Origin of the sequence: Serratia sarumanii (assembly GCF_029962605.1) — a bacterium.
In the GTDB taxonomy this organism is placed as follows: Bacteria; Pseudomonadota; Gammaproteobacteria; order Enterobacterales; family Enterobacteriaceae; genus Serratia; species Serratia sarumanii.
On record NZ_CP124750.1, the window covers coordinates 4,482,889 to 4,540,559 of the forward strand.

The 57,671-nt window shown below is 62.1% G+C and carries 37 protein-coding genes and 1 pseudogene (2 of these 38 only partly in view); 19 read left to right on the plus strand and 19 right to left on the minus strand.

All coding sequences use genetic code 11. The features are described 5' to 3' along the window. Both uriH and SSARUM_RS21335 read left to right on the plus strand, forming a co-directional pair. Positions 1–728 carry the 3' portion of a uridine-preferring nucleoside hydrolase UriH gene (gene uriH / locus SSARUM_RS21330; RefSeq protein WP_170310559.1) on the plus strand. 214 nt of this gene lie to the left of the window's left edge, so the window shows 728 of its 942 coding nt (coding positions 215–942); its start codon lies off the left edge, out of view; the stop codon is at positions 726–728. Positions 729–1,418: 690 nt separating this feature from the next. Next, complete coding sequence (locus SSARUM_RS21335) at positions 1,419–3,101, plus strand: PglL family O-oligosaccharyltransferase (protein ID WP_060430940.1); 1,683 nt, start codon at positions 1,419–1,421, stop codon at positions 3,099–3,101. 45 nt (positions 3,102–3,146) lie between these two features. Here SSARUM_RS21335 and SSARUM_RS21340 read toward each other — a convergent pair whose 3' ends face one another. The 10 genes from SSARUM_RS21340 to csrD all read right to left on the minus strand — a co-directional run bounded on the left by SSARUM_RS21340 (position 3,147) and on the right by csrD (position 17,319). Then, positions 3,147–3,911 carry a CDP-diacylglycerol diphosphatase gene (locus SSARUM_RS21340; protein WP_033649104.1) on the minus strand — a complete coding sequence of 255 codons (765 nt, stop codon included), beginning with the start codon at positions 3,909–3,911 and terminating at the stop codon, positions 3,147–3,149. A 107-nt stretch (positions 3,912–4,018) separates the two neighbouring features. Beyond that, positions 4,019–5,464, minus strand: coding sequence for a metalloprotease TldD (gene tldD / locus SSARUM_RS21345; RefSeq protein WP_033648977.1), 1,446 nt, complete (start codon positions 5,462–5,464; stop codon positions 4,019–4,021). A gap of 7 nt (positions 5,465–5,471) precedes the next feature. Continuing rightward, a complete protein-coding gene (gene nit1 / locus SSARUM_RS21350; RefSeq protein ID WP_033636170.1) occupies positions 5,472–6,332 on the minus strand; it encodes a deaminated glutathione amidase in 861 nt (286 codons plus the stop codon). Then, on the minus strand, positions 6,329–10,132 hold the full coding sequence (yhdP, locus tag SSARUM_RS21355; protein WP_033648976.1) for an AsmA2 domain-containing protein YhdP: 3,804 nt from the start codon (positions 10,130–10,132) through the stop codon (positions 6,329–6,331). The genes nit1 and yhdP overlap by 4 nt, the downstream gene beginning before the upstream one ends. Positions 10,133–10,219: 87 nt before the next feature. Beyond that, positions 10,220–11,689: a ribonuclease G gene (gene rng, locus SSARUM_RS21360; RefSeq protein WP_016930237.1), complete on the minus strand. Its 1,470-nt coding sequence runs from the start codon at positions 11,687–11,689 to the stop codon at positions 10,220–10,222. A 38-nt stretch (positions 11,690–11,727) separates the two neighbouring features. Then, complete coding sequence (locus tag SSARUM_RS21365) at positions 11,728–12,312, minus strand: Maf family protein (RefSeq protein ID WP_039569443.1); 585 nt, start codon at positions 12,310–12,312, stop codon at positions 11,728–11,730. 10 nt (positions 12,313–12,322) lie between these two features. Further along, positions 12,323–12,811, minus strand: a complete 489-nt coding sequence (mreD, locus tag SSARUM_RS21370) for a rod shape-determining protein MreD (RefSeq protein ID WP_004936918.1) — start codon at positions 12,809–12,811, stop codon at positions 12,323–12,325. Beyond that, positions 12,808–13,833, minus strand: a complete 1,026-nt coding sequence (mreC, locus tag SSARUM_RS21375) for a rod shape-determining protein MreC (protein WP_039569448.1) — start codon at positions 13,831–13,833, stop codon at positions 12,808–12,810. The genes mreD and mreC overlap by 4 nt, the downstream gene beginning before the upstream one ends. A 94-nt stretch (positions 13,834–13,927) precedes the next feature. Beyond that, complete coding sequence (gene mreB / locus SSARUM_RS21380) at positions 13,928–14,971, minus strand: rod shape-determining protein MreB (protein WP_003855260.1); 1,044 nt, start codon at positions 14,969–14,971, stop codon at positions 13,928–13,930. A 413-nt stretch (positions 14,972–15,384) separates the two neighbouring features. Then, complete coding sequence (csrD, locus tag SSARUM_RS21385; protein WP_039569452.1) at positions 15,385–17,319, minus strand: RNase E specificity factor CsrD; 1,935 nt, start codon at positions 17,317–17,319, stop codon at positions 15,385–15,387. A gap of 204 nt (positions 17,320–17,523) precedes the next feature. Between csrD and acuI the strand changes: the two genes are divergently transcribed. The 11 genes from acuI to fis all read left to right on the plus strand — a co-directional run bounded on the left by acuI (position 17,524) and on the right by fis (position 27,259). Next, entirely contained in the window at positions 17,524–18,501 is a 978-nt protein-coding gene (acuI, locus tag SSARUM_RS21390) for an acrylyl-CoA reductase (NADPH) (protein ID WP_033648973.1), read from the plus strand. Positions 18,502–18,657: 156 nt separating this feature from the next. After that, positions 18,658–19,659: a protein-methionine-sulfoxide reductase catalytic subunit MsrP gene (msrP, locus tag SSARUM_RS21395; RefSeq protein ID WP_033648972.1), complete on the plus strand. Its 1,002-nt coding sequence runs from the start codon at positions 18,658–18,660 to the stop codon at positions 19,657–19,659. Beyond that, positions 19,660–20,259 (plus strand): protein-methionine-sulfoxide reductase heme-binding subunit MsrQ, encoded by a 600-nt coding sequence (gene msrQ, locus SSARUM_RS21400; protein ID WP_033648971.1) that lies wholly within the window; start codon positions 19,660–19,662, stop codon positions 20,257–20,259. 287 nt (positions 20,260–20,546) lie between these two features. Then, the gene (gene aroQ, locus SSARUM_RS21405) at positions 20,547–20,999 is read left to right on the plus strand and encodes a type II 3-dehydroquinate dehydratase (protein WP_004936891.1); all 453 of its coding nucleotides are present in this window, start codon (positions 20,547–20,549) and stop codon (positions 20,997–20,999) included. A 32-nt stretch (positions 21,000–21,031) separates the two neighbouring features. Then, the gene (gene accB, locus SSARUM_RS21410; RefSeq protein WP_033636178.1) at positions 21,032–21,499 is read left to right on the plus strand and encodes an acetyl-CoA carboxylase biotin carboxyl carrier protein; all 468 of its coding nucleotides are present in this window, start codon (positions 21,032–21,034) and stop codon (positions 21,497–21,499) included. 12 nt (positions 21,500–21,511) lie between these two features. Continuing rightward, complete coding sequence (gene accC / locus SSARUM_RS21415; RefSeq protein ID WP_004936886.1) at positions 21,512–22,861, plus strand: acetyl-CoA carboxylase biotin carboxylase subunit; 1,350 nt, start codon at positions 21,512–21,514, stop codon at positions 22,859–22,861. Positions 22,862–23,012: 151 nt separating this feature from the next. Further along, complete coding sequence (locus tag SSARUM_RS21420) at positions 23,013–23,255, plus strand: YhdT family protein (protein WP_033636179.1); 243 nt, start codon at positions 23,013–23,015, stop codon at positions 23,253–23,255. After that, on the plus strand, positions 23,245–24,690 hold the full coding sequence (panF, locus tag SSARUM_RS21425) for a sodium/pantothenate symporter (protein ID WP_033636180.1): 1,446 nt from the start codon (positions 23,245–23,247) through the stop codon (positions 24,688–24,690). Before SSARUM_RS21420 ends, panF begins: the two co-directional genes overlap by 11 nt. Before the next feature lie 11 nt (positions 24,691–24,701). Continuing rightward, entirely contained in the window at positions 24,702–25,583 is an 882-nt protein-coding gene (gene prmA, locus SSARUM_RS21430; protein ID WP_033648970.1) for a 50S ribosomal protein L11 methyltransferase, read from the plus strand. A 393-nt stretch (positions 25,584–25,976) separates the two neighbouring features. Then, positions 25,977–26,981: a tRNA dihydrouridine synthase DusB gene (gene dusB, locus SSARUM_RS21435; protein ID WP_004936856.1), complete on the plus strand. Its 1,005-nt coding sequence runs from the start codon at positions 25,977–25,979 to the stop codon at positions 26,979–26,981. Beyond that, positions 26,963–27,259 carry a DNA-binding transcriptional regulator Fis gene (gene fis / locus SSARUM_RS21440; protein WP_000462905.1) on the plus strand — a complete coding sequence of 99 codons (297 nt, stop codon included), beginning with the start codon at positions 26,963–26,965 and terminating at the stop codon, positions 27,257–27,259. The genes dusB and fis overlap by 19 nt, the downstream gene beginning before the upstream one ends. A gap of 128 nt (positions 27,260–27,387) precedes the next feature. Here the strand turns inward: fis and SSARUM_RS21445 are convergent, their stop codons facing one another. After that, entirely contained in the window at positions 27,388–27,729 is a 342-nt protein-coding gene (locus tag SSARUM_RS21445; RefSeq protein ID WP_004936850.1) for a hypothetical protein, read from the minus strand. Between the two features lie 257 nt (positions 27,730–27,986). Here SSARUM_RS21445 and lpxO point away from each other — a divergent pair, with 257 nt between their 5' ends. The 3 genes from lpxO (at position 27,987) to SSARUM_RS21460 (ending at position 30,927) form a co-directional block, all read left to right on the plus strand. Next, the gene (gene lpxO, locus SSARUM_RS21450) at positions 27,987–28,892 is read left to right on the plus strand and encodes a lipid A hydroxylase LpxO (RefSeq protein ID WP_033648969.1); all 906 of its coding nucleotides are present in this window, start codon (positions 27,987–27,989) and stop codon (positions 28,890–28,892) included. Positions 28,893–29,188: 296 nt separating this feature from the next. Next, complete coding sequence (lpxP, locus tag SSARUM_RS21455) at positions 29,189–30,109, plus strand: kdo(2)-lipid IV(A) palmitoleoyltransferase (RefSeq protein ID WP_060430938.1); 921 nt, start codon at positions 29,189–29,191, stop codon at positions 30,107–30,109. 119 nt (positions 30,110–30,228) lie between these two features. Then, positions 30,229–30,927: a CTP synthase C-terminal region-related (seleno)protein gene (locus SSARUM_RS21460; protein WP_223182021.1), complete on the plus strand. Its 699-nt coding sequence runs from the start codon at positions 30,229–30,231 to the stop codon at positions 30,925–30,927. A gap of 174 nt (positions 30,928–31,101) precedes the next feature. Here SSARUM_RS21460 and SSARUM_RS21465 read toward each other — a convergent pair. The 3 genes and pseudogenes from SSARUM_RS21465 to SSARUM_RS21475 all read right to left on the minus strand — a co-directional run. Beyond that, a pseudogene (locus SSARUM_RS21465) lies at positions 31,102–48,687 on the minus strand (amino acid adenylation domain-containing protein); the annotation flags it as partial. 753 nt (positions 48,688–49,440) lie between these two features. Continuing rightward, positions 49,441–50,130 (minus strand): LrgB family protein, encoded by a 690-nt coding sequence (locus tag SSARUM_RS21470; RefSeq protein ID WP_004936833.1) that lies wholly within the window; start codon positions 50,128–50,130, stop codon positions 49,441–49,443. Beyond that, complete coding sequence (locus tag SSARUM_RS21475) at positions 50,123–50,545, minus strand: CidA/LrgA family protein (RefSeq protein WP_004936830.1); 423 nt, start codon at positions 50,543–50,545, stop codon at positions 50,123–50,125. The genes SSARUM_RS21470 and SSARUM_RS21475 overlap by 8 nt, the downstream gene beginning before the upstream one ends. Before the next feature lie 140 nt (positions 50,546–50,685). Here SSARUM_RS21475 and SSARUM_RS21480 point away from each other — a divergent pair, with 140 nt between their 5' ends. After that, positions 50,686–51,573, plus strand: coding sequence for a LysR family transcriptional regulator (locus SSARUM_RS21480; protein ID WP_025304429.1), 888 nt, complete (start codon positions 50,686–50,688; stop codon positions 51,571–51,573). Between the two features lie 76 nt (positions 51,574–51,649). Here the strand turns inward: SSARUM_RS21480 and SSARUM_RS21485 are convergent, their stop codons facing one another. From SSARUM_RS21485 to SSARUM_RS21505, 5 genes are all read right to left on the minus strand, one after another. Beyond that, the gene (locus SSARUM_RS21485; protein ID WP_033636184.1) at positions 51,650–53,299 is read right to left on the minus strand and encodes a Na+/H+ antiporter; all 1,650 of its coding nucleotides are present in this window, start codon (positions 53,297–53,299) and stop codon (positions 51,650–51,652) included. Positions 53,300–53,495: 196 nt separating this feature from the next. After that, positions 53,496–54,857 (minus strand): NCS2 family permease, encoded by a 1,362-nt coding sequence (locus SSARUM_RS21490; RefSeq protein WP_033636185.1) that lies wholly within the window; start codon positions 54,855–54,857, stop codon positions 53,496–53,498. A 331-nt stretch (positions 54,858–55,188) separates the two neighbouring features. Then, positions 55,189–55,596 carry a VOC family protein gene (locus SSARUM_RS21495; protein ID WP_033649719.1) on the minus strand — a complete coding sequence of 136 codons (408 nt, stop codon included), beginning with the start codon at positions 55,594–55,596 and terminating at the stop codon, positions 55,189–55,191. Positions 55,597–55,643: 47 nt separating this feature from the next. Next, on the minus strand, positions 55,644–56,312 hold the full coding sequence (locus tag SSARUM_RS21500; protein ID WP_033649718.1) for a glutathione S-transferase family protein: 669 nt from the start codon (positions 56,310–56,312) through the stop codon (positions 55,644–55,646). After that, positions 56,309–56,752 (minus strand): lipocalin-like domain-containing protein, encoded by a 444-nt coding sequence (locus tag SSARUM_RS21505; protein WP_033636188.1) that lies wholly within the window; start codon positions 56,750–56,752, stop codon positions 56,309–56,311. The genes SSARUM_RS21500 and SSARUM_RS21505 overlap by 4 nt, the downstream gene beginning before the upstream one ends. A 196-nt stretch (positions 56,753–56,948) precedes the next feature. Between SSARUM_RS21505 and bhsA the strand changes: the two genes are divergently transcribed. Continuing rightward, positions 56,949–57,209 carry a multiple stress resistance protein BhsA gene (gene bhsA / locus SSARUM_RS21510; protein WP_033636189.1) on the plus strand — a complete coding sequence of 87 codons (261 nt, stop codon included), beginning with the start codon at positions 56,949–56,951 and terminating at the stop codon, positions 57,207–57,209. A gap of 149 nt (positions 57,210–57,358) precedes the next feature. Continuing rightward, positions 57,359–57,671: the beginning of a 3-oxoacyl-ACP reductase family protein gene (locus tag SSARUM_RS21515; RefSeq protein ID WP_039569629.1), read on the plus strand. Its footprint extends 437 nt past the window's final position; 313 of the gene's 750 nt are visible here — the first part of the coding sequence; it begins with the start codon at positions 57,359–57,361; the stop codon falls past the right edge of the window.

A 57,671-nucleotide genomic window follows, 5' to 3' on the forward strand; every position in this document is an offset into this window, starting at 1 on the left:
GCAATATCGAAGTGGCGCCCGATATCCACGGCGATTCCGGCCTCGATGGCCCGGTGCTACCGGAACCCCACCTGCAGCTGGACTCGCGCCACGCGGTGGATCTGATCATCGATACGGTGATGGCCCACCCGCCCGGCAGCGTAACGCTGGTGCCGACCGGCGGCCTGACCAATATCGCCATGGCGGTGCGCAAAGAGCCGCGCATTGCCGAGCGGGTCAAGGAAGTGGTGCTGATGGGCGGCGGCTACCATGTGGGCAACTGGAGCGCGGTGGCGGAGTTCAATATCAAAATCGATCCCGAGGCGGCGCACATCGTGTTTAACGAAAAATGGCCGCTGACCATGGTCGGGCTGGATCTTACCCACCAGGCTTTGGCCACGCCGGCAGTCTGCGCGCGCATCGCCGCCCTCGGCACCCGGCCGGCCGCCTTCGTCGGCGAACTGCTGGCATTCTTTGGCCGTATGTACCAACAGGCGCAGGGCTTCAGCGCCCCGCCGGTACACGATCCTTGCGCCGTCGCCTACGTGATCGATCCGAGCGTGATGACGGTGCGCAAAGCGCCGGTGGATATCGAACTCACCGGCACCCTGACGCTGGGCATGACGGTCGCGGACTTCCGCGCGCCGCCGCCGCCGGACTGCCACACCCAGGTGGCGGTCAAACTGGATCAGGATAAATTCTGGGATCTGGTGGTGGATGCGCTGGAACGGATTAGCGAAGTGGAGTGAGGTCTGTGAAGCGTGGATTAACGCGCTTTTACAGGCGCGTTAATCCGTCTTGCGGCACGGCAACAGGGATAGGGGGATCATCACCCCTTTATTTCCACAGTAACAGAACAATCTTAATAAAATGGAGTTAAATAAAATTTAAAAACAACCAATAAAAACAAGAAGAGTCTCAATAAAAATAAATACAGGCTCAATAAAGAAAATATAAAATAAAAATAAAAAACAGCGGTAAATAAAACCACGATCGCCGCGCCGTCATTGGCAACAACGATTTAACAAGAAAATGCTTATCTTATTGGCTACATCGCCTGTCGGTCCAGGCGTTCGTTGTCGCACACACGGCGTTTTACTACGCACAAAAAATCCCAATGCCTTGATTTAAATATAAAAATAAAATAAAAGATTAAAAATTGACTGGAGCAAGGTGAATTTGAGAAAATGACAACCCTGTTTTTTCAAACAAATAAAACACCCTTTGCAGGCAACTGAAATACGGCTTACCCCTTTTTATATAAGCCGCCCCCGCGCTAACAGAGGAAAAATTTATTTATCGCTTCAATAGGAAGTCTTTTCAATTTCCATAAAAAATTTTAGGTATTGAAGCTTCAGCGAATTTAAACACCAGGATAAGGATAGGGAATCCTAATAATATGCATTCAATGATCGATATCGAAACATGGCAGGTTCACCATGACCGATAAAACCGCCATTAACGCGCCGGCTATCGCCGTGCTGCCCCTGCTGCTGATCTGGATGGCGGCGATCCTGCCGTTTTATCACCCCAACATGGGCGGCGGCGGCCTGGCGCTGCCGCAAAATATTCTGGCTTGGGGCGCCATGGCACTCACCACGCTGATAGTGACCTTCAGCGTTTGCCTCGGCCACGCCCGTCTTTCGCTGACTCCTACCGCACACCTGTTATTGCTCGGCATCGCCGTGCTGGCGCTGCCACTGCTGTATACCCGCCCCGAATGGCGCGAAGATACCCTGTGGCGCTGCGCCGGTTTGTTCGGCGGTTGGCTGTTCTATGTTGCCTGCCTGCAGCTGCGCCTAACTCCCCGGCAGCGCGAGCTGTTGCTGTACGGCCTGCTGTTCGCCGTCGGCGTTCAGGCGCTATTGGCAGCTCTGCAGCTGTTCGCCCCAATTTTGGCCTGGGTGGCCCCCAATGGCAGCCGCGTTTACGGCGTCTTCCAGCAACCGAACGTGCTGGGCAGCTTTATCGCTACCGGTCTGGCTTTGGCGCTGTGGCTGCTGCTTGCCCCTCTCTCTGCGCCAACGTGGCGTCGGCAGCTCCCGTTGCTCGCGCTACTGGTCGCTTTCTCCGCTCTGCTGGTGCTGATCCAGTCGCGCGCCGCCTGGCTGGGCGGCGCCTTGGCGGCGGCGCTGCTGCTGTGGCGCTTTGCCCGCCAGCGCCCGGCCGCAAGCTGCTGGGCCGGCGGCGCGCTGCTGTTGGGCGTGGCGATCGGCACCACGGTGTTGTTCACCGGTTTCGGCCTGGATGGCCGCGCGGGTCTGATCGGTCGGGAGCTTTCCAATAGTGCGCGCCTCACCATGCTGCATGACGTCGGCGCCATGATCCTGGCCAAACCGCTGCTGGGCTGGGGCTACGGCGGCTTTGAATACAGCTTCGCGCACTTCCGCCTACAGGCAATGCCCTGGCGAGAAGTGCTGGAAGTCGCCGGGCATCCGCACAATGAAATCCTGCTGTGGTGGGTTGAGGGCGGCCTGCCGGCGCTGGCGGGGATCGTTATCGTCCTCGTCGCCGGCGCGCTGCTGCTGAAACGCGCCTGGCAACGGGATCGCGAGCAACCGGCCGGTGCCCGCGTCGGCCTGTTCCTGGTGCTGCTGCCGATGCTGGTGCACACCCAGTTGGAATACCCTTTCTATCTGTCTACGCCGCACTGGCTGGTGTTTCTGCTGTTGCTGGCGCTGCTGGACGGCCAAACCGGCGAGCCGCGCCCCCTGCCGTTCGCTAAAGCCCTGAGCCTGCCGGTGGCGATGGCGGCAGTCGGCGTGTTGGCGATGGCGGTCTTCACCTGGCAAGGGCGCATGGCGCTCACCCAATCGGAGCGCACCATGCTGGCCACCATCGACAGCATCGAGCAGATGCCGCCGCCGGCCGCCTGGATCTACCGGGAGCGCAAAACGTTCGACGAGCAATCTCACGCGCTGCTGGTCTATAACCAAACGCGTGATGATGCCCTGTTGACCGGCTATCGGCAGTGGGCCAACGCCTATCTGCAACGCCGCATCGATGCCAACGTCTACGCCACGCTAATCATGATCTTGCGCTATCAGGGGGCTCAGGCGGAAGCCGACGCTCGCCTGCGGGAGGCCGCTTTCCTGTTTGCGCGGGATGCGCGATTCAGATAGGAAGAATAAGGTGAGAGCGCATCGCTCTCACCTGCCGTCTTGAGATTAACGCGGCAAAATCGCGCACGTTTTATCCAGCAGCGATTCTACCGAGGCGCGGTTGCCGACGTCCCAGCCGCGCTTCGAGGCCAGCAAGATAAAACCCCGTTGGCCGGCAAACGTGGTCGGGACGACGGCCACGCCATACTCCGCCAGCTGCGGCGGCGACAGATGAAAATAATCCGCAAGATCCCTAATCGGGTAGATGCCCATCGCGGCCGGCTGCATCACGCGGCGGGCATAGTAGGTGTGGCGCAGCAGCTTATCCGGCAAGGGGCGCCATTGTTCCTGTATGTAGGGGCGTTCCGCCTGCAGCTGGCGCCGCACATCCTCGCGCAGACAGGTCAGGTGAATGTGCAATTGGTTCTGGCTGCGGCCGTAAGCGGAGTTGATCGCCATGCCCAGCCTGTCGTCCGGCACCGGCCCGCCATACTCGGCGGCCAGCCGGTAACGCATCAGCCATGCATAGCCAAAATAGTCCGTTCGTTCTCCGGCCAGCAGCAGCGGGCTTTCAATGCCGGAAAGCGGCGCCGTCGGCACCAGAATGAAATGATAGGGATAACGCGGGTTTTGCAGCACGCTAAAGCCCTGCGCTTTCCCCTGCGGCATATAAATCTGCTCACACGGGGCCGGATCTCGCTTTTGCTGATAGTTGGCCATGCAGAGCTTATCGACCACGCCCCACAGCGCATCGGAACGGGCGCAGCCCGTCAGGGACAAAACGCCCAGTAACAGCAGCCAACGCTGGATAGAGACACCAAAGCACGCCATCGTCATCTTTCTCGGCATCATCGCCGCACAGCACTCTTTGCGCGGGCGAGAAAAAACGCAACATGGGGAATGAACAAGGAGCCAGCGCGTGGCCCCTTGAGGAAAGATTACGCCGTGCCGCCGACGGTCAGCGTATCCAGTTTCAGCGTCGGTTGGCCGACGCCCACCGGCACGCTCTGGCCTTCCTTGCCGCACACGCCCACGCCTTTATCAAGCGCCAGATCGTTGCCGACCATCGAGATCTGCTGCATCGCCTCGATGCCGGAGCCGATCAGCGTCGCCCCTTTCACCGGTTTGGTGATGCGGCCCTTCTCGATCAGGTAGGCTTCGGTGGTGGAGAACACGAACTTGCCGGAGGTGATGTCCACCTGGCCGCCGCCAAAGTTCGGCGCGTACAGGCCGTACTCGACGCTGGCGATGATCTCTTCCGGCGTCGATTGGCCCGCCAGCATGTAGGTATTGGTCATGCGCGGCATCGGCAGATGCGCGTAGGACTCGCGGCGGCCGTTGCCGGTCGGCGCGACGCCCATCAACCGCGCGTTGAGTTTGTCCTGCATGTAGCCTTTCAGCACGCCGTTTTCGATCAGCACGTTGTACTGGCCCGGTACGCCTTCGTCGTCGATCGCCAGCGAGCCGCGGCGCCCTTGCAGGGTGCCGTCATCCACCACGGTGCACAGCTCGGAAGCCACCAGCTCGCCCATATGGCCGCTGAACACCGAGGTGCCGCGCCGGTTGAAATCGCCTTCCAGGCCGTGGCCCACCGCCTCGTGCAGCAGCACCCCAGGCCAGCCGGCCCCCAGCACCACCGGCATATTGCCGGCCGGCGCCGCCACCGCTCCGAGATTGACCAGCGCCATGCGCACCGCTTCTTTGGCATAGGCATCGGCGCGCACGTCACCGTCGACGCTTTCCAGGAAATAGTCGTAACCGAAACGGCCGCCGCCGCCGCTGGAGCCGCGCTCACGCTTGCCGTCCTGCTCCACCAGCACGCTGACGGAGAGCCGCACCAGCGGGCGAACGTCCGCCGCCAGCGTGCCGTCGGTGGCAGCCACCAACACCTGCTCGTAAACGCCGGTGATGCTGGCGTTCACTTCCTGCACCCGCGCATCGGCGGCGCGCGCCACTTTATCGACGCGGTGCAACAGGGCGATTTTCTCTTCGCGCGGCAGGCTTTGCAGCGGATCGAGCAGCGGGTACAGCGCCCGGTAACCGATTTCGCCCAGGGTGTGCGCCCGCCCGTCGCCCTGCTCGCGCACGATGCTGCGCGCCGCCTGGGCGCTCTGCTGCAGCGCATTCAGGGTGATCTGATCGGCATAGGCGAAACCGGTCTTCTCGCCGCTGACGGCGCGCACGCCGACGCCCTGGTCGATATTGTAAGAGCCATCCTTGATGATGCCGTCCTCGATCACCCAGGCTTCGTGATAGCTGGACTGGAAATAGAGATCGGCGTAGTCGATACGGCGTTCTGCCAGTTGACCCAGTACCTGGTACAGGTCTTGATGACTCAGCTTGTTGGTAGCGAGTAACTGCTCACTGACAAACGTCAGGCTCATAATGGTTTCACTCTTGATTGGAGGATAACGTGTCAGACGGCGCCGTCAGCGACGTCTGGAATCGGTTGTGCTGCAGCACCGGCATCTGTTGCCGCAGGGGCTGCAGGCTTGTGGTGTCCACGCGCACCTTCAGCGCCGCCACGGCGTCCGGGTTCTCGGCCAGCACCTTGCCCCAGCCGTCGACAGCCAGCGTGTGGCCCCACGTGCGGCGGGTCGGCCCGTGGCGCCCCACCTGCGCCGGCGCCAGGATCATGCACTGGTTTTCGATCGCCCGGGCGCGCAGCAGGATTTCCCAATGCGCTTCACCGGTGACCCGGGTAAAGGCCGCCGGCACCGAAATCAGTTCAGCGCCCTGCGCCCGCAGCGCCTGGAACAGCGCGGGGAAGCGCAGATCGTAGCATATGGTCATGCCCAAACGCCCGACCGGCGTATCCACCACCGTCAGATGCTGCCCGTGCTGGTAGGTATCCGACTCGCGGTAGTGGGCGTGCGCGTCGTTGATGTCCACATCGAACATGTGCAGCTTGTCGTAGCGGGCGCGGATCTCGCCCTGATCGTCGAACAACAGGCTGCTGGTGGTGATAAGCTCCGGGTTTTCGCGGCTGATCAAGGGCATCGAGCCCACCAGCAACCACACGCCATAGCGGCGCGCCAGTTCGCGCACCGCGTTCTGCAGCGGGCCATCGCCCTGTTTTTCCGCCTGTTGGCGATAGGCTGCGGAGTTGGCGAACAGCAGCGCGTTCTCCGGCGTCATGACCAGTTTTACCCCGGCATTGAGCTGCTTGATCTGCTGTTCAATCTGGGCCAGGTTATCGCGCACCTGATCGCCACTGCACAACTGCAACAACGCAACGTTAGCATTCCTCATGACGCCTTATCCTCCTTTGCCTTACGAAGTACCTCATTGATCTTCGGCTGGTCGAGATCGCCGCTGATATGGTAACGAATCAGCGAAATCTTGCTCCACAGCGGCCCCAGCACCTGCGAGGCGGCGAACACCGCCGCGCCGACGATCGGGTTAACGACAAACGCAGTGGCCACGCCGACCGTCGCCGAAATCGCCGGCGCCACCACCGCTTCCATATCGATGCGGCGGCGCGCCAGATCGATCTGGCCACTCATGGCGATATCCGCCGCCAGGCCGTCGATCAATAGATTATCAGTATGCATTATGCCATCTTTCAGCCAGGCGGTGCTGCGGATGGAATCAAAGTAGAAGCCTTTACCGAAGGTATCGCTGAAATCGAACTGCAGCTTGCGCAGCAAGGCGTCGAAGCTGACCAGTCGCAGCAGCTGGCCGGCGCGGCCGCCGCCCATGCTGTCGATTTCTCCCTTGCCCATTTTGACCTGCAGCGCACCGCTCAGCGTATTGACCTGCGGCTGCCACGGCGCGCCGCGCCAGTACAAATCGAAGTCCACGTCGTAAGGCGCGCCTTTCAGCGGGATGGTGATGCCGAAGAAGGCGGCGGTTTCATCGATCTTGCCGCCGAGCAGCTTGCCTTTCAGCGAGCTGCGCTCTTCCTGCGCGTTCTGCTTCCACAGACCGGTGGCGCTCATGCGCCCTTTGCCGGTATCGACCAGGCCGTGATCCAGCGTCAGAGTATCGCCCCGATTGCTCAGATCCGCCTCGACCTTGCCGAGGTTCTGCCCCAGCACCCAGCACGACTTGCAGCGCAGCATCAGCGAAGGCCAGTCGCGGAAGCTGACTTTCTCCGGCGGCGGTGGCGGCGAACCCGCCGCGCTTTTCGTTTCGGCGAACTGCGGGTTGTAGTACAGGTAGTTGATATCGGCGCGCCACGGCCCGCGATCGGCCACCCGCAGGCTGCCGTCCACTTCATCGCTCTTGGCGCTCACCACGGTGGCGCCCAGCTGTTTTTCGGCTGACAGCGTCAGCTTATGCCAAGCCTGGCCGCCCAACAGCAGCTGCGGCGTGGTCAGCGCCACGGTGGTGGGGAAGCTGAAACCGCCCACCTGACCGCTGCCGCCGCCCTGTTTCAGCGCCGGCGCCAGCAGCGCCAGCCATTGCTCGCCGTCCAGCGCCGGCAGGTTCAGCGTCATCGACTTGCCGGCCGGCAGCGGTGGCGTGCCGCCACCGTTGGTTCGCCAGGCGGCGCGCGCCAGATTCACCTGTTTTTTGTCGAAGCTCCATTCACTGTTGAAGCGGTTCTGCTTGCCCGCACTGCCGGTCAACATGAAGCCGTTCAGACCGCCTTTGACCTTGACGTTCACCGGCAAGGCTTCGCCCGGCGCCTTGTCCAACGGCGAAGGTAAGTGACTGCTCACTTTCTTCAGATCTGCGTCAAGGCCGATATCGTAGCTGGCCGAGCCCTGATGCGGCAGCGTGATGGCCACCTGGCTCTGCCAGGGCGCACTGCCGCGGAGCGCATCGGCGGCCTCTTTCGGCAGGCCGGGGAACTTGCCCGGCTGCCAGTCGCCCTTCAGGCCGACGTTGACCTTGTAGTCACGCTCGCCTTCCTGAGTGGTGAAGTTGACCGCCACCGGCTGCCCGAACCAGGTGGCCGACAGGGGGTCGCTCTGCAGGTTGCCGTTGTCGAAGCGGAACTTGCCGCTGAGCTTTTGCAGTTCGCTGTCCAGCGGCTTGATCAGCAACGAGTTGTTGTTCAGCGCCACTTCACCGGTGGCTCTGACCTGCTCGCCGTCCAGGGGAATATCGAGATGTAAGCGCCCACTGACATCACCGCCAATCTGCAGCTGATCCAGCGCCGCCCCCAGCGAATCGTGCAGCGGCGTCTGCATGAAGTAGTCATGCACGTCGCTGCCCGCACCCGCGACTTCGGCGTCGATCAGCAGCCGCTCTTTCAGGTAATCGGGGATCACCGCGCTGATATTTTTGCCCGCCACCTTGCCCAGCCGGGTTTGCGGCGCATGCATCCACAATCCTTCGTTAGCGAAGTCGAGGTCGATCGCCAAATCGGTCAGCGCCGGCCAGCCCGGTTGGAACTGGAAAGTGGCGTGACGCAGCGGCACGAAGACTTCGAACTGCCCTTCGTTTTTACGGTACGGGAAGTGCTGCGGATCGCCGGAATAAATCAGCGTGGCGTTATCCACCTGGCCGCCCTGAATGGCGCCGCTCAGGTAGTCCACCAGATGCTTGCCCATCAGCGGTTCCGGGAAATAGCGCCAGGCCTCGGCGCCGTCATACAGGCGGATGCCCGCCAGGATATTCAGCCACGGATCGCCCTTGGCCGGCTGCTGATAACGGAAATCGCCGTTGACCCACAGCGACTTCGCCTTGACGTCCAGCCCCTGGCTCGCCAGCTCCCAGCCTTGATCGTTGTAACGCCAGGTCAGCGCGCCGCGCGCGCTGCTGATTTCAAGCGGCGCACGGAACATATCGCCGTAAGGCAAGGTGCTGCCTGCCAGCCCCAGCGTCAGGCGGCCGTTCTCCACCCCGCCGCTCAACGCGCCGGAGAAGTGGTTGACGCCGGGCAGCAGCTCCCAACGCTGCCAGCTGACATCGCGCCACAGCGCCTGGAAACGGCTCTTTTCCGGCTGCTTCAGCGGGATGTCCAGCGCCAGGGCCTCCATCGTCCCCTGCGGCTGCAGATCGTTCCAGCGATCGAGCACGTCCGGGCTGAGGAACGAGAAGGTCGGCAGCAGCGCCGACAGGCGCTCCAGCTGAAGGTTAGTCGCACGCACCCGCAGCTCTTCATTCTGTGCCGGCCCCATGAACTCGGTGTTTTCCGGCAGCCACAGGGCAGAAAGCGTGCCCTGCGGCCAGGCCTGGCCATCGGTGCTCAACCGCAGCTGCGGCACGTCGAGCTGCCAACCGGTGCCCTGGCGGCGCAGCGACAGCGCCAGATTGTCCACGTCCAGCCGGTGCTGCGCGGCGCCGGTATCCCAGTTGGCCGCCCCCTGCTTGAGCAAAGCATGGCCGCCGGCAATCTCGCCGTTCTGCACCTGCAGCCAGGCCGCCAGGCTGAAGTCGGCGCTTTCCAGCCCGGTGTTGGCGCGCAGCCAGCGGGTAAACCAGGGTTTCATGTCGATGTTATCGGCCTGCAGGTAGACCGTGCCGGTGTCCAACAGGCCCTGATTATCGCGCAGGTCCATGCGCAGCTGCACCACGCCGTGCTGGCCGTTCAGCGTCGACAGGCTGATCTGCCCCTCGGCGCGGTGGCGCTCGCGGCCGTTGAGCCAGGTCAGTTGGGGAATGTCGAATTCGGCGCGCGCGCCGGCAGGCGTCAGGAATGAGATACGGCTGTCGCGCAGATCGAAATGGTCGAGCTGGCGCAGCATCAGATCGCCGATTTTGCCCGGCTCAAGGCCTTCGCCCTGCCGGTCGCCGCCCAGCGTGGCGTTCAGATCGAGGCGGAATTGATAGAAGGTCAGATCGCGGAACTGCCAGCGCCAGTGCAGCAGCGATTGCCACACGTCCAGCGCCAGCGTCACGCGTTCGATATGCACATCGCTTTTGGGCAGCGTGGCGCTCAGGTTGCGCATTTCAAGCTGTGGGCCGAACGTTTCCCAGCTGCCCTGCAGGAAATCCATCTGCACGGGCACGCCGGACAGCTTCTCCACCTGCGCCAGCAGTTGGGGACGATAGTCGTTCAGCTTCGGCAGCATCAGGCGCAGCCCGCTGATCAGCAGCGCCACAATCACGATTAGGGTGGCGCCTGTTGCTAACAGAATCCCAGGCAGTCGCCTCACGCAGTTCTCCTTGCTCCGCTGCCTGGCAACGGGAATATCTATGCACTGACGGGCCCGGCATGCCGGGCCCTTACGATGTCGGACGGGCTACATCATGACGACGTCGAACTGCTCCTGGCTGTACAACGGTTCGATCTGCACCTTCACCTGTTTGCCGACGAAGATCTCCACTTCGGCCAGCGCATGCGACTCTTCGCTCTTCAACGCTTCGCCGACCGCCGCGGAGGCGTACACCAGGAAGCGATCGGAATCGTAAGCATGGTGCACGCGCACAATCTCGCGCAAGATCTCGTAGCACACGGTTTCCACCGTTTTCACGGTGCCGCGCCCATTGCAAGTAGGACAATCGTGACAGAGCACATGTTCAATGCTTTCACGCGTGCGTTTACGCGTCATTTCAACTAAGCCTAGCTGAGAGAAGCCGTTGATCGTGGTTTTTACCCGATCTTTACTCAACGCCTGCTCCAGCGAGTGCAGCACCCGGCGGCGATGCTCTTCGTTGTTCATATCGATAAAGTCGATGATGATGATGCCGCCCAGGTTACGCAGCCGCAGCTGGCGCGCGATGGCCTGCGTCGCCTCGATGTTGGTATTGAAGATGGTTTCGTCGAGGTTGCGGTGGCCGACGAAGGCGCCGGTGTTGATGTCAACGGTGGTCATCGCCTCGGTCTGATCGATGATCAGATAGCCGCCGGACTTCAGCTCCACCTTGCGCTCCAGCGCGCGCTGGATCTCGTTTTCCACATCGTACAGATCGAAAATCGGCTGGCTGCCGGTATAGAGTTCGAGCTTGTTGGTGATGTCCGGAATGTACTCGCCGGTAAACTCCACCAGCAGATCGTGCGTCAGCCGCGAATCGACGCGGATGCGATCCAACGCCGCGCCGGCGAAATCGCGCAGGATGCGCTGCGCCAGCGCCAGCTCGCCGTACAGCTTGTATTTGGTCTGGTTGCGCTTCTTGCGCTCCATCACCTTGGTCCACAGGCGTTTGAGGAACGCGGCGTCCTGCGCCAGCTCTTCCTCGCCGATGCCTTCCGCCGCGGTGCGGATGATAAAACCGCCCAGCTCGTCGCAGTGCGGCGCAACGATGGCTTTCAGGCGCTCGCGCTCGGCTTCGCTTTCAATGCGCTGCGAAACGCCGACGTGCGCCGCGCCCGGCATGAAGACCAGATAGCGCGAAGGCAGCGTGATGTCGGTGGTCAGGCGCGCGCCCTTGGTGCCGAGCGGATCTTTCACCACCTGCACCATCAGGTCTTGCCCCTGGCGCACCAGCTCAGCGATGTCGCGCACGTGGAAGTTTTTCCGCTCGTCGCCGGCGACGCATTCGGTATGCGGCATGATGTCGGAGGCGTGCAGGAAGGCGGCCTTGTCCAGGCCGATGTCGACGAACGCCGCCTGCATCCCCGGCAGGACGCGGCTGACGCGCCCTTTATAGATATTGCCGACGATGCCGCGTTTGGATTCGCGTTCGATATGGATCTCTTGCAGAATGCCGCCATCGATATAGGCGACCCGCGTTTCAGACGGTGTGATATTAACCAGTAGCTCAGCTGTCATGCCTTCTCCTCAGAGCCGGTCGATAATGGCAGCGCCCATCAACCGGTTCTTACATCACGTAATGCGACAAAATTACTGAGCAGCTCATGTGTTTCGACCAGCGGCAGACCAACCACCGCGTGATAACTCCCGGTTATCGTTCTGACGAAACAACCACCCTTTCCTTGAATTCCATAGGCGCCCGCCTTATCCATCGGTTCGCCCGTAGCAATATAGTCGCGGATATCCTGTTGTGACAGGCTGCGGAACGTCACGTCGGTCACCACCAGCTGGCAGCGCACGTCGTGGCGATCGGCGATCGCCACCGCCGTCATCACCTGATGCTGCTTGCCGGACAGCGCCGCCAGCATGTCCGCCGCATGGGCTTCGTCGCGCGGCTTCTCCAGCACCCGGCCGTTGAGCACCACGATGGTGTCGGCGCCCAGCACCAGCCGATCTTCCTGCGCCAGCGCTACGCCGGCTTTGGCCTTGTCCTGCGCCAGGCGGCGCACATAGGCTTCGGCGGCTTCGCCTTCCCGGCGCTGCTCTTCGGTATGCGTCAGCAAAATGTCGAACGACACGCCGAGCAGGGTCAGCAGTTCACGTCGACGTGGGGAGCCGGAGGCCAGATAAAGCGAAGTCATTGAGATACCCTTACTGTACGGCGAACTGACGGCGGATTTTGCGCATCAACAGGAATAACCACGGCCACAAAATGCCGTTTACCACACTACTCCAGAACACCTCTGGGCGGAAAGAGACGTTGATCACTAAAAACTCAGCCCAGAACACCACCACGTCCATCGACAGCGACAGCAGCACGACGATCAGCGCCTGTTGCCACAGCGCCATATTGCGGAACAGTTGGAATTTGAACGCCACCAGATAGGCGATGATGCCCAGCGCCAGCGCGCGCACGCCCAGCGTAGAGCCGAGGATCAGATCCATGATCAACCCCAGCACGAAGCCGGTGCCGACGTTGACGCGGTGCGGCAAGGCCATCACCCAGTAAATGAGGATCAGCACCAGCCACGAAGGCCGGAACATGTAGATCTGTTCCGGCCACGGCATGATTTGCAGCACCAACGCCACCAGGAACGACAGCCAGATGATCCAGCGCCCGTGGCTGCGGTAACTGTTCATGGCACCACTCCCGCCGCGGCAGGCTGAGCTTGGGGCTGGACAGACGCCGGAGCGACGGTTTGCGGCGCCACGCCGGTGGCCGGCGCCGGCAGCTGCGGCCCGACCGAACCGGCAGGCGGCAGCACCTGCGGCATCATCTGCATCAGGCGTTCATTGGCCACGCGGTGCACTTCGTCCGGCGGCAACGGCATGTCGCCGTTGCGATCGGCGCCCCACAGCAGCAGCAGGTAGCGCAAGCGCTGCAGACCGGCGGTCGGCCGCGCCTGAATCACGGTGTAAGCGCGCTGGTTATCGACCTTGACCGAGGAAACCACCGCCACCGGATAGCCTTCCGGGAAGCGGCCGCCGAGGCCGGAGGTGACCAGCACATCGCCAACGCGGATATCGGTGTTGTTCGGCAGGTGCTCCAGCTGCAGATCGTCGGCGCAGCCGCTGCCTGCGGCGATCACTCGAATATCGTTGCGCAGCACCTGGATCGGCAGCGCGTGCGAGGCGTCGCAGATCAGCAGCACGCGGCTGGTGACTTTCGCCACCGCCACCACCTGGCCGACCACGCCCTTGTCGCTGATCACCGGCTGGCCTTCATAGACTCCGTTGTCCGACCCTTTGTCGATCACCACCTGATCGCTGTAGGGATCGGAGCCGGTGGAGATCACCTGGGTGACCATCTTGTGTTCGTCCTGGCGCAGCGGAGAACCCAGCAGCTCGCGCAAGCGGGCGTTTTCCTGCTTGAATTGGCCAAGAAGAAGAATATCGCTGTTTTTCAGCAGCAGTTCCTGCCGCAGAGCGCGGTTTTCCAGCTCCAGCTGTTGGCGGGTGGCCAGCGTTTCTGACACGCTGTCCAAAACTTTACGCGGCCCGTTGGCCAGAAAATAGAAAGGGCTGACTGCGGTGTCCATGTAGTTGCGTATCTTCACGAACGTGCCGAGCCGGCTGTCGGCAACGATCAGGCCAATGGCCGCAATCACCGCCAAAAAAAGTCGCAGTTGCAGGGAAGGCCCCCTGCTAAAAATCGGCTTCATAAATTATGCGAGTTCCTCGACAACAGAAAGAGGAACCGTACCCGATTCTCGCTGTGCGCATTCATCCGATACGATTCCTCCTTCCAGGGGCTGACTATTCTTCGCTGAACAAATCGCCGCCGTGCATGTCGATCATTTCCAACGCCTTGCCGCCGCCGCGTGCCACGCAGGTCAGCGGATCTTCCGCCACCACGACCGGGATGCCGGTTTCTTCCATCAGCAGGCGATCGAGGTTGCGCAGCAGCGCGCCGCCGCCGGTCAATACCATGCCGCGTTCGGAAATGTCGGAGGCCAATTCTGGCGGGCACTGCTCCAGCGCAACCATCACCGCGCTGACGATGCCGGTCAGCGGCTCTTGCAGGGCTTCGAGGATTTCATTGGAGTTCAGGGTAAAGCCGCGCGGTACGCCTTCGGCCAGGTTACGGCCGCGGACTTCGATTTCGCGCACTTCATCGCCCGGATAGGCAGAACCGATTTCGTGCTTGATGCGCTCGGCGGTCGCTTCGCCGATCAGCGAGCCGTAGTTGCGGCGCACATAATTGATGATGGCTTCATCGAAACGGTCGCCGCCGATGCGTACGGAAGAGGAGTACACCACGCCGTTCAGCGAGATCACCGCCACTTCAGTGGTACCGCCACCGATATCCACCACCATGGAACCGGTCGCTTCGGAGACCGGCAGACCAGCGCCGATCGCCGCCGCCATCGGCTCTTCAATCAGGAACACTTCACGCGCGCCGGCCCCTTGGGCGGACTCGCGGATAGCGCGGCGTTCAACCTGGGTCGCGCCGACCGGCACACAGACCAGCACGCGCGGGCTTGGGCGCATGAAACTGTTGCTGTGAACCTGTTTGATAAAGTGCTGCAGCATTTTTTCGGTCACGAAGAAATCGGCGATCACGCCGTCTTTCATCGGGCGAATAGCCGCGATGTTGCCGGGGGTGCGGCCCAGCATCTGTTTGGCGTCATGACCGACGGCCGCGACGCTCTTTGGGGAGCCGGCACGATCCTGACGAATGGCAACCACCGAAGGTTCATTCAGTACGATGCCTTGCCCTTTAACATAAATCAGGGTATTGGCGGTACCCAAGTCGATGGACAAGTCGTTGGAAAACATGCCACGAAATTTCTTAAACATAACGAAAGGATAATCCTGCAAGCTGGGGGCGGAAAATAAAATCCGCCTACTTTACCAACCACACGAAGCAGCGACAAGGCGCAAAAACGTTCTACTTCGGTGAAAAATAGTCTGTATTGTTTCTGCTCGAATGCACGGAAATTGGATGAGGCCTGAATTCCCTGAACAAAGGCTCAGTTTACCACCCTGTCAACGCACGAAACGGCGTAACACAGCTCATAAAATCTAACATATTCCCTGATTGCCGCCGATGGTAAGCACCTACCAACGCCAACCAGATAAAAGCTGACAAGAGCCTATCTCAAATAGGCGTCGTTGTCGCAGGCAGATTGGAGAAAACTCCAAAATGACGGGTGACATGGCCCAGATGGATCCGGCGCTCATTCTACGTCAATTTTTGTCCGGCAATCAGCTTAAACGCGATAACGACGTGAATATTTTTTACGCCCCGCGTCGATCGGTTCCGGCGACGCGAAAAAGTCGCCCTGCCCGCCGTGGATCCCTCGCTCTTTCAGCGTCTGCCACTCGTTGCGCGTGCGTACGCCGGCGGCGAACACCTGCGCGCGCGTGCCCGCGCAGGCGCCGGTCAGGCTCTGCACGAACAGCTGGTTTTCGTCCCGCTTATCGATGCTCCGCACCAATCCCGGGTGGAGCTTGACGATCTCCACCTGCAGCGACTTGATATAGGACGTACTGACCACGGTTAAACCCGCTTTGGACACCGCGAGGCGGCAGCCCAGCCCTGACAACAGCCTCAGCACCGGACGCAAACGGTCGATATGTTGACACACATCTGCCTCCGCAAGTTCAATCAGAATTCGCCGACGTTGACTTTTTTCGCACTGCAGCAATGTATCGCGCAGCCAGCGCTGGAAAGAGCGCTGCAAAATCGAGTCCACGCACAGCGGAAACGCCAGCGTTTCCTCGGGCCACTGCGTCAACAAGGGAATGATGCGGCTCACCTGTTGGCGATCGTAACTTTCCGCCAGCCCGAGCTGCTGCACCAGCGGCATATATTCCGCCGGCAGCAATTCCTGGGTGCCGTCATAGATCCGGCTCATGATCTCGCGATGGTGCACCTCGCCCCCCACGGTCACCGCCGGTTTCTGATACAGCCGCGGGCCGCCGCGCGCCAGCACCTGTTCCAGCAGCGTGCGCCATTTGACGCTGCCGCGCCCCTTTTCCGGCACCTGGCTGTCGTACACATACCACCCGTTTTCGCCCTGCAGCGTAGCGTGGCGCGTCGCCTGCTCCGCATAATCGATCACCTGCTCGGTGGTTTGACCGCTGCGGTACGCCACGATGCCGATGTGCAGGAAGGCCTCGCGGTCGATCAGCGCCGTGGAAGGCAAGGCATCGATGGCGTTAACCAGCTGTGAGGCGATGCCGTCGGCCTCCTTCAGGGTTCGATGCGGCAACAACACGGTAAAATCGCTGTGGAAGTAGCGCGCCAGCAGCGCCGACGGATAGCGCATCACGAAGGTAGACAGCAGATTGACCAGCGAATACATCAGCTCCTGCACCGCCACGCTGCCGTGCGTCTCGCGCAGGGTCTCGAAATCGGGCAGCCGCACCATCATCACGATGCCGTGCGAGCCTTCGTCTTCCAGCTGAGTGGTCAACTGGTTATCGAAGAACAGGCGATTATTCAGCCCGGTTTTGGCGTCCTGCGCGGCAAAGGCGCGGATCAGCGTATCGACCCGGCTGCGCTCTTCCCGCGCTTCCGCCAGATCGGCCAGCAGGCGGTCGAGCGCGCCGCTGACATTGGCCGGCCACTCACGCACGTCGCCCTGCATGACGTTTTCGCGTTCGCCGTTCAGAATGCGCCGTGCGCGGCGTTCCAGACGATCTTCGCCGTCGGCCTGCTCACGCAGCCAGCGCAGGCTGAACAGCAAAACCACCACCATCACGACGATCGACAGCGTGACGGCGGCGGTGGATTGCAGCGTGCGCACGTCGCTGGCGAAGGGGTCGCGGTAGGTGATGTGCAGCGTGCTGCCCGGATGCTGCAACAGGGGACGCGAGACCTGACGATAGCCGTTCAGCGCATCCCAGTGCTCTTTTTCCTGCGTGGGCAATTGATAGTCGAGCAGTTGGCTGCTACCGGCCTCTATGCGGATCGACACGATGCCGAGCGTGCGCATGACGATCGGCAACCATTTTTCCTGCTCCTGCGGCGGCTCGCTCAGCATGGCTTGATCGAGAGTGGTGACCAGCGAATCCAAGCGGCGCTCCTGGCGATCCTGGGTAACGTAAAAGAAGCTGTATGAGCATCCCATCAGCATCAAAAACATCGCCAGCGCGACCAACAGAGTGATCAATGCAGAGAGTTTGGTGGTAAATCGCATCCCTGTGCCTTGTCCGCTATGGTTAAGTGAGTGTTCACCCTTTAGCTAAAAGGGGCCGTCCAACCCTAACAAGCCTTGCCGAGGAATTAAACCTGCAAGCGCCATTTTTGTCCTTTATCAGGACTTGGGCCGCTTATTATGCATATAGTCAAATAACTGTGATTCAGCCATTGATAGAAAAGTGTAAACGAGAGGAAGAGTGACATGCGTGCACTGTTATTGGAACAACAAGACGACCAAACTCTGGCTCATATCAAAGATATCGACAGCGATCGGTTGCCGGAAGGCGATGTCACCGTCGACATCAACTGGTCCAGCCTGAACTACAAGGACGCGCTGGCGATCACCGGCAAAGGCAAGATCGTGCGCAACTTCCCGATGGTGCCGGGCATCGACTTCGCCGGCACCGTGCGCCACAGCCGCGACGATCGCTTCAAAGAGGGGCAAAGCGTGGTGCTCACCGGCTGGGGCGTGGGCGAACACCACTGGGGCGGGTTGGCCGAGCAGGCGCGCGTCTCCGGTGAGTGGCTGGTGCCGCTGCCGAACGGCCTGGATGAGCGCAAGGCGATGATCATCGGCACCGCCGGCTTTACCGCCATGCTGTGCGTGATGGCGCTGGAGGAAGGCGGCGTGCACCCTGACGACGGCGATATCCTGGTCACCGGCGCCAGCGGCGGCGTGGGCAGCACCGCCATCGCCCTGCTGGCGGCGCTGGGTTACCGGGTGACCGCCATCAGCGGCCGCGACAGCAATACCGACTACCTGAAAGCGCTCGGCGCCAAAGAGGTGATGCCGCGCGATGGCTATATCGACACGCCGCGCCCGCTGGAGAAACAGCTGTGGGCCGGCGCGGTGGACACCGTCGGCGACAAACTGCTGGCGCGGGTGCTGGCGCAGATGAACTATAACGGCACCGTCGCCGCCTGCGGCCTGGCGGGCGGTTATCAGCTGCCGACCACCGTGATGCCGTTCATTCTGCGCAACGTGCGCCTGCAGGGCGTGGATTCGGTGCATACGCCGCTGCACCGCCGCCAAACCGCCTGGGAACGGCTGGCCGGCATTCTGCCGGACAGCTTCTATCAGCAGGCCACGCACGAAATCTCCCTCGAGCAGGCGCCGGCCACCGCTGCCGCGCTGTTGAACAACCAAATCACCGGCCGCACCCTGGTGAAAATCCGCTGACCTTCTCCCCCCGGCGACGGGGGGAGCGCCCGCTTCTGCGAAATTTCATATTTTCCCGCGTCCCCTCGCTTCCGGCCGCCTTTAGCGCCATGCTTATTTCATGAAGACCCGTCAGCCGCTCGCGAACGGCGGGAATCAGTCGCGGAGAACATAAGCATGAACAAACACCCGAAATTGACCGAGGCCGACGTCACGCCGGAGAGCGTATTCCACCAGCGGCGCAAGGTGCTGCAGGCGCTCGGTATCACCGCCGCTTCGCTGGCGCTGCCCACTGGCGCACAGGCGGACCTGCTGTCGTGGTTCAAGGGCAACGATCGCCCCAAGGCACCGCCGGGCAAAGCGCTGGAATTCAGCAAACCGGCCGCCTGGCAGGCGCAGCTGGCGATGACGCCGGAAGACAAGGTCACCGGCTACAACAACTTCTATGAGTTCGGCCTCGACAAGGCCGATCCGGCCGCCAACGCCGGCGGGCTGAAAACCGAAGGCTGGAAAGTGCGCATCGACGGCGAAGTGGCGAAGCCGATAACGCTGGATATCGACGATCTGATGAAGCGTTTCCCGCTGGAACAGCGCATTTACCGCATGCGCTGCGTCGAGGCCTGGTCGATGGTGGTGCCGTGGATCGGTTTCGAGCTGGGCAAGCTTCTCAAGCTGGCCGAGCCGAACGGCAACGCGCGCTACGTGGCCTTCCAGACGCTGTACGATCCGGAGCAGATGCCCGGCCAGAAAGATCGCTTTATCGGCGGCGGCCTGAAATACCCCTACGTCGAAGGGCTGCGGCTCGACGAGGCGATGCATCCGCTGGCGCTGCTGACCGTCGGCGTGTACGGCAAAACCCTGCCGCCGCAAAACGGCGCGCCGCTGCGGCTGATCACGCCGTGGAAATACGGCTTCAAAGGCATCAAATCGATCGTGCATATCCGTTTGGTGCGCGATCGGCCGCCGACCACCTGGAACCAATCCGCACCGAACGAGTACGGTTTTTACGCCAACGTGAATCCGCACGTCGATCATCCGCGCTGGTCGCAGGCCACCGAGCGTTTCATCGGCTCCGGCGGCATTCTCGACGTCAAACGCCAACCGACGCTGCTGTTCAACGGCTATGCTGACCAGGTGGCGTCGCTGTATCGCGGCATGGATCTGCGGGAGAATTTCTAAGTGCGCCTGACGCCTGTTCATATCAAATGGCTGAAAGCCGCCCTGCATCTGGCGGCGTTTCTGCCCTTTCTCTGGCTGGTGCTGGCGGTGGATCAAGGCTGGTTCAGCGCCGATCCGTCCAAGGACATCCAGCATTTTACCGGCAGGATGACGCTGAAACTGCTGCTGGCCACGCTGGCTATCGCCCCGCTGGCGCGCTACACCCGCCAGCCGCTGCTGATCCGCTGCCGCCGCCTGGTGGGGCTGTGGTGCTTTGCCTGGGGCACGCTGCACCTGATAAGCTACTCCACGCTGGAACTGGGGCTAAGCAACCTCGGCCTGCTGGGCAGCGAGCTGGTGAACCGCCCTTATCTGACGCTCGGCATCCTCACCTGGCTGATCCTGCTGGCGCTGGCGGCCACCTCGACGCTGTGGGCGATGCGCAAACTGGGCGCCAAATGGCAACTGTTGCACAACTTCGTCTATCTGGCGGCGATCCTCGCCCCCATCCACTACCTGTGGTCGGTCAAAACGTTTTCCCCCCAGCCGTTCATCTACGCGCTGCTGGCGGTGGCGCTGTTGGGCCTGCGTTACAAGAAATTCCGCGCCTGGTGGCGCTGAACTACGCGGCGGCGCGCGTTATTGGTACGGAAAAACGCGCGCCGCCGGCGGGAACTTTTTCTGTGTTCCAGCGCTCATATTCCTGTCACGGATCCCCGAGTTCGTCGATTTGGGGTTGAATATCTTCGCTGATAAGACCAGTATTTAGCTGCGAATTGCTACGATATCGTTATAATGCCCGACCTTGTTTCTGTTCTCAGGGTGAATTTGCCCCTTAACAGGTGACAAATCGATAACATCGGGTTATTTTCTACGATGATGGTTTTATTGCCGGAGATACCAGCACAATGGCGGATAAGTTTCACATTTTGCTTCTGAACGGCCCCAATCTCAATCTGCTGGGGACGCGTGAGCCGGAGAAGTACGGCAGCACGACGCTGACAGAGATTGTTAACGGATTGGAAAACCAGGCATCCGCATTGGATATTACCCTGAGCCATCTGCAGTCCAACGCCGAGCATCAGCTGATCGATCGCATCCATCAGGCGCGCGGCAACACCGATTTCATTCTGATAAATCCGGCGGCGTTCACGCACACCAGCGTGGCGTTGCGCGATGCGTTGCTGGCGGTGCAGATCCCGTTCATCGAGATCCACCTGTCCAACGTGCACGCCCGCGAACCTTTCCGCCATCACTCTTATCTCTCGGACGTAGCGGTAGGCGTGATTTGCGGCCTCGGCGCGGATGGCTACGCTTTCGCTTTACAGGCAGCGGTTAACCGTCTGTCGAAAACCCACTAATTGCTCCACAAAAAGAGTACGGAATCACACTCATGGATATTCGTAAAATCAAGAAACTGATCGAACTGGTTGAAGAATCAGGCATTTCTGAACTGGAAATCTCTGAAGGCGAAGAATCGGTTCGCATCAGCCGTGCCGCACCGGCGCAGGCTTATCCCGTCATGCAGCAGGCCTACGCGATGCCGGCACAGCAGCAGCCAGCCCTGGCTAACGCCGTTGCCACCGCGCCTGCGGCAGAAACCCCTGCAGCACCGGCGGCCGTGAGTGGCCACGTCGTTCGTTCCCCAATGGTAGGCACCTTCTACCGCACCCCAAGCCCGGACGCGAAAGCCTTCGTTGAAGTGGGCCAGAAAGTGAACGCCGGCGATACCCTGTGCATCGTTGAAGCCATGAAAATGATGAACCAGATCGAAGCGGACAAGTCCGGCGTCGTGAAAGCCATCCTGGTGGAAAACGGCCAGCCGGTCGAATATGACGAGCCGCTGGTCGTCATCGAATAACGAGGCGCCCCCATGCTTGATAAAATTGTTATCGCCAACCGCGGCGAGATCGCGCTTCGCATCCTGCGTGCCTGTAAAGAACTGGGCATCAAGACCGTTGCGGTTCACTCCGCGGCCGACCGCGATCTGAAACACGTGCTGCTGGCCGACGAGACCGTCTGCATCGGTCCTGCGCCATCGGTAAAAAGCTACCTGAACATCCCGGCCATCATCTCGGCGGCGGAAATCACCGGCGCGGTGGCGATCCACCCGGGCTACGGCTTCCTGTCCGAGAACGCCGACTTCGCCGAGCAGGTTGAACGCTCCGGCTTCATCTTCATCGGCCCTAAAGCCGAGACCATCCGCCTGATGGGCGACAAGGTTTCCGCGATCAACGCCATGAAGAAAGCCGGCGTGCCGTGCGTACCTGGCTCCGACGGCCCGCTGACCGACGACATGGATAAAAACCGTGCCTTCGCCAAGCGCATCGGTTATCCGGTGATCATCAAGGCCTCCGGCGGCGGCGGCGGTCGCGGCATGCGCGTGGTGCGCAGCGACAAAGACCTTGAGCAGTCCATCAACATGACGAAAGCGGAAGCCAAAGCGGCTTTCAACAACGACATGGTGTACATGGAAAAATACCTGGAGAATCCGCGCCACATCGAGATTCAGGTATTGGCCGACGGCCAGGGCAACGCCATCTATCTGGCCGAGCGCGACTGCTCCATGCAGCGCCGCCACCAGAAAGTGGTCGAAGAAGCGCCGGCGCCGGGCATCACCAGCGAAATGCGCCGTTACATCGGCGAGCGCTGCTCGAAAGCCTGCGTGGAAATCGGCTACCGCGGCGCGGGCACCTTCGAGTTCCTGTATGAAAACGGCGAGTTCTATTTCATCGAAATGAACACCCGTATTCAGGTAGAGCACCCGGTTACCGAAATGATCACCGGCGTGGATCTGATCAAAGAGCAGCTGCGCATCGCTGCCGGTCAGCCGCTGTCGATCAAACAGGAAGAAGTGAAGATCCACGGCCACGCGGTAGAATGCCGCATCAACGCCGAAGATCCGAACACCTTCCTGCCGAGCCCGGGCAAGATCACCCGCTTCCACGCGCCAGGCGGTTTCGGCGTGCGTTGGGAATCTCATATCTACGCCGGTTATACCGTACCGCCGTACTATGACTCCATGATCGGCAAACTGATCACCTTCGGCGAAAACCGTGACGTGGCGATTGCCCGCATGAAAAACGCCCTGGCTGAACTGATCATCGACGGCATCAAAACCAACGTTGAGCTGCAGCAGAAGATCATGAACGACGAAAACTTCCAGCACGGTGGCACCAACATCCACTATCTGGAGAAGAAGCTGGGTCTGCAGGAAACCTAAGGCAGCACGCAGCATCGTCTGACGAAAGGCCGGTTAATCACCGGCCTTTTTCTTTGGCGTTGCCGCCAGTAACGGCTTGGCAAAACGCCGTCATGCCGTAAAATTCCCTACCTTTGATGAATCCATCACCGTAAACCTATGGGAGACACGGATGGACAAACGCTTTATTCAGGCGCACCGCGAAGCGCGCTGGGCGCTGGGGCTGACGCTGCTCTACCTGCTGGCCTGGGGGCTGGCGGCCTATCTGCCGGACAGCGCCGTCGGCGTCACCGGCCTGCCGCACTGGTTCGAAATGGCCTGCCTGCTGGTGCCGCTGCTGTTCATCGGCCTGTGCTGGCTGATGGTGCGCACGGTGTTCCGCGACATTTCGCTGGAGGACAGCGATGCAAACTGAAGTGATCCTGCCGCTGGTCGCCTACCTGCTGCTGGTATTCGGCCTGTCGGTATACGCCTATCGCCGCCGTCAGAATGGAAATTTCCTCAGCGAATATTTCCTCGGCAACCGCTCGATGGGCGGCTTTGTGCTGGCGATGACCCTGACCGCCACCTACATCAGCGCCAGTTCGTTTATCGGCGGCCCCGGCGCCGCCTACAAATACGGCCTGGGCTGGGTGCTGCTGGCGATGATCCAGCTGCCGGCGGTGTGGCTGTCGCTCGGCGTGCTGGGCAAGAAATTCGCCATCCTGGCGCGGCGCTACAACGCTATCACCCTCAATGACATGCTGTATGGCCGCTACCAAAGCCGCCTGCTGGTGTGGCTGGCCAGCCTCAGCCTGCTGGTGGCGTTCCTCGGTGCCATGACGGTGCAGTTTATCGGCGGCGCACGCCTGCTGGAAACCGCCGCCGGCATTCCTTACGACACCGGCCTGCTGATCTTCGGCATCAGCATCGCACTGTACACCGCCTTCGGCGGCTTCCGCGCCAGCGTGCTGAACGACGCCATGCAGGGGCTGGTGATGCTGCTCGGCACCGTGCTGCTGCTGGTGGCGGTAATCCATGCCGCCGGCGGACTGGACAGCGCAGTCAGCAAACTGCAGCAGATCGATCCGGCGCTGGTGTCGCCGCAGGGCGGCGATCAGATCCTCAGCCTGCCGTTTATGGCGTCGTTCTGGATCCTGGTGTGCTTCGGGGTGATCGGCCTGCCGCACACCGCCGTGCGCTGTATCTCCTACAAGGACAGCAAGGCGGTGCACCGCGGCATTCTGCTCGGCACAGTGGTGGTGGCGGTGCTGATGTTCGGCATGCACCTGGCCGGCGCGCTCGGCCGCGCGGTGTTGCCGGATCTCAAGATCCCCGATCAGGTGATCCCGACGCTGATGATCACCGTGCTGCCGCCGTACGCCGCCGGGATTTTCTTGGCGGCGCCGATGGCGGCGATCATGTCGACCATCAACGCCCAACTGCTGCAATCCTCCGCCACCATCATCAAGGATCTCTACCTTGGCGTACGCCCACAGCAGATCCACAACGAGCGGCTGATCAAGCGCTTCTCCAGCCTGACCACGCTGATCCTCGGCCTGTTGGTGCTGTTGGCGGCCTGGCGGCCGCCGGAGATGATCATCTGGCTCAACCTGCTGGCTTTCGGCGGGCTGGAGGCGGTGTTCCTGTGGCCGCTGGTGCTGGGCCTGTACTGGGAACGCGCCAATGCTCAGGGAGCGCTTAGCTCAATGGTGTCGGGTGCGGTATGCTATACGCTATTGGCCAGCTTCAACCTGCAGCCGGCGGGGCTGCACCCTATCGTGCCTTCGCTGTTGCTCAGCCTGTTGGCGTTTTATCTCGGTAACGTCGTCGGCGAAAAGCGCCGGACGGCGTCATCATTACCCTCTTGAAGAGAATTGCTATGCCTTGGATCCAACTCAAACTGAACACCACCGGCAGCCAGGCGGAAGACCTGAGCGACGCGCTGGTGGAAAGCGGCGCCGTGTCGGTGACCTTCCAGGACACCCACGACAACCCGGTGTTCGAACCCTTGCCGGGTGAAACCCTGCTGTGGGGCGATACCGACGTGATCGGCCTGTACGACGCGGAAACCGATATGGCCGAGGTGGTGGCGATGCTGGAACAGCACCCGCTGCTGGGCGCCGGTTTCCGCCACAAGATAGAGCAGCTGGAAGATAAGGACTGGGAGCGCGAATGGATGGATAACTTCCACCCGATGCGCTTCGGCGAGCGTTTGTGGATCTGCCCGAGCTGGCGCGACGTGCCGGATCCCGATGCGGTCAACGTGATGCTCGATCCGGGCCTGGCGTTCGGCACCGGCACCCACCCGACCACCGCGCTGTGCCTGCAGTGGCTGGACGGCCTCGATCTGGCCGGCAAAACCGTCATCGACTTCGGTTGCGGTTCCGGCATCCTGGCAATCGCCGCGCTGAAGCTGGGTGCGGCGCGCGCTATCGGCATCGACATCGATCCCCAGGCCATTCAGGCCAGCCGCGACAACGCGCAGCGTAACGGCGTTTCAGAGCGTCTGGAGCTGTATCTGCCGAAAGACCAGCCGGCGGACCTGCTGGCGGACGTGGTGGTCGCCAACATCCTCGCCGGCCCGCTGCGCGAGCTGGCGCCGCTGATCGGTTGCCTGCCGAAGGCCGGCGGCCATCTGGGGCTGTCCGGCGTGCTGGCCAGTCAGGCGAGCAGCGTTGCGCAAGCCTACGAAGAGAAGTTCACGCTCGACCCGGCCGCCGAGCGTGAAGAGTGGTGCCGCATCACCGGCCGCCGCAAGTAAGCGTCACGGTCTATTGCTCCCTCATCCACCGGCCCTGCGCCGGTGGATTTTTTTTGCCTGGCGATCGGCCCGCGGGCGAGACAAAATTTTATGCAATTTTTCGCCGTTCAACGACGGATCGCCCTGACAATGCGCCTTCCAGGCAGGCTATCCCGGCAAAAAACGCGGGTGAATGCAGATAATATTCTGCGCAAAGGCGAATATTTTACCGCACACAAAATAAGCACTTTTCGTCAACTCATTGTAAAATATATACAATATTTTTATGAATCACTGCGCAGCGCATTTTTTGCCCTAATATCGCGCCAATTGGTTAAAGTTTGGCCTTTCATCTCGGCGCAAAAATGCGTAATATACGCGCCCTTGCGGACACAGTATGGTCACTCTTTGTCTATGCGCATTGGACACCACCAGCTTACTAATTGCCTGATTGCGGCCCCGATGGCCGGTATTACAGATCGCCCGTTCAGAACCCTCTGTCATGCAATGGGTGCTGGGATGGCTGTATCCGAGATGCTCTCCTCCAACCCGGAGGTGTGGCGGACGGATAAGTCGCGTCTGCGTATGGTGCATAGCGATGAACCAGGGATCCGCTCCGTGCAGATTGCCGGATGCGATCCTGATGATATGGCCGCCGCCGCGCGTATCAACGTGGCCAGCGGCGCGCAGATCATCGACATCAATATGGGATGCCCGGCCAAAAAAGTGAACCGGAAGCTTGCCGGGTCCGCCTTGTTGCAGTACCCGGATCTGGTTAAACGGATCCTCCACGCGGTGGTTGACGCGGTGGATGTGCCGGTAACGCTGAAGATTCGCACCGGCTGGGCGCCAGAGCATCGTAACTGTGTAGAGATTGCCCAACTGGCCGAAGACTGTGGTATTCAGGCCCTGACGATTCACGGCCGAACCCGCGCCTGTCTGTTTAACGGCGACGCGGAATACGACAGCATTCGGGCAGTTAAGCAGAGTGTTTCCATTCCGATTATCGCGAATGGGGATATTACTGACCCGCATAAAGCCAGAGCAGTGCTCGACTACACCGGGGCCGATGCCCTGATGATAGGCCGCGCTGCTCAGGGGAGACCCTGGATCTTCCGGGAAATCCAGCATTATCTGGACACTGGGGAGTTGCTGCCGCCGCTGCCGCTTGGCGAGGTGAAGCGCTTGTTGATTGGGCACATTCGGGAATTGCACGGCTTCTATGGCCAAGGCAAGGGATTCCGGATTGCTCGTAAGCACGTGTCCTGGTATCTCCAGGAACACGCTCCGAATGACCAGTTTCGGCGCACATTCAACGCCATAGAGGATGCCAGCGAACAGCTGGAGGCGTTGGAGGCATATTTCGAAAATCTTAGCGTAAAAAAAGAGCTGACAGAACTATGTTCGAACAACGCGTAAATTCTGACGTACTGACCGTTTCTACCGTTAACTCACAAGATCAGGTAACTCAAAAGCCTCTGCGTGACTCGGTTAAACAAGCACTGAAGAACTATTTTGCTCAACTGAACGGTCAAGACGTAAATGACCTGTATGAGCTGGTACTGGCTGAAGTTGAACAGCCACTGTTGGACATGGTGATGCAATACACCCGTGGCAACCAGACCCGCGCAGCCCTGATGATGGGCATCAACCGCGGCACGCTGCGCAAGAAGCTGAAAAAATACGGCATGAACTGATACTAGTCAGTTAACGTGTTGAAAAGGCGCTTTATCTCATTTGATAAGCGCCTTTTTCTTTTGGGGCGCCCCCGGTTTGCGGGCAATAAAAAAGGCCGCAGCGCGGCCCTTGTGGCAAAGCGGCGACCTTATTCGGTCACTTTGTTCTTGAGGCTTTCCGCCCCTTGCTTGGTCTTGTCCCAAGCCTTCTCTGAACCTTGCTTGGTGGAGTGCCAGGCCTTTTGCGAGCCTTCGCTCACTTTGCTGCCGACGCTGTCGCTCTTGCCTTCGGCGGCGTGCTTGGCTTTCAGCTTCAGCTCTTCACCCTTGTCCTGAGACTGGTGCAGCTTTTCTTTGGCGGTATCCGCTCCTTTGTGCGCTTCGGCAACGACCTCGTTGCTGGCGTGAGCGGCGGTGTCGGTCGCGGTCTCAGCGGCGAACACCGGGGAAGCGAGCAGCAGTGCAGACAAGGCAATGATTGATTTCTTCATAAGTCCCTCTTTTCTCAGATACGTGCCATTCTTCATGAAATAAGATGGCACACAATCCCGTTAAAGAAACCTAAGAATAGTACGAAAACCAAAAATACCAACATAAAATATCAACACTCACATCTTAATTAACTTTTCATGCCATCTGCGTTCAACAATGGCGAAATGGCACGAAAAAGTTAAATTTTATCTGTCACAAAACTATAATTTTTACGTTTTTTACCTCGTAATAATCAGTAATGACAGGGATGGATTCTATGGTTGCCGTCATCATTATAGGCGTTTTTATCGTCAGCTTCCTTTACGCACACTCCCGCGGCAAGGAGAAACAAAAGCTTACCCGCCAACTGTTCGATCACTCCACCTTTATGGGGCCGATCAATATGTTTATGACCGGTTTCTCCCGTTTGCCCGCCAGGCAGCCCTATTTCGACGAAAAAGTTTTCCCGGAGCTGCAGACGCTGACCGACAACTGGCAGGTGATCCGCGAGGAAGCGGTGCGCTTGCAGCATCACATCAAAAAGGCGCAGTCGCACAACGATGCGGGGTTCAACACCTTCTTCAAACGCGGCTGGAAACGTTTCTATCTGAAGTGGTACAGCGACAGCCACCCTTCGGCGCAGACGCTGTGCCCAAAAACCGTCGAGCTGCTCAACCGCATCCCGTCGGTCAAGGCCGCGATGTTCGCCGAGCTGCCGCCCGGCAGCCATTTGGGTAAACACCGCGATCCTTACGCCGGCTCGGTGCGCTATCACCTGGGGTTGATGACGCCCAACGACGATCGCTGCTTCATCGAGGTGGACGGCGAGCAGCACAGCTGGCGCGACGGCGAGGCGGTGATCTTCGACGAAACCTACGTGCACTGGGCGCAGAACGCCACCGATCAGACGCGCATCATTCTGTTTTGCGACGTCGAGCGGCCGATGAAATGGCGCTGGGCGCAGGCGGTCAACCACTGGGTCGGCACCACGCTGATGTCGGCGGCCAGCTCGCCAAACGACGATCAGGACCGCACCGGCGGCATCAACCGCATCTTCAAATACGTCAACGCGGTGCGCGATGCCGGCCAGCGCCTGAAGGCGCGCAACCGCCGCGGTTACTACCTGCTGAAATGGCTGGTGATCGCTGCGATTTTCGCCGCGATTATCATTCCCAGCCTATAAAACGAGCCAATCTTCAACTCAGGGGCAACGCGAATGAGAATATTCGCATGCCCCTCTTCCTCTGTACCCCGTACCCTGTGTTAACATACACGTTCCTAGAGCCGCCTCCGCTGGCCAACAGCTATCCCTCCGAAGCCTGATAGCAGCGCAAACCGCCCTTCGAATGTAAATGTTTAGTCAATTATGGAATTCCGACTAAACCCTGGCCGTACTTGGGTGTCTGAGTGTTGTATCGCAATCGAGTGGATCCTTTATGCGTTACAGGTTGCTACCCCCTAACGCATAAACGAGCTGCTATGAAACGCCAAAAGAGATTTCAACTTTCCTTGCTGCACCCGCGCTACTGGCTGACCTGGTTCGGCCTGACCCTGCTGTTCCTGCTGGTACAGCTCCCTTACCCGTTGCTCAATCGGCTGGGGGTGTGGATGGGGCGCACTTCGATGCGTTTTCTTAAGCGTCGCGTCACCATTACCCGCCGCAACCTCGAACTGTGCTTCCCCGAGATGGACGAAGCGCAGCGCGAACGTAAAGTGGTGGGCAACTTCGAATCGCTCGGCATGGGCCTGCTGGAAACCGGCATGGCCTGGTTCTGGTCGGATAAACGCGTCAAGCGCTGGTTCAACGTCTCCGGCATCAACCACCTCAAAATGGCGCAGCGCGACGATCGCGGCGTGCTGGTGATCGGCGTGCACTTTATGTCGCTAGAGCTGGGCGGCCGGGCGATGGGCCTGTGCCAACCGATGATGGCGATGTACCGCCCGCACAACAACAAGGCGATGGAGTGGGCGCAGACCAAGGGCCGCATGCGCTCCAACAAAGCGATGATCGATCGCAAGGATCTGCGCGGCATGGTGCACGCGCTCAAGCGCGGCGAGGCGGTATGGTTCGCGCCGGATCAGGACTACGGCCCGCGCGGCAGCGTATTCGCGCCGCTGTTCGCCGTCGATCAGGCCGCCACCACCAGCGGCACCTTCATGCTGGCACGCATGGCCAACCCGGCATTGGTGCCGGTGGTGCTGATCCGCCGCGAAGGCGGCCGCGGCTACGACCTGCTGATTCAACCGGCCCTGGAAGACTACCCGCTCAGCGACGAACAGGCGGCGGCGGCTTACATGAACAAAGTGATCGAGAAAGAGATCATGCGGGCGCCGGAGCAATACATGTGGCTGCACCGCCGCTTCAAAACCCGACCGGCCGGCGCGCCCTCGCTGTACTGAGCCTCTTTTTTCTTTCCAGCCCGGCCAACGCCGGGCTTTTTTGTGCGCCACGTTTAAAAAGCGGCGGCTCGACACTCTACTTTCCTGTAATCTCCTTTTTTACCCGCACAGGAAAGGAAATGATGAAAGCTCAAGTTCGCATTGCTCTGGTCGGTGATTACAACCCGCAAGCCGTGGCCCATCAGGCCATCCCCGTAGCGCTCCAGCTCACCGCTGCCCATCTCGACATCGACGTGCAGCCCCAATGGCTACCGACAGAAACCCTGACCTCCCCCGACGTGCTGCAAAATTTCGACGCCATCTGGGTGGTGCCGGGCAGCCCGTATCGTTACGACGACGGCGCCTTTATGGCGATCCGCCATGCGCGGGAAAACGACGTGCCGTTCCTCGGCTCCTGCGGCGGTTTTCAATACGCCATCGTCGAGTACGCCCGCAACGTGATGGGCTGGCACGACGCCGGCCATGCGGAAACCGACAGCGGCGGCCGATTGGTGATCGCCCCGCTGAGCTGTTCGCTGGTGGAAAAAACCGGCGACATCGTTTTTCAGCCTGACACCCGCGTCGCGCAGGCCTACGGCAGCCTGAACACCCATGAAGGCTACCACTGCAACTTCGGCGTGAATCCGGAATTCGTCGCCGATCTTGAGCGCTTCCCGCTGATCGTCAGCGGCCACGACACCGAAGGCGACGTGCGCGCCATCGAACTGCCGGGCCGGCGTTTTTACGTCGCCACGCTGTTCCAGTCGGAACGCGCCGCGCTGCGCGGCGAGCTTTCACCGCTGGTGGTGGAACTCGTCAAAACCGCCGCCAACGGGTAAAAAAAAGCCCTCTTGCGAGGGCTTTCTCATCGGATACATCCCGCCGGCTTACGCCTGTCCGAGCTCGCGCAACGCCAGATTGAAGTGTTGCCCCAGCTCACGCCGATGAACCGGATGCTCCATCATCGACACATGGTCGCCGTTGACCTGGCTGACGCGGACGGTCGCCGGCGGCAGCAGCTTATCCCATCCCAACGCGGAAGCGTCTTCGCGGCAATATCCCGCCTGCTTGATCCTCTGCCAATACGCCTGGAACTGTGCGTTCTGCGAATTGACGGAAACCTGCTCCTGCTTCGCCTTGAACAGATGGATTTTCAGCGATGCGGGCTGCACCAGGGTCGCTTCCACCAGTTTGGCGTAGTGGTGCCGCTGCTGCCAGAGCGCCGCCTCGTCGGCCACTTCCTCACGCTGAGTCTTGATCCCGGCGCGTTGCACGGCCGCGATCGCCTCCGGCAACGGCAGCTCGGCCAACTGCTGACAGAACTGCGGATCCGGCCTTTCCTGCGTTGACTCCACCCAGTTCAGCAACAGCTGGACCGGGCTGTGCATCGCCTCCACCGGCCGCAACGTGTCGATCAACCCCAGGAAGGCGACCGCTTCCCCGGCCGATTGCAGCTGCTCGGCGATGGCATAGGCCAACACCCCGCCGGAAGAGTACCCCGCCAGATGGTATGGCCCCTGCGGCTGCACTTCGCGAATCAACGCCACGGCGCTGGCGGCCATATCGGACATGGTGGCCGGCTTCTCCTCCACCGCCGGCCACGGCACGGCGTAGACCGGGAAGGTCTCGTCGATCTCCTTGGCCAATTCAAACACGTAGGAGTGATCGCCAAAGCCGGTCGGGACGAAGAATAGCGGCGGCCGGCTGCCGCTGCTGCGAGCCGGCACCGCTTTGCGCAGCGGAGCCTCTGCGGTGCGACGATCTATCCGCTCGGCCAGCTCGGCCAATATCGGATGGTTGAAGGTCGCCTGTACCGGCAAGGTGATGCCTTGCTGACGTAGCTGGCTGGAAAGACGTACCGCCAGCAGCGAATGGCCACCGAGCTCGAAGAAATTGTCGTGGCGCCCTATCTGGCCAATCTCGAGCAGCTCGCACCATACCCGCGCCAGCGTCGTTTCGGTCTCCCCCTGAGGCGCCGCATACTCCCGAGTGCCGACTGCCGCGCGCTCCGGCTCCGGCAAGGCACGCCGATCCAGCTTGCCGTTGGCGGTCAACGGCAGCGCATCCAGCCAGACATAAGCCGACGGCACCATGTACTCCGGCAAACGTTCGCTCAGATAGGCCCGTAGCTGTCCCTGCAACGCGCTGCGGTCAACGTCGGCCGTCGGTACGATCCAGGCGACCAGGCGCGGATGATGTTCCGTCGAACAAACCTGCACCACCGCTTCCCGCACCCACGGGCTCGCCGCCAGCTGCACCTCAATCTCGCCCGGTTCGATGCGGAACCCGCGCAGCTTGATCTGCTGATCGCATCGCCCTTGGTATTCAAGACTGCCGTCCGGTAAATAACGCGCCAGATCGCCGGTGCGATACATGCGGCCGCCGCCGACCGGATTGAACGGATCGCTCAGGAAGCGCTGTGCCGTCAGTTCCGGTCGGTTCAGGTAGCCCAACGCCACCCCCACGCCGCCGATGTGCAATTCCCCCACCGCCCCCATCGGCACCGGGCGCCCGCGGGCGTCCAGCAAGTAAGCGCGGGTATTGCCGATCGGTTTCCCAATCGGCAAGCGCGCCTCCCCTTCAGCCCGCTCGATACGTGCCGTTGTCGCAAAGGTGGTGGTCTCCGTCGGCCCATAGGCATGGATCAGGTGCACCGGCCCCCGCTCTTGCAACAACCGCGCATAAGCGCCCGGATCCTCTTTCTCCCCTCCGCTAATCAGATATTTCAACTGCGCCAGTGCGCCACTGATGCTGTGCACATACTGATTGAACAGCGCAGTGGTCAAGAACAGCGTGGTGATGCGATGGCGTTGCAGTTCGGCCGCCAGACGTTCGGCCTCCATCATTACCTCCGGCACGATCACCACCAGCGCACCGCCATTCAACAGGGCGGCCCAAACCTCCATCGTGCTGGCATCAAATGCCGGATTGGCGGCAAAGGCGATGCGGTCGTCGGCGTCAAAGGCGGCGTAGCGGTTGTTGCGCACCAGACGCGTGATCCCCTGGTGCGGCGTCATGACGCCTTTCGGCGTACCGGTCGAGCCGGAGGTATACATGATGTAGGCCGTCGCGCCGCTCGACACGCGCAACGCCGGGTTACCGTTATGATCTTCAGCTTCGCGATCCTCGACCGTCAGCTGCGGGATCTCCTCGTCGCCGATGGCGTCCGTCAGCATCAGGCAGGCGCCGCTGTCATCGGCGATCCACGCCTGACGCGCGGCCGGCAGTTGCGGATCGATGGGCACATACGCCGCCCCGGCCTTGATTACCGCCAATTGGGCGCAGACCAGTTCGATGCTGCGCGCCAGCCGCACCGCGACCCGGTCGCCCGGTTGTACGCCGCGCTCAATCAGCCGATGCGCCAACCGGTTGGCGCGCGCATTCAACTGTGCGTAGCTGAGCCGTTGCGCATCCTGGATCAAAGCGATGGCCTGCGGCGTCAGCCGCGCCTGCTGTTCAAACAGTTCGTGCACGCAGGTATCCGCCGGGTAAGCTTCCGCCGTATGATTCCAGCGGCACAGCTGCAGCGCATACTCTTCATCCGGCATCACCTCCAGTTCACAGACCGGTGTCTGAGGCGCCTGCTCCAATGCCTGCGCCAATGCGCTCAACGCCTGCGCCATATAGCCACACACGCGCTGCGCTTCAATCGGCTGCCTGACCTGCGCCGTCAGGCCCAGCGAATCACCGCCGTCCTCGACCGACAGCACGAACGGATAGTTGGTGCGTTCCTGGCTATCGAGCAGCGTCACGCCGGTCGGCAATGCGGTATCCTCGCCGCTGTTATGCCGGTAGTTCAGCAGGGCACTGAACAGCGGCGTGCCCGCGGCGACGCCGCTGCAGCGCTGCGCCAACGCCAGCGGCGCATGCTCATGGGCCAGCAGCCCGCTCAGCCGGATGTGCGCCTGCAACACCGCCGATTCCGCGCCGACCTCGTTGACATCCAGCCGCAGCGGCAACGTATTGATAAACAATCCGAGCGCCCGTTCCGCCCCGTCTCCGGCCTGCATGCGGCCCAACAATACGGTGCCGAATACCACCTCATCGCGGCCGGTAGCGCGCGCCAACACCTGCGCCCAGGCCAGGTGGCACAGGCTGGCCAGGCTGACGCCCAGCCGCCGCGCCTGCCGCCGCAGCTGTTGGTTGAGCGCAGGCGGTAAAGCCAGGTGCGCCGTCGAGATATCCCGCCCTTCGCCATGCACGTCGCTCAGGCCGAACGGCAGCGACGGTTCATCGATATCCGCCAGCATAGTGCGGAAGAACCGTTCGTGTTCGGCCTTGCTGACGCCGAGCCTTGCCTGCGCCACCGCGTTGCGGAACGGCGGTGCCTTGGCCAGTTCGTCCCCGCGCCCGGCCAGGATCAGGTTGATCTCCTCCTGCATCACCGCCAAGGTCGAGTGGTCGCCGATCAGGTGATGCCATTGCTGGAGCACGCACCAACTGCCTTCTTCCCCCTGTGCGGCGACAAAGCTCAGCAACGGTGCGCGCGTCAGATCAGGCCGCACGCGGCGCGGATCAAACAACGCCGTCAGCCGCGAACCGATCTCGCCCTCTGCCGGATTGAGCCGCAGTTCTCGCAGCGACAACTGGGCCTTGCGCCACACCACCTGCACCGGTGATGACACGCCCTGCGTGATGAACGCGGTACGCAGAATATCATGGCGATCGATCACCTGCTGCATCGCCGCCAGCCAGGCGTCCAGGCGCGCACGGCTGTCGAAACGCAGCACCGCGGACAGCTGGTACGGGTCGCCCCGTTCCGCCAGCAGATGGTGGAACAAAATCCCCTCCTGCAGCGGCGACAAGGCGTAGATATCCTGTACGTTGGCCACGCCGCCCGGCACCTGCGCCACCACCGCGTCGATCTCCGGCTGACTCAGCGCCGCCAGCGGCAACATCTCCGGCGTAATGGCTACGCAGCCCGGCAGGATACCGTTGGCCGGCACGCTCACTTCCTGCTGCGTGACCAACGTCTGCGCCAGCGTTGACAGCGTCGGCGCGGTGAACAGCGTTTGCACCCCGGCGCTCAGCCCGACACGGCGCAGCTGCGCCATCAACTTCACCGCCAGCAGCGAGTGGCCGCCCAATTCGAAGAAGTTATCGTGGCGCCCGACCCGCTCAATGCCCAGCAGCTCGCGCCAGATCCCCGCCAGCAGCGTTTCCAGTTCGCCTTCAGGTTCGGCGTAAACCTCACGCACGTAGGCGTCCTCCTGCGGCTCAGGCAGCGCGCGCCGATCCAGTTTGCCGTTCGGCGTCAGCGGTAGCGTATCCAGCGCCACCCAGGCCGCCGGCAGCATAAACTCCGGCAACATCCCCGCCAGATACTGTCGCAGCGTCACCGCCAACGTCTGGCGATCCGCGTCAGCCTCCGGCACCACCCAGGCCACCAACCGCTTAGTGTCCGCTTCGCCGAGGACATCCACCACCGCTTCGCGCACCGCCGGGTGACCGGCCACTCGCGCCTCGATCTCACCGCATTCGATGCGGAAGCCGCGAATTTTCACCTGCCGATCGTTGCGTCCCAGGTAGTCGATATTGCCGTCCGCCAGATAGCGCGCCAGATCGCCGGTGCGATACATCCGCTCGCCTGGGTTAAACGGATCCGCCAGGAATCGCTCTGCCGTTAACTCTGCGCGGTTGAGATAACCCAGCGCCACCCCGGGGCCGGCGATGTAGATCTCGCCGGTCGCGCCGAGCGGCACCGGTTGCCCGTGCTCATCCAGCAGATAAATCCGGGTATTGCCGATCGGCCGCCCGATAGGCAAACGCTGCCATGGATCCACTCGCTCGATCGTGGCCGTCGTGGCGAACACCGTACACTCGGTCGGCCCATAAGCGTTGATCAGCCGTACCGGCCCAGCCTCTTTCAGCATGCGGGCAAAGGCGTGCGGATCCGCCGCTTCACCGCCGCTCAGCAGATATTTCAACTGCGCCAGCGTCGCGGCGATGCTATGGGCATATTGGTTAAACAACGAGGTGGTCAGGAACAAGACGTTAATCCCTTGCCGCACCAGCGCCGCCGCCAACGCCTCGGCTTCCGTCAACACTTCCGGCGCAATGATCGCCAGACTGGCGCCATTCAACAGGGCTCCCCACATTTCCAGCGTGCTGGCGTCAAACGCCGGATTGGCGGCGAAAGCGAAGCGATCGCCGCGTTCAAACGACGCAAAACGATTGTTGATCGCCAGCCGGAGGATGCCTTGGTGCGTCACCATGACGCCTTTAGGCGTACCGGTCGAGCCCGAGGTATACATGATGTAGGCCGGCGCGCCGCCGGCGCGAGGCACCGCCGGATCGTGGGTCGGATTCTGCCGCAGCCGATCGACACGCAGGCAGGCGATCTCGCCGGCTATCTCGCGGTCGATATCGCGATCGCACAGGATCAACGACGCCCCGCTGTCGCCGATGATCCACGCCTGCCGCGCAACGGGCAGGTGCGGATCGAGCGGCACATAAGCGGCCCCCGCCTTGAGGATCGCCAGCTGGGCGATGACCAGAGAAACGCTGCGTTCAAGCGACGTGGCCACGCGATCGCCCGGGCGCACGCCCTGTGCGATGAGTTGGTGCGCCAGTTGGTTGGCGTGGGCGTTCAATTGGGCGTAGCTCAGGCTGTCCCGATCGTTCACCACCGCAACGGCGTCCGGCGTGCGCTGCGCCCACTGTTCAAACAGGACGTGGGCACTGCTCTGCGCCGGATAAACTTCCGCGGTTCGGTTCCAGCCGTACAACAACAGTTCGCGCTCGGCAGCCGGCAGCAGATCGAGATGCGACGCAGGCTGCGTAGCATTTGTCGCCATCGCCCGCAGCACCTGCACCAGGTAAACGCCGTAACGTTCGGCGGTAGCGCGGTCGAACAGCGCCGTGGCGAAGTTCAGCGTACCGCTGATTTGCTCGTCGCGCTCCGCCAGATCGAGCGTCAAATCATACTTGGCGATCTGATAGCCCAACTCGGCACTCTCGGCCTGCAGCCCAGGCAGCGAGATATCGCGCACCGAGCCGTCCTGCCAGGCCAACATCACCTGGAACAGCGGGGTATAACCCAGGTGGCGCGGCGGATTGACCAGCTCCACCACCTGCTCGAACGGCAGATCGCGATTTTCCTGCGCCGTCAGCACCGTGTGGCGGATCCGCGCGATCAGCGTCGGCAGATCCGGATCGTCGCGAAGATCGATGCGCAGCGCCAGCGTGCTGACGAAGAAGCCGACCAACGATTCGGTTTCCAGCCGGCCACGGTTGGCCTCCGGCGTGCCGATCACCAGCTCCTGCTGCCCGGCCATGCGCGTCAGCACCAGGCTCCAGGCCGCCAGTACCGTCATGAACAGCGTGCCGCCATGCTGCCGGCTGAACTGCCGCAGCGCCTGCGTCAGCTCGGCGTCGATCGCGATCGGCACCTCCCCGCCGCTGAAAGACTGCACCGTCGGACGCGGCCGGTCGGTCGGCAGCGTCAGCAACGCCGGCGCATCGCTCAGCGTTTCGCGCCAGTATTGCGCCTGCGCCGCCAGCCGCTCCGGCGTCAGATAGCGACGCTGCCAGGCGGCGTAATCCGCGTATTGCAGCGTCAGCGACGGCAGCGGATCGGCATCGCCGCGACGCAAAGCGCCGTACAACGCCCCCAAATCACGCAGCAGAATGCCGGTCGACCAACCGTCGGAAATGATGTGATGACAGGTGAGCAGGAACAGGTGCTCCTCATCCGCCAGGCGGATCAGCGCGGCGCGCACCAGCGGCCCCTGCGTCAAATCAAAAGGCGCCTCCGTCAGGCGCTGCGCCAGTTGCCGCGCCTGGCTCTGAGCATCCTGCCGCCCACGCAGATCGTGAACCGTCAACGGCAGCGCGTCTGCCGGCAGAATGTGCGCCTGCGGCTGCCCCTCGACGGTGACAAACCGGCTGCGCAACGCTTCGTGGCGGGCATAGAGCGCATCCAGGCTCTGCCGCCAGGCGGGCAGATCCAGCTCGCCGCGCAGGCTCAGCGCCAGGGGAATATGGTAAGTTTCACTCAGGCCTTCCAACTGCGTCAGGAACCACAACCGCTGCTGAGCAAACGACAGCGGCAACGCGGCGCCGCGTGGCATAGCCTCGATCGGCGGCAGCGCCTCATCGGTTCTCCGCAGTTGCTGCGCCAATGCCAGCAGCGTCGGGTTGGCGAACAGGGTCTGCAACGGCAGCTGCCATTCCATCTGCTGCAGACGGTTGGTCAGACGTACCGCCAACAGCGAGTGGCCCCCCAGCTCGAAGAAGTTATCATGGCGCCCGACCCGCTCCACGTTCAGCAGCTCGCGCCAGATCGCCGCCAGCAGCGTTTCGTGTTCACCCTGCGGCGCTTCGTACGCAGCCTGGCTCTGCGCCCCCTGCGGCTCCGGCAACGCCCGCCGATCCAGTTTGCCATTCGGCGACAGCGGCAACGCCGCCACCACCACCCAGGCCGACGGCACCATATAGTCCGGCAGCGACGCGCTCACATGCTGCCGCAGCGCGCCCGCCAGCGTTTCTTCCGCTACGTCCGCGGCCGGCACCACCCACGCCACCAGCCGTTTGTCGTCGCCCACCGCCCGTGCATCCACCACCGCTTCGCGCACCGCCGGGTGCGTCGCCAGCGCCGCCTCTATCTCGCCGCATTCGATGCGGAAGCCGCGGATTTTTACCTGCTGATCGTTGCGCCCCAGGTACTCGATGTCGCCGTTCGCCAGATAACGCGCCACGTCGCCGGTGCGGTACATCCGCCCGCCCGGCGCGAACGGATCGGCAAGGAAACGTTCTGCCGTCAGTTCAGGCCGGTGCAGGTAGCCCCGCGCCACCTGCACCCCGCCGATATACAGCTCGCCCACCGCCCCCAGCGGCACCGGCTGCCCGCGCTCGTCCAGCAGGTAGATGCGCGTGTTGGCGATCGGCCGCCCGATCGGCACCGACACCCGGTCCGCCTCCCGCGAACAGTGCCAGGCGGTCACGTCCACCGCCGCCTCCGTCGGCCCATACAGGTTATGCAACTCCGCCTGCGGCAGCCGGCGGTAAAACTCCGCCACCAGCGTCGCCGGCAGCGCTTCCCCGCTGCACATCACCCGCACCACCTGCCCGCAGCGCGTCGCCGCCTGCCCGTCCGCCAGGAAGCTTTGCAGCATCGACGGCACGAAGTGCAGCGTGGTGACGCCGTACTGTTCGATCGCGCGGCTCAGGTAGTCCGGATCCTTGTGCCCTTCCGGCTTCGCCATCACCAGACGCGCGCCGACCATCAGCGGCCAGAAGAACTCCCACACCGAGACGTCGAAGCCGAACGGCGTTTTTTGCAGCACCGTGTCCGCCGCCGTCAGGCCGTAGGCCTCCTGCATCCACACCAGCCGGTTGACCACCCCGCGGTGTTCGTTCATCGCGCCCTTCGGTTTGCCGGTCGAGCCCGAGGTGTAAATCACGTACGCCAGGTGCGACGCCTGCGCGCGCGGTGCCGGGTTCTCGGCGCTCAGCGTCTCCGGCAACGCCGCCTCCAGCGCCAGCTGCGGCGTCGCAGGCTCGCCCAGCGCCGCCCGGCCGGCGGCGTCCGCCAGCAGCAGCACCGGGTCGGCATCCTGCAGGATGTACTGCAGGCGTTCGCCCGGATAGGCCGGATCGAGCGGCACATAGGCGCCGCCGGCCTTGAGGATGCCGAACAGCGCCGTCACCATGTTCAGGCCGCGTTCGGCGCACACCGCCACCCGGCTGTCCGGGCCGACGCCGCGCGCTATCAGCGCGTGCGCCAGCCGGTTGGCGCGGGCGTTCAGCTGGGCGTAGCTCAGGCTTTCCGCGCCGCTCACCAGCGCGGTGGCGTCCGGCGTGCGATGCACCTGCTGCTCGAACAGCGCCGCCAGCGTCTGATCCAGCGGGTAGTCACGCTCGGTGCGGTTCCAGCCATGCAGCAGCAGTTCGCGTTCCGTCTCCGGCACCACCGCCAGTGAACACACCGGCGTTTCCGGCGCCTGCTCCAGCGCTTGCGCCAGTGAGCTCAGCGCCTGCACCATATAGTCACACACCCGCTGGGCATCGACCGTCTCGGTCACCTGCGCCGTCAGGCCCAGCGAATCGCCGCCGTCCTCCACCGATAACACGAACGGATAGTTGGTGCGCTCTTCGGCGCTCAGCAAGCTGACACCTTCCGGCAACGCCACTGCTTCGCCGTTGTTGTGGCGATAGTTGAGCAAGGCGCTGAACAGCGGCGCCCCAGGGCTGACGCCGCTGCAGCGCTGCGCCAATGCCAGCGGCGTATGTTCATGCGCCAGCAGCCCGCTCAGCCGCACGTGCGCCTCTCTTGCCGCCGTCTCCACGCCTCGCCGATCGATGTCCAGACGCAGCGGCAACGTGTTGATAAACAACCCCAATGCCCGTTCCGCGCCTTCGCCTCCCTGCAGACGCCCCAGCAATACGGTGCCGAACACGACCGCGTCTCGCCCGCTGACGCTCGCCAGCACCTGCGCCCAGGCCAGGTGGCACAGGCTGGCCAGGCTGACGCCCAGCCGCCGCGCCTGTCGCCGCAACCGCAGGTTCAGCGCCGAAGAGAGTGCCTGGTAGCGGCAGGCGATTTGCCGCCCTTCGCCGTGCACGTCGCTCAGGCCGAACGGCAGCACCGGCTCGCTGATATCCGCCAGCATGTCGCGGAAGAAGCTTTCGTGCTCCGCCTCGCTGAGAGCCAGGCGCGCCTGCGCCACCGCATTGCGGAACGGCTGGGCAACGCCCAACTGTGCCCCACGGCCGGCGAGGATCTCGCCGATCTCTTGCTCCATGAAGGCCAGCGTGGAGTGATCGCCAATCAGATGATGCCACTGCTGCAAGGCGCACCAGCTGCCGTCCTCCTCCTGCGTGACGGTAAAGTTGAGCAGCGGCGCGCGGGTCAGATCCTGCCGCTGCTGCAACGGATCAAAGCTGGCCGCCAGCTGTTGCCAAATCGGGCCGTCAGCCGGATCGAAACGCCGCTCGCTCAGCGCCAGCTCAGCCTTGCGCCACACCACCTGCACCGGCGAGGACATGCCCTGCGTGATGAACGCAGTACGCAGAATGTCATGGCGATCGATCACCTGCTGCATCGCCGCCAGCCAGGCGTCCAGGCGCGCACGGCTGTCGAAACGCAGCACCGCGGACAACTGGTACGGGTCACCCCGTTCCGCCAGCAGATGGTGGAACAAAATCCCCTCCTGCAGCGGCGACAAGGCGTAGATGTCCTGTACGTTGGCCACGCCGCCCGGCACCTGCGCCACCACCGCGTCGATCTCCGGCTGGCTCAGCATCGCCAGCGGCAACATCTCCGGCGTAATGGAAGCCCCGCCCGGTAAAATCCGGTTTTCCGGTATGTCGACCTCACCTTGCGCGCTCATCGCCTGCGCCAGCGCCGACAGCGTCGGCGTTGAGAACAGCGTCTGCACGTTCGCTCCCCAACCGGCGCGCCGCAGCTGAGCCATCAACTTCACCGCCAGCAGCGAGTGCCCTCCTAGTTCGAAGAAGTTATCGTGGCGCCCGACCCGCTCCACGTTCAGCAGCTCGCGCCAGATCGCCGCCAGCAGCGTTTCGTGTTCACCCTGCGGCACTTCGTACGCTGCCTGGCTCTGCGCCCCCTGCGGCTCCGGCAACGCCCGACGATCCAGCTTGCCGTTCGGCGACAGCGGCAACGCCGCCACCACCACCCAGGCCGACGGCACCATATAGTCCGGCAGCGCCGCGCTCACATGCTGCCGCAGCGCGCCCGCCAGCGTTTCTTCCGCCACGTCCGCGGCCGGCACCACCCACGCCACCAGCCGTTTGTCGTCGCCCACCGCCCGTGCATCCACCACCGCTTCGCGCACCGCCGGGTGCGTCGCCAGCGCCGCCTCTATCTCGCCGCATTCGATGCGGAAGCCGCGGATTTTTACCTGCTGATCGTTGCGCCCCAGGTACTCGATGTCGCCGTTCGCCAGATAACGCGCCACGTCGCCGGTGCGGTACATCCGCCCGCCCGGCGCGAACGGATCGCTCAAGAAGCGCTCCGCCGTCAGTTCAGGCCGGTTCAGGTAGCCCCGCGCCACCTGCACCCCGCCGATATACAGCTCGCCCACCGCCCCCAGCGGCACCGGCTGCCCGCGCTCGTCCAGCAGGTAGATGCGCGTGTTGGCGATCGGCCGCCCGATCGGCACCGACGCCCGCTCCGCCTCCCGCGAACAGTGCCAGGCGGTCACGTCCACCGCCGCCTCCGTCGGCCCATACAGGTTATGCAACTCCGCCTGCGGCAGCCGGCGGTAAAACTCCGCCACCAGCGCCGCCGGCAGCGCTTCCCCGCTGCACATCACCCGCACCACCTGGCCGCAGCGCGTCGCCGCCTGCCCGTCCGCCAGGAAGCTTTGCAGCATCGACGGCACGAAGTGCAGCGTGGTGACGCCATACTGTTCGATGGCGCGGCTCAGGTAATCCGGATCCTTGTGCCCTTCCGGCTTCGCCATCACCAGACGCGCGCCGACCATCAGCGGCCAGAAGAACTCCCACACCGAGACGTCGAAGCCGAACGGCGTTTTTTGCAGCACCGTGTCCGCCGCCGTCAGGCCGTAGGCTTCCTGCATCCACACCAGCCGGTTGACCACCCCGCGGTGTTCGTTCATCGCGCCCTTCGGTTTACCGGTCGAGCCCGAGGTGTAAATCACGTACGCCAGGTGCGACGCCTGCGCGCGCGGTGCCGGGTTCTCGGCGCTCAGCGTCTCCGGCAACGCGGCCTCCAGCGCCAGCTGCGGCGTCACGGGTTCGCCCAGCGCCGCCCGGCCGGCGGCGTCCGCCAGCAGCAGCACCGGGTCGGCATCCTGCAGGATGTACTGCAGGCGTTCGCCCGGATAGGCTGGATCGAGCGGCACATAGGCGCCGCCGGCCTTGAGGATACCGAACAGCGCCGTCACCATGTTCAGGCCGCGTTCGGCGCACACCGCCACCCGGCTGTCCGGGCCGACGCCGCGCGCTATCAGCGCGTGCGCCAGCCGGTTGGCGCGGGCGTTCAGCTGGGCGTAGCTCAGGCTTTCCGCGCCGCTCACCAGCGCGGTGGCGTCCGGCGTGCGGCGCACCTGCTGCTCGAACAGCGCCGCCAGCGTCTGATCCAGCGGATAGTCACGCTCGGTGCGGTTCCAGCCATGCAGCAGATGCTCCCGTTCGGCGGGCGGCAACAAATCGATATGGGATACTGACCGTGGGCTATTCAGCGTCATCGCCCGCAGCGCCTGTACCAGGTAAACGCCGTAGCGTTCGGCGGTGGCGCGATCGAACAATGCCGTGGCGAAGTTCAGCGTACCGCTGATGCCTTCGCCGGTATCGGCCAGATCGAGCGTCAGATCAAACTTCGCCGCGCTGTATTCCAGCCCGGCCAGCTCGGCCTGCAGCCCAGGCAGCGGAATATCGCGCACCGAGCCGTCCTGCCAGGCCAACATCACCTGGAACAGCGGGGTATAGCCCAGGTGGCGCGGCGGATTGACCAGCTCCACCACCTGCTCGAACGGCAGATCGCGATTTTCCTGCGCCGTCAGCACCGTGTGGCGGATCCGCGCGATCAGCGTCGGCAGATCCGGATCGTCGCGAAGATCGATGCGCAGCGCCAGCGTGCTGACGAAGAAGCCGACCAGCGATTCGGTTTCCAGCCGGCCACGGTTGGCCTCCGGCGTGCCGATCACCAGCTCCTGCTGCCCGGCCATGCGCGCCAGCACCAGGCTCCAGGCCGCCAGCACCGTCATGAACAGCGTGCCGCCATGCTGCCGGCTGAACTGCCGCAGCGCCTGCGTCAACTCGGCGTCGATCGCGATCGGCACCTCCCCGCCGCTGAAAGACTGCACCGTCGGACGCGGCCGGTCGGTCGGCAGCGTCAGCAGCGCCGGCGCACCGCTCAGCGTTTCGCGCCAGTATTGCGCCTGCGCCGCCAACCGCTCCGGCGTCAGATAGCGACGCTGCCAGGCGGCGTAATCCGGGTATTGCAGCGTCAGCGGCGGCAGCGGATCGGCATCGCCGCGACGCAAAGCACCGTACAACGCCCCCAGTTCACGCAGCAGAATGCCGGTCGACCAACCGTCGGAGACGATGTGATGACAGGTGAGCAGGAACAGGTGCTCCTCATCCGCCAGGCGGATCAGCGCGGCGCGCACCAGCGGCCCCTGCGTCAAATCAAACGGTTGAGTGGCCGCCTGACGGCACAGCGTGTCGGCTTGCGCGGGGTGACGTCGCAGATCGTGGAACGCAAGCGGCAGCCCGTTTGCCGGCAAAATCTGCACCTGTGGCCGATCTTCCCGGGTGATGAACCGGCTACGCAGCGATTCGTGACGCGCATAGAGCGCATCCAGACTATGTTGCAGCGCCTGCCGGTCCAACCGGCCGTGCAGCCGCAGCGCCAGAGGGATATGGTAGGTTTCGCTCATCCCTTCCAACTGGGTCAGGAACCACAGGCGTTGCTGGGCGAACGACAGGGGCAATTCGCCGTCGCGCGCCACCGGCAGTATCGGCTGCGGTTCCTGAGCCGGCGCAACTTCCAGCGCCTGCGCCAGCACGTGCAGTACCGGGCTGGCGAACAGCGCCTGCAACGGTAACTGCCATCCGGCCTGTTGCACGCGGTTAGCCAGGCGCACCGCCATCAGCGAATGCCCGCCCAGTTCGAAGAAGTGGTCATAGCGACCGACGCGCTCTACGCCCAGCAGCTCGCGCCAGATAGCCGCCAGCAGGTTTTCCGCCTCGCCCTGCGGCGGCGCATAGGCTTCACGCACATAGGCGTCGACCTGCGGCACCGGCAGAGCCCGCTTGTCCAATTTGCCGTTGCCGGTCAGCGGCAACGCCTCCAGCCAAACGTAAGCCACCGGCACCATATAATCCGGCAGCCGCGCCTGCAGATGCTGACGCAGCCCGGTCGCCAGCGTAGCGCGTTCGGCTTCCGGTGCCGGAACCACCCACGCCACCAGTCGCTTGCCCCCGTCGCCATCGTCAATCGCGTCCACGGCTACGCTGCGCACGCGCGGATCGGTACTCAGCTGAGCCTCCACCTCGCCGCATTCGATACGGAAACCGCGGATTTTTACCTGCTGGTCATTGCGCCCCAGGTATTCGATATCGCCACCCGGCAGATAGCGCGCCAGATCGCCGGTACGATACATGCGCGCACCCGGCGCCCGGTTGAAAGGATCATCGAGAAAACGTTCCGCCGTCAATTCGGGCCGGTTCAGGTAACCCCGCGCCACCCCTTCGCCGCCGACGTACAGTTCGCCGATCGCCCCCATTGGCACCGGTTCGCCGTCGGCGCCCAGCAGATACAAGCGCAAATCCGGGATGCGGCTGCCGATCGGACTGGTGGTGATCGCCGTATCCTGCGCCGACAGCGGTCGATAAGTCACATGCACCGTGGTCTCGGTGATACCGTACATGTTGATCAACCGTGTCTGCCGGTTCTCTGGACGAGCAAACCACGGCGCAAGATCGCAAGGCTTCAGCATTTCGCCACCGAACACGATCTCGCGTAGCTGCTGGCGCGCTTCGCTGTGCGCCTGAGCCTGGATAAAGGCTTTGAAGGCGCTCGGCGTCTGGTTCAATACCGTGATGCCGCTGCGGCAGACGAAATGATAAAAATCCGGCGCCGAGCGGGCGATCGCCTGCGGTACGATGAACAGCTGGCCGCCATACAGCCAGGCGCCCCAGATCTCCCAGACCGAGAAGTCGAAGGCGAATGAGTGGAACAGGCACCACCTGTCGGCGGCGCTGAAGTTGAACCAGGCGTTCGTCGCGCTGAACAACCGCGCGACCTGCCGGTGCTCCACCATCACCCCTTTGGGTTTGCCGGTCGAGCCGGAGGTATAAATCACATATGCCAGGTGCGCCGGGCGCACCCCGACGTCCTGCAGATCGTCGCTTTCTCCCCTCAGTGGCTGTTCCAGCGCCAGCACCGGCACCTCGCAGTCACCCAGCGCTTGTCGGCCGAGCTCATCCGCCAACAGCAGCACCGGCGCTGAGTCCGCCAGGATGTACTGTAGCCGCTCGCCGCTATAGGCGGGATCCAGCGGCACGTAGGCGCCGCCGGCTTTGAGGATCCCCAGCAGCCCGACCAGCATCGGCAGCCCGCGCCCGGCACACAGCGCCACCAAGCTGTCCGGCTGCACGCCAAGCTGTACCAGCCGATGGGCCCAACGGTTCGCCTGGGTATTCAATTCCGCGTAGGTCAGGCTGTCATCGCCATACGTCACCGCGATCGCCTCCGGCGTCCGTTTAACCTGTGCTTCGAACAACCGGTGCAGACAGGCCGTCGGCGAATGTGAAGCGACGGTGTGGTTGAGGCCCTGCAGCAACTGCGCGCGTTCTTCCTCGGAAACCAGACTGAGTTCGCCGACGGTGCGACGATGAGAACCCGCCCTCACCGCGTCGTTGAGCAGCATCAGCAGATGTTGCGTCGCCCGCAACATCTGCTCGTCAGCCACGGAGGCGGCGTCGTAGACCCAACGGAAAGCGCCGTCAGCCTTGCAGATTTGCAATACCGCGCGCGAGCCGGAAGCCATGATGGCGGCAACCCCCTCGTCTTCAGGCTGCAACCCCTGCGCCGAGCGCCGGCTGACGATCGATACCGCCGTCGGCCAAGTCTGAGACGCTCGCAGGTCCGCATCGCGCGTCAGCAACGCGGGATGATAATCGGCATGAGCGCGCAGCTGGCTATATTCCTGTTCCAGCGCGGCCAACGCCTGCTGGAAATTGCCGGTGTGATCAACAGAGACCTGCAGCGGCAGCACGCGCGCGCTCAGGTGAGCCCAACGCCCCCAATTCCGATCGTCCGGGGTGATCCACCCCAGCTGAAAATCGGTTTCATTGCACATGCGCGCCAGATAAAGGGTTGCTGCCGCCAGCACCTGCTCGCCGGCAATTTTTTCCAGGCGCTGCCAGGCCGTCGCCTGCCAGCGTGCGGGAAGATCCGCCTGGCGGCCAGGCCCCGGCGGGAACGGCGCCGGATAATAACGCGTCAGGCGCGGTTGCCAAAAAGCGGCGCTATCGGCGCTGGCGCCATACGCCGCGCCTAACAGCGAGGCTTCGGCAGCGTTAATCGTCGGCAAGACCGAGCCGACAGACAGGCCGCAGGCCTGCGCCAGCGCATCGCCTGGCTGAGCCGAGCCGTCGGCGCGCAAGAACGGCCCGACGCGCACCACGCCGGGGTTCGCGGCAATTACCCAGCCGTCGGCCTCGACGTGCAGCAGGGTACCGGGTTCGGCCTGCCGCTCATCGCTCACCGCCTGCAGCGCCGTCACGCCCAACACGCGCTCCGCCAGCAGCATCTTCGCCGCGCATCCCGCGCCATGGCTCAGCGAGCTCACCAGGCGCTGCAGCGCCTCAGCCGGGCGATCCCAACGAATGATGCCGCCGGCAGGCGGTTGCCGACGGTTGGTGTAAAAGCTGCCGCCGGCCTCGGCATCCGCCAGCGCCGCCACTTGCCGATCCAACGCCTCGATCGTCCCCGCCGTTGATGCGTTCAGCGCCCGTAAAATAAACTGGAAACGGCGCTGCAAAACATCCAGATCGCCTAATGAATTTGCATAATCGGCGTCAGAAAAAGTGACGTCCAGCTCATTCGCCTGCTGGTCTTCATACAGCATAATCTGTAGATCGCCGGACGGAATATTCCCGCCATAATACCAACGGGTGCGGCATCCCCAGAAAGGATCGCCGTGGTCGAAAGAAACAATGTTAATTGAAGGGCCAAACCAGGCGGAATCCGTCGCGCCATTGTCACGCCGAATATCCTCCCCACGATATAATTGATGACGAACCACTTTTGCTATTTCGGCTGCGACCTTTTGGATAAATTCGGCCAGACTCAGCTGGGGTTCAACCTTGATAATCAAAGGGACAACGTTAGAGGTCATACCAATACTGTTTCGTTCTCTCGTTCCGGTCACCGGCATGCTGAAATTAAGATATTCACTGCCGGTCAGGCTGTAGAAACATAATGCTACGGCGGCGGCCAATATATGTGCGCGGTGTACGCCGATATTGTCAGCTTGTTGCTGCAGCTGATCCAATGCCTCTTTTTCCAGCAGCTGCGTGTTGCGGTTCATCGCGGCGTCCGGGGTCAATATGGCTCTACGCGACAAACTCTGCGGCGCAGCGGCAGTATATTCCCGCCAAAAAGCCTGATCGGAAGAAAAGCGTGAGGAGTCGCGGTATTTGATGTCGTTTTCATAAAGCAGAGAGAAATTGCAGTTGGCGAATTCAGGGATGACGCCGCCGGACGCCAGCGCGTTATAGTAAGCCGCGATGCGCCGCATCACTTCCTCGGCACTGCGGCCGTCGGTGATCATATGGTGGAAACGCCGATAGAGGACATAGCGCTGCGGAGCGAGCGTAATCACATAAAAACTAAAAGGTTCCTCTCCCGTGGCGCGGCGCGGCAGCGCCGCATCCGCCACCATCCAGCGTCTGGCCGCCTGCAGGGGATCGGGTTCCTTACTGAGATCGAGTGTGAACAGCGGCTCATGTGTGCGTGGCGCGCGGTATTGATAAAGCTCACCGTCTTTTTCCACAAAATGCGCTTGCAGAGCCGGCGTTTCTTCGACGATAGCATCGATGGCTTGCCGCAGCAGCTTAACGTCGAGAGGCCCGTCAACCTGCCCATAGCCCCAGATATTGAACGACAACTCTTTGGAAATATTTTCCCCCAGCCAGAGTTCACGCTGGGCGATAGTCATTTCATGCAGTTCGACTTTCTCCGCCGCGGCCTGAGCACCCGTACGGAGTTCCCCACTCTTCACATCAGTTTGTTTGTTCATAATATTCTCTAGCACGTTTTCATTACGTTAATGAAAGGGACCGTCCGGATTTAGGCAAAGCCTGGCCGTCCGACAGTTCAGGTCAGAATAAAAAAACCGTAGAAAAGTTGGGTCTCCCCCCAACTAAGAAAGGATGAAATGGTTAATCCAGAGGTTCCCCCTGTGCCTCAATTTGTTGAGCTGTGAAGTATAGGAGAGGATATTTTTTTTGGCGAAATGTGCGAAAGGGAATAAATGACCATTTTATTTCCCCGATATTACTCAGGGATGACGAGCGTATTCCGCTTGTATTAATCTGAGATAATTAGAGAGGAACTCATATTTTTTTGTATTATTCACCGCAGTTAATGTGCAGCAATGCTTACGATAAGAGCCTCTCCATATCAATAAGTTATACTTTATTGTTTTTATGATAATAATTTATTATTTAATTAATTCATTGGCATTTAAAATGAACGGCAATTTTGCTCGCGGCGCATCTATCGTTTTTTGTTATAACGATGGGAAAAATTATGCTGAAAAATTTCTTCGTTTTTTCGGGCGTCAATCAACGGCATCGTTCCCAATGCCAGACAACGTAAAACGGGGCGGCAGAGCCCGCCCCGAGAGGTCTTACCACATCAGCCGGCCGATCAGCGGCGCGGCCACCACCGTGATAATGCCGGCCAACATCATCACCAGGCTCGACACCACGCCCTCCTGCGGCCCCAGTTCATAAGCGCGGGCGGTGCCGGCACCGTGCGACGAGGCGCCAAATCCGGCCCCCTTCGCCAGGCGACTGCGCACCGCCAGCCGCAGAAACAGAATGTCGCCCACCGCCATGCCGAACACCCCGGTGATCACCACGAACAGCGCCACCAGATCCGGCTGCCCGCCCATCTGTTTGGCGGCCTCCAGCGCGAACGGCGTGGTAATCGAACGCACCGCCAGGCTGCGCTGCACCTCTTCCGGTAGCGTCAGCAGGCGCGCCAGCCACACCGAGCTGTACACCGCCACCAGCACCGCCGTCGTTACCCCGGCGGTCAGCGACAGCCAGTGGCGGCGGATGATGTGCAAATTCTCGTACACCGGCACCGCAAAGGCGATGGTCGCCGGCCCCAGCAGCCACAGCAGCCAGTGGGTTTCGCCGATATAGTCCTGATAGGAGATGTGGGTGACCACCAGCAGCAGCACCAGGATCATCGGCGTCAGCACCAGCGGCATCAGCAGTAACGTGCGGCGGCGGCGGTACAGCTTCTTGTTGGCGAAGTAGAGCGCCAGCGTCGCCAGGAAGCAGGCCAGGCTGAGGATAAAATCATTCATGGCGCTGCTTCCGCCGCTGCAGCCAAATCTCCAGCCTATACACCCTGTCCACCACCAGCCCGGTAGCGCCCAGCGTCAGCATGGTGCTGACCGCGATCACCAGAAAGATCTTCCAGCCCTCGACCATCAGCAACTGAGCATAGTTGACCACCGCCACCACCGCCGGCACGAAGAACAGCAGCATTTCCGCCAGCAGCCAGCGGGAACCGGCCTTGACCCAGCTCAGCGGCAGAATGCGCAGCAGGATCAGCGCCAGCAGCATCAGCATGCCGACGATATTGGCGGGGAGCGGCAGGTGGAATTGTTGCACCAGGCGATCGGCGATCAGGAACAGCGCCGCATACAACGCCACCTGAATCGGCACCTGCAAACGGGTCAGCAGGGAGGGGGCAACGCGGCGTAACGCCAGAGACATGAAAGATGACCTCAAACAATAAATTGACGGCCTACAGTATACGCAGCCGGGAAACCACGCCTGAAATGAATTAAAATTATCGACATCATGCCGGCTGGGAATAGTTTCCCGCCGGTAGCGCCCTCAAGGAGGCCCCTAACGTGGATGTCCGCACCCTGCGCTACTTCGTTGAAGTGGTGCGCCAGCAAAGCTTCACCCGCGCCGCGGAAAAACTGTTCGTCACCCAGCCCACCATCAGCAAGATGCTGCGGCATCTGGAAGAGGAGCTGGAATGCACGCTGCTGATCCGCGAAGGCCGCAAGCTGCGCCTGACCGACAGCGGCCAGGCGGTGTATCAGCGCGGCCTGACGATCCTCGACGAATTCCGCCAGTTGGAGGCGGAGCTGGAAGACATCAGCTCGGTGAAAAAGGGCGTGCTGCGGCTGGGCATTCCGCCGATGGTGGGCAGGCAGATCGCCGATCTGATCCGCCGCTTTCGCCAGACCTATCCCGGCATCGAATTGAAAATTTCCGAGCTGGGCGGGCTGTCGGTCGAACAGGCGGTGATGTCCGGCGAACTGGATCTGGCGATGACGGTGCTGCCCTTCGATTCGGAACAGCCGCTGACCTTTCTGCCGCTGCTGGGCCACCCGATGTGCGTGGTGGCGCCGCGCACGCCGCAGTGGCTCAACCGCACCCGCATCAATATCGCCGAATTGGCCGACAGCCCGATCCTGATTTATAACGAAGACTTTGCGCTGTACAAGATGCTGATGAAGGCGTTTCGCCAGGCCGGTTTTGAACCGCAAATCGCGGTGCGCAGCGGCCAATGGGACTTTCTCGCCTCGATGGTGCAGGCCGGCGTGGGCATCGCCATGCTGCCGGAGCCGGTCTGCCGCTGGCTGGACAAGGAAAACCTGGTCTGGCTGCCGCTGGAGCCACGCATGGAGTGGAAAATCGGCCTGATCTGGCGCCAGGGCAGCTACCTGTCGCACAGCGCGCAGGCCTGGATCGCCTGCTGCCGCGACTACTGGCCGCCGCTCAAGTAGCCAAAAAACAAGGGCCGCACAGGCGGCCCTTCAGGACAGAAATAGAGAGGAAAAACGTTAATTCCTCGTCTGATGTTTACCCTTCGCGCTCGATCAGCAGCGCTTCGAGCAAGTCGAGATCGTGCAGCAGTTTTTGCAGCGTCTCGTTGCTGATTTTCTGCGTGGCGCGCAGGTGGTACAGCTCGCCGCGCTCGGCGCGCAGCGCCGTCAGGCGGAAACGCCGCTCGAGGTTTTCCATCGCCAGCGCATTCTCGATGTCGTCTTTCGAGGCGATACGCCGCCGCAGCATGCCCGTCACCCGCGAGCTGACCTCTTTCAACACCTGCGGATCGAGGTTCTCTTCGGTATCGGCAACCAGGCGCTCTTCCATTTTATTCACGCTCTCGATCGCCACTTCGGCCGCCATGGCGATCGCCATGCGTTCTTCCTGCTTGCTGGCGCTCTTGTCGGCCACCTGCACGCCGCGCAGCAGCAGCGGCAATGCCAGCACGCCGACGATCAACGACAGCAGGATCACCCCGGCGGCGATAAACACCAGCTGATAGCGCGCCGGGAAGGCGGTGCCGTCGCTCAGCAACAGCGGTATCGACAGCACACCGGCCAGGGTAATCGCCCCGCGCACCCCGGCGAACGACGCCACCCACAGCTCACGCGTGCTGTAATCGCCGAACTGCAGCGGGCGCTTTTTCATAAAGCGGTTGCTGGCCTTCTTCATTACCCACAGCCAGGTGAAACGCAGCACCAGCAACGCGGCGTAGATGGTGGCCACGTCGGCGAACAGGTACCAGGTCTGGATGGTCGGATCCAGCTCCGCCTGCAGGATGGAGGTCTCAAGAATGCCCGGCAGCTGCAGGCCCAACATGATGAACACCATGCCGTTGAATACGAATTCCAGCATCGCCCATACGCTGTTGGCGCGCAGGCGCATCGCCAGCGGCGCGTTGCGGATCACGCCGGACTGGCTGATGGTCATCCCCGCCGCTACCGCCGCCAGGATGCCGGAAACGCCGATATGTTCGGCGATCAGATAAGAAGCGAACGGCAGCAGCAGCAGGAACACGATCTGGGTCGCCGGATCGTCGCCGCTCCAGCGGCTCATCACCCGCAGCGATTTACTGTAGGTCCAGGTGACCGCCACGCCGGCCAGCAGGCCGCCGATCGCCACTTTGAGGAACTCGAGGGTTGCGCCGCCCACGGTGAACACCATGGTGCCCATCGCCACCGCGATGGCGAACTTGAGCGACACCAGGCCGGACGCGTCGTTCATCAGCGCCTCGCCTTCGAGCACGCCCATGATCGGCTTGGGAATGCGCCCTTTGCCGACGATGCCGGACAATGCCACGGCATCGGTCGGCGACAGCACCGCCGCCAGCGCGAAGGCCGCCACCAGCGGAATGCCCGGCACCATGGCGTAGATCAGATAGCCGACGCCGACCACGGTGATCAGCACCAGCACCAGCGCCAGGCCAAGAATTTCACGCCCGTGGTGCAGGAATTCGCGCGTTGGCGTTTTCCAGCCGTCGGCGAACAGCAGCGGCGGAATGAACAGCACCAGGAACAGTTCGGGATCAAAGTCGACGTGCAGCCCGAAATGCGGCCAGGCCAACAGGGCCCCAATGGCGATTTGCATCAGCGGCAGCGGCACCTGGAACGGCAACATGCGCGTCACCACCCCGGACAGGGAGACCACCAGGATCAAAATGAGGATTGTAAAAAAGATTTCCATGCTTTCCTTAGACTCTACGATTCAGACGACATCGGCTCAGGGCCTGCGTTGGTCCCGATAGTAGATCACTTTTTTTACAGCCGTTAAAGCTTGTTGTGCCTTTCAAAACGCGGTGCAGAGCAGAAGAAGACTTATCTTAAGAAGGGAATTGCCGTGACAGCTTCCCTCGCCCGCCGGGCGAGGGAAACCCGAGGGCTTAGATCGCCCAGCCGCCGGCGTAGAACGCCACCAGCGCCACGGCGATCAGCACGGTGCCGATGTTCAGCTTGCGCCATTCGCCGGAGAAGATGCGGCCGATGACCAGCGAGCTGAAGCCCAGCATGATGCCGGTAACGATGTTGCAGGTCAGCACGATGAACACCGCGCACAGCAGGCCGGCCATCGCGTCGACGAAGTCGTTGAAGTCCAGCTTGGTGACGTTGCTCAGCATCAGCAGGCCGACGTACATCAGCGCCGGTGCAGTGGCATAGACCGGCACCAGATAGGCCAGCGGCGACAGGAACAGGATCAGCAGGAACAGGATGCCGACCACGGTGGCGGTCAGGCCGGTCTTGCCGCCCGCGGCGGTGCCGGCGGCGGATTCGATGTAGACCGCGGCGGGCGCGGCGCCCACCAGGCCGGAGAAGATGCTGCTCAGGGAATCCGAGGTCAGCGCCTTGCCGCCGTTGATGATCTGCCCGTCTTTATCCAGCAGGTTGGCCTGCCCGGCCACCGCGCGGATGGTGCCGGTGGCGTCGAACACCGCGGTCATCACCAGCGCCAGCACGCTCGGCAACACCACCGGCTGCAACGCGCCCATGATATCCAGGCTGAAGATCAACGATTTGCCGTCAGCGTCCGCCAGGCTCGGCATGGCGAACAGCCCCTGGTATTTCACCGCCGGGTCGAAGATCAGGCCGATGATGGAAATGGCGATGATCACCAGCAGAATGCCGCCGGGCACGCGCAGTTTTTCCAGGCCGAAGATCACCGCCAGGCCGACCAGCGTCATTACCACCGGGAAGGAGGTGAACGCGCCGAGCGCCACCGGCAGGCCATCCAGCGGATTCTTCACCACCAGGCCGACGCCGTTGGCGGCGATCAGCAGCAGGAACAGACCGATACCGATGCCGGTGCCGTGCGCCACGCCCATCGGCAGGTTGCGCAGGATCCAGGCGCGGATACCGGTGACCGAGATGACGGTAAACAGTACGCCCATCAGGAACACCGCGCCCAGCGCCACCGGAATGCTGATGTGCTGGCCCAGCACCAGGCTGAAGGCGGTGAAGGCGGTCAACGAGATCGCACAGCCGATCGCCATCGGCAGGTTAGCCCACAACCCCATCAGCAGCGAGCCCAGACCGGCCACCAGGCAAGTGGAGACAAACACCGCCGCCGGCGGGAAGCCCGCTTTGCCCAGCATGCTCGGCACCACGATCACCGAGTACACCATCGCCAGGAAGGTGGTTAGCCCCGCCACCACCTCCTGGCGCACGCTGCTGCCGCGCGCGGAAATTTTAAAATAGCCATCAAGCCCGCCGGTTGGTTTTGCGGCGTGGTTCGCTTGAGAGTTCGACATAGGTTACTTCCCCTGTGTTTCATGAATCGGCCCGTCGCAGCAGGCCTGTAATCTCGCCCGCGCCCGATCGTCACGTAATCGTTTACGTCACGTTCCGCATCCGTGCCCTTCCGTCGCAGCGCCAACGGCGATGCGCACCAAGGCAAACGTTTAACTCGCAGCGCGCGGTACGGGTGATTTATGGTGGTTTATTCAAGGCAAACGATTATCCTGCCTTCCCTAGCGTCTAATCAACTAAAGATCGCGGCAATTTATGCAGAAAGCGGCGGAAATGGCGCCTGCATGATAAAACCGGGGTGACGGGCGCCCCGCGAATTCCGTCACGGCGGGGTTATTGCGCCTGCACCGCCGCGGGATCCATATACATCAACTCCCAGATATGGCCGTCCAGATCCTGAAAACCGTGGCCGTACATCACGCCGTAGTCCCGCGGCGGGTGGTAGGTGTTGCCGCCGCCGGCGACCGCCTTGCGCACCAGTTCGTCCACCGCCGCCCGGCTGGGCTGCGACAGGCACACCAGCACTTCGGTGGCCTGTTTAGCGTCGCCGATCGGGTTCGGGGTAAACCCCCTGAATTTGTCATGGGTCAGCAGCATCACGTAAATCGTGTCGCTGACCACCATGCACGCGGCGGTGTCATCGGTAAATTGCGGGTTGAAAGTGAAACCCAGGCGGGTGAAAAAAGCCATCGAGGCAGGCAGATCGCGGACGGGCAGATTAACGAAGATTTGCGTAGCCATGGGCTACCTCCGATGAAGAATGACCCCATCGAGTATAGCCCATCCGGTTAACTCAGCAGGTCGTAAGGGCCGCCCTGCTCCAACGCCCGCTGGTAGGCGGGCCGGGCGTGAATGCGCTGCAGAAAGCCGCGCAGTTTCGGGCAATCATCCAACGCGCCGCGCGCCGCCATCGCCTCCAGCGGGAAGCTCATTTGTATGTCCGCCGCGCTGAAGTCGTTGCCGACGAACCAGCTGCCCTTGTTCAGGTGCTGCTCGAGATACTCGCAGTGCGGCGCGATCTGCTTGTCGAGATATTCGCGCTGCACGCCCTTGCCGATCGCGCCGGCCACCGGCCGCAGCAGCCAGGGGATCGGCGGCTGGCCGAGGCGGCTGAACACCAGTTTCATCACCAACAGCGGCATCAGCGATCCTTCGGCGTAGTGCAGCCAGTAGCGGTATTGCTGGCGCGCGTGGAAGTCGGTCGGCATGAACATCCCTTGCGCGTCATAGGCTTCCTGCAGGTATTCGATGATGGCGCCGGATTCCGCCAGCGTCAGATCGCCGTCGACGATCACCGGTGATTTGCCCAGCGGGTGGATCTTTTTCAGCGCCGCCGGCGCCAGCATGGTCTGCGGATCGCGTTCGTAGCGTTGCACCTGATAGGGCACGCCCAGCTCTTCCAGAAACCACAGAATGCGCTGCGAGCGCGAATGATTGAGATGATGAACAATGATCATAAAGAAGCTCCTGTCCGCTGCCACACCAGTTCGCCCACCTGCACGCCGTTGCCGAGCTGCAAGGGCACCGTGCGCAACGTCAGCCGATCGCCGCTGAAAGCGTAAAAACGCACCTGACGGCTGCCTACCCAGTTGGGGAACGAACAGCCTTCGACCTGATGCACCACCCGCTGCTCGCTTTCCTCCACCTGATAGCGGCCGAAGTAGCAAATCATATTGATGAAGGCGGCGCGGATCTCCCGCTCGGATCCCTGCGCCAAATCGTCGGCGGCGAAACGCGGCCGCACGGCGCTGTAAAGCTGCGCCGCCATCGTGCCGTTGGCCTCATAATGGATGCGCCCCAGCACCTGCTCGCCCAGCGGGTAATTCAGCTCGCCGTCCTGGTTCTCAAATGCCGAGGACACCAGCGCCCAGCTGCCGATAAATGCGTTTACCGTCATTACGCTTCTCCGGTTAAGGATCGTCTGTAAAGGGTAGTGGCGATTTTTACCGCGCGCCAGCGGATGAAAAAACAATCAGTTTATTTGACAGAGATACTCAAAACTCTCCGATTTTTTATTCCTGCCTGCCGCACTACTATTTAATACATCGAGAGACAACGGGCTCTCATCCAATCAATACGCTGAGGAATACATCATGAAAAACGTCAAAATTTTTGCTACCGCTGCGCTGCTGGCTACCGCTTCTTTCGCTACCTTCGCCGCTGACCTGCCGTCCAGCCAACCCGCTGCAGACGCACAGAAAATCGGCGTAGTCTCCGTTAGCGGCGCCAGCAACCTGAGCGCGCTGGAAAGCGAACTGGCCAGCAAAGCCGCTGCGTCAGGCGCCAGCTCATACCGCATCGTCGCCGCCGGCGGCCAGAACAAACTGTACGGCACCGCAGAAATCTTCAACTGATCGTCGAACAGCCAACCGACGGAAGAAAGAAGCCCCGCAAGGGGCTTTTCTCGTTGTGGGCAGGCAAAGCTCTTTGTGAACAGTGGCCGCCCGACATTTCACCGATACTGGGAATAACGCGTTACCCTCACCCACTTTGGAGAAATAACATGACCACAGCACAACCTCTGCAAGGCAAAGTCGCGTTCGTCCAGGGCGGCTCACGCGGCATCGGCGCCGCCATCGTGAAACGGTTGGCGAGCGAAGGGGCCGCGGTCGCCTTTACCTACGCCGCCTCGGCCGATCGCGCCGAAGCGGTGGCAAGCGCCGTTACCGCCGCCGGCGGCAAAGCCCTCGCCATCAAGGCCGACAGCGCCGATGCGGCGGCGCTGCAGCAGGCGGTGCGCCAGGCGGTCAGCCAGTTCGGCAACCTGGATATTCTGGTGAACAATGCCGGGGTGTTTACGCTGGGCAGCACCGAGG

Bases quoted from the DNA above. Each gene is read 5' to 3' on its own strand.
- SSARUM_RS21335 (WP_060430940.1), top strand. From the start codon at position 1,419: ATGACCGATAAAACCGCCATTAACGCGCCGGCTATCGCCGTGCTGCCC.
- SSARUM_RS21340 (WP_033649104.1), bottom strand. From the start codon at position 3,911: ATGGCGTGCTTTGGTGTCTCTATCCAGCGTTGGCTGCTGTTACTGGGC.
- tldD (WP_033648977.1), bottom strand. From the start codon at position 5,464: ATGAGCCTGACGTTTGTCAGTGAGCAGTTACTCGCTACCAACAAGCTG.
- nit1 (WP_033636170.1), bottom strand. From the start codon at position 6,332: ATGAGGAATGCTAACGTTGCGTTGTTGCAGTTGTGCAGTGGCGATCAG.
- rng (WP_016930237.1), bottom strand. From the start codon at position 11,689: ATGACAGCTGAGCTACTGGTTAATATCACACCGTCTGAAACGCGGGTC.
- SSARUM_RS21365 (WP_039569443.1), bottom strand. From the start codon at position 12,312: ATGACTTCGCTTTATCTGGCCTCCGGCTCCCCACGTCGACGTGAACTG.
- mreD (WP_004936918.1), bottom strand. From the start codon at position 12,811: ATGAACAGTTACCGCAGCCACGGGCGCTGGATCATCTGGCTGTCGTTC.
- mreC (WP_039569448.1), bottom strand. From the start codon at position 13,833: ATGAAGCCGATTTTTAGCAGGGGGCCTTCCCTGCAACTGCGACTTTTT.
- mreB (WP_003855260.1), bottom strand. From the start codon at position 14,971: ATGTTTAAGAAATTTCGTGGCATGTTTTCCAACGACTTGTCCATCGAC.
- csrD (WP_039569452.1), bottom strand. From the start codon at position 17,319: ATGCGATTTACCACCAAACTCTCTGCATTGATCACTCTGTTGGTCGCG.
- acuI (WP_033648973.1), top strand. From the start codon at position 17,524: ATGCGTGCACTGTTATTGGAACAACAAGACGACCAAACTCTGGCTCAT.
- msrP (WP_033648972.1), top strand. From the start codon at position 18,658: ATGAACAAACACCCGAAATTGACCGAGGCCGACGTCACGCCGGAGAGC.
- aroQ (WP_004936891.1), top strand. From the start codon at position 20,547: ATGGCGGATAAGTTTCACATTTTGCTTCTGAACGGCCCCAATCTCAAT.
- accB (WP_033636178.1), top strand. From the start codon at position 21,032: ATGGATATTCGTAAAATCAAGAAACTGATCGAACTGGTTGAAGAATCA.
- accC (WP_004936886.1), top strand. From the start codon at position 21,512: ATGCTTGATAAAATTGTTATCGCCAACCGCGGCGAGATCGCGCTTCGC.
- SSARUM_RS21420 (WP_033636179.1), top strand. From the start codon at position 23,013: ATGGACAAACGCTTTATTCAGGCGCACCGCGAAGCGCGCTGGGCGCTG.
- panF (WP_033636180.1), top strand. From the start codon at position 23,245: ATGCAAACTGAAGTGATCCTGCCGCTGGTCGCCTACCTGCTGCTGGTA.
- prmA (WP_033648970.1), top strand. From the start codon at position 24,702: ATGCCTTGGATCCAACTCAAACTGAACACCACCGGCAGCCAGGCGGAA.
- dusB (WP_004936856.1), top strand. From the start codon at position 25,977: ATGCGCATTGGACACCACCAGCTTACTAATTGCCTGATTGCGGCCCCG.
- fis (WP_000462905.1), top strand. From the start codon at position 26,963: ATGTTCGAACAACGCGTAAATTCTGACGTACTGACCGTTTCTACCGTT.
- SSARUM_RS21445 (WP_004936850.1), bottom strand. From the start codon at position 27,729: ATGAAGAAATCAATCATTGCCTTGTCTGCACTGCTGCTCGCTTCCCCG.
- lpxO (WP_033648969.1), top strand. From the start codon at position 27,987: ATGGTTGCCGTCATCATTATAGGCGTTTTTATCGTCAGCTTCCTTTAC.
- lpxP (WP_060430938.1), top strand. From the start codon at position 29,189: ATGAAACGCCAAAAGAGATTTCAACTTTCCTTGCTGCACCCGCGCTAC.
- SSARUM_RS21460 (WP_223182021.1), top strand. From the start codon at position 30,229: ATGATGAAAGCTCAAGTTCGCATTGCTCTGGTCGGTGATTACAACCCG.
- SSARUM_RS21470 (WP_004936833.1), bottom strand. From the start codon at position 50,130: ATGAATGATTTTATCCTCAGCCTGGCCTGCTTCCTGGCGACGCTGGCG.
- SSARUM_RS21475 (WP_004936830.1), bottom strand. From the start codon at position 50,545: ATGTCTCTGGCGTTACGCCGCGTTGCCCCCTCCCTGCTGACCCGTTTG.
- SSARUM_RS21485 (WP_033636184.1), bottom strand. From the start codon at position 53,299: ATGGAAATCTTTTTTACAATCCTCATTTTGATCCTGGTGGTCTCCCTG.
- SSARUM_RS21490 (WP_033636185.1), bottom strand. From the start codon at position 54,857: ATGTCGAACTCTCAAGCGAACCACGCCGCAAAACCAACCGGCGGGCTT.
- SSARUM_RS21495 (WP_033649719.1), bottom strand. From the start codon at position 55,596: ATGGCTACGCAAATCTTCGTTAATCTGCCCGTCCGCGATCTGCCTGCC.
- SSARUM_RS21500 (WP_033649718.1), bottom strand. From the start codon at position 56,312: ATGATCATTGTTCATCATCTCAATCATTCGCGCTCGCAGCGCATTCTG.
- SSARUM_RS21505 (WP_033636188.1), bottom strand. From the start codon at position 56,752: ATGACGGTAAACGCATTTATCGGCAGCTGGGCGCTGGTGTCCTCGGCA.
- bhsA (WP_033636189.1), top strand. From the start codon at position 56,949: ATGAAAAACGTCAAAATTTTTGCTACCGCTGCGCTGCTGGCTACCGCT.